General features: G+C 43.0%; 57 protein-coding genes, 2 pseudogenes and 2 riboswitches. Of the genes and pseudogenes, 10 read left to right on the top strand and 49 right to left on the bottom strand.

The features are described from left to right. Positions 1-122 precede the first annotated feature (122 nt). A complete protein-coding gene (locus JOD03_RS12615; protein ID WP_204591652.1) occupies positions 123-1,667 on the bottom strand; it encodes an SIR2 family protein in 1,545 nt (514 codons plus the stop codon). 12 nt (positions 1,668-1,679) lie between these two features. On the opposite strand from JOD03_RS12615, the gene JOD03_RS12610 reads away from it, so the two are divergent. Beyond that, positions 1,680-2,039 carry a hypothetical protein gene (locus JOD03_RS12610; protein WP_204591650.1) on the top strand — a complete coding sequence of 120 codons (360 nt, stop codon included), beginning with the start codon at positions 1,680-1,682 and terminating at the stop codon, positions 2,037-2,039. An 81-nt stretch (positions 2,040-2,120) separates the two neighbouring features. On the opposite strand, the gene JOD03_RS12605 is transcribed toward JOD03_RS12610, so the two are convergent. Then, positions 2,121-3,149: an FUSC family protein gene (locus tag JOD03_RS12605; protein WP_233208670.1), complete on the bottom strand. Its 1,029-nt coding sequence runs from the start codon at positions 3,147-3,149 to the stop codon at positions 2,121-2,123. A 308-nt stretch (positions 3,150-3,457) separates the two neighbouring features. Continuing rightward, positions 3,458-4,414, bottom strand: coding sequence for a calcium/sodium antiporter (locus JOD03_RS12600; protein WP_204591648.1), 957 nt, complete (start codon positions 4,412-4,414; stop codon positions 3,458-3,460). A 760-nt stretch (positions 4,415-5,174) separates the two neighbouring features. Between JOD03_RS12600 and JOD03_RS12595 the strand changes: the two are divergent. After that, a pseudogene (locus JOD03_RS12595) lies at positions 5,175-5,261 on the top strand (GNAT family N-acetyltransferase); the annotation flags it as partial. Positions 5,262-5,509: 248 nt separating this feature from the next. On the opposite strand, the gene JOD03_RS12590 reads toward JOD03_RS12595, so the two are convergent. The 3 genes and pseudogenes from JOD03_RS12590 to JOD03_RS13810 form a co-directional block, all read right to left on the bottom strand. Continuing rightward, positions 5,510-6,757 carry an IS91 family transposase gene (locus JOD03_RS12590; RefSeq protein ID WP_420837252.1) on the bottom strand — a complete coding sequence of 416 codons (1,248 nt, stop codon included), beginning with the start codon at positions 6,755-6,757 and terminating at the stop codon, positions 5,510-5,512. Positions 6,758-6,861: 104 nt separating this feature from the next. Beyond that, positions 6,862-8,076, bottom strand: coding sequence for an NAD(P)/FAD-dependent oxidoreductase (locus JOD03_RS12585; RefSeq protein WP_204591646.1), 1,215 nt, complete (start codon positions 8,074-8,076; stop codon positions 6,862-6,864). Between the two features lie 347 nt (positions 8,077-8,423). Further along, positions 8,424-8,522 (bottom strand): annotated as a pseudogene (locus JOD03_RS13810) (iron-sulfur cluster assembly accessory protein); the annotation flags it as partial. A 204-nt stretch (positions 8,523-8,726) separates the two neighbouring features. On the opposite strand from JOD03_RS13810, the gene JOD03_RS12580 reads away from it, so the two are divergent. Then, the gene (locus tag JOD03_RS12580) at positions 8,727-9,263 is read left to right on the top strand and encodes a tyrosine-type recombinase/integrase (RefSeq protein ID WP_204591644.1); all 537 of its coding nucleotides are present in this window, start codon (positions 8,727-8,729) and stop codon (positions 9,261-9,263) included. 861 nt (positions 9,264-10,124) lie between these two features. On the opposite strand, the gene JOD03_RS12575 is transcribed toward JOD03_RS12580, so the two are convergent. The 14 genes from JOD03_RS12575 to JOD03_RS12505 form a co-directional block, all read right to left on the bottom strand. After that, positions 10,125-10,448 carry a hypothetical protein gene (locus tag JOD03_RS12575; protein WP_204591642.1) on the bottom strand — a complete coding sequence of 108 codons (324 nt, stop codon included), beginning with the start codon at positions 10,446-10,448 and terminating at the stop codon, positions 10,125-10,127. Positions 10,449-10,552: 104 nt separating this feature from the next. Next, on the bottom strand, positions 10,553-11,014 hold the full coding sequence (locus JOD03_RS12570; protein WP_204591640.1) for a phBC6A51 family helix-turn-helix protein: 462 nt from the start codon (positions 11,012-11,014) through the stop codon (positions 10,553-10,555). Beyond that, a complete protein-coding gene (locus JOD03_RS12565; protein WP_204591638.1) occupies positions 11,001-11,615 on the bottom strand; it encodes a hypothetical protein in 615 nt (204 codons plus the stop codon). Before JOD03_RS12565 ends, JOD03_RS12570 begins: the two co-directional genes overlap by 14 nt. A gap of 14 nt (positions 11,616-11,629) precedes the next feature. After that, positions 11,630-12,337 carry a hypothetical protein gene (locus tag JOD03_RS12560; RefSeq protein WP_204591636.1) on the bottom strand — a complete coding sequence of 236 codons (708 nt, stop codon included), beginning with the start codon at positions 12,335-12,337 and terminating at the stop codon, positions 11,630-11,632. Between the two features lie 13 nt (positions 12,338-12,350). After that, on the bottom strand, positions 12,351-12,815 hold the full coding sequence (locus tag JOD03_RS12555) for a hypothetical protein (RefSeq protein WP_204591634.1): 465 nt from the start codon (positions 12,813-12,815) through the stop codon (positions 12,351-12,353). An 84-nt stretch (positions 12,816-12,899) separates the two neighbouring features. After that, positions 12,900-13,118, bottom strand: coding sequence for a hypothetical protein (locus tag JOD03_RS12550; RefSeq protein WP_204591632.1), 219 nt, complete (start codon positions 13,116-13,118; stop codon positions 12,900-12,902). A 182-nt stretch (positions 13,119-13,300) separates the two neighbouring features. Then, a complete protein-coding gene (locus JOD03_RS12545) occupies positions 13,301-13,822 on the bottom strand; it encodes a hypothetical protein (RefSeq protein ID WP_204591630.1) in 522 nt (173 codons plus the stop codon). A gap of 12 nt (positions 13,823-13,834) precedes the next feature. Then, positions 13,835-14,032 carry a hypothetical protein gene (locus JOD03_RS12540; RefSeq protein ID WP_204591628.1) on the bottom strand — a complete coding sequence of 66 codons (198 nt, stop codon included), beginning with the start codon at positions 14,030-14,032 and terminating at the stop codon, positions 13,835-13,837. Positions 14,033-14,572: 540 nt separating this feature from the next. Continuing rightward, positions 14,573-14,821 carry a helix-turn-helix transcriptional regulator gene (locus JOD03_RS12530; protein WP_204591624.1) on the bottom strand — a complete coding sequence of 83 codons (249 nt, stop codon included), beginning with the start codon at positions 14,819-14,821 and terminating at the stop codon, positions 14,573-14,575. A gap of 128 nt (positions 14,822-14,949) precedes the next feature. Then, complete coding sequence (locus JOD03_RS12525; protein ID WP_204591622.1) at positions 14,950-15,738, bottom strand: hypothetical protein; 789 nt, start codon at positions 15,736-15,738, stop codon at positions 14,950-14,952. Positions 15,739-15,785: 47 nt separating this feature from the next. Next, positions 15,786-16,982 carry a DEAD/DEAH box helicase family protein gene (locus JOD03_RS12520; protein WP_204591620.1) on the bottom strand — a complete coding sequence of 399 codons (1,197 nt, stop codon included), beginning with the start codon at positions 16,980-16,982 and terminating at the stop codon, positions 15,786-15,788. 580 nt (positions 16,983-17,562) lie between these two features. Next, complete coding sequence (locus JOD03_RS12515) at positions 17,563-17,880, bottom strand: hypothetical protein (RefSeq protein ID WP_204591618.1); 318 nt, start codon at positions 17,878-17,880, stop codon at positions 17,563-17,565. Between the two features lie 824 nt (positions 17,881-18,704). Further along, on the bottom strand, positions 18,705-18,941 hold the full coding sequence (locus JOD03_RS12510) for a hypothetical protein (RefSeq protein WP_204591616.1): 237 nt from the start codon (positions 18,939-18,941) through the stop codon (positions 18,705-18,707). A 14-nt stretch (positions 18,942-18,955) separates the two neighbouring features. Next, positions 18,956-19,246: a hypothetical protein gene (locus tag JOD03_RS12505; protein ID WP_204591614.1), complete on the bottom strand. Its 291-nt coding sequence runs from the start codon at positions 19,244-19,246 to the stop codon at positions 18,956-18,958. 127 nt (positions 19,247-19,373) lie between these two features. On the opposite strand from JOD03_RS12505, the gene JOD03_RS12500 reads away from it, so the two are divergent. Next, positions 19,374-19,598 carry a helix-turn-helix domain-containing protein gene (locus tag JOD03_RS12500; RefSeq protein WP_239584981.1) on the top strand — a complete coding sequence of 75 codons (225 nt, stop codon included), beginning with the start codon at positions 19,374-19,376 and terminating at the stop codon, positions 19,596-19,598. A gap of 677 nt (positions 19,599-20,275) precedes the next feature. On the opposite strand, the gene JOD03_RS12495 is transcribed toward JOD03_RS12500, so the two are convergent. From JOD03_RS12495 to JOD03_RS12485, 3 genes are all read right to left on the bottom strand, one after another. After that, the gene (locus JOD03_RS12495) at positions 20,276-20,977 is read right to left on the bottom strand and encodes a tyrosine-type recombinase/integrase (protein ID WP_476727374.1); all 702 of its coding nucleotides are present in this window, start codon (positions 20,975-20,977) and stop codon (positions 20,276-20,278) included. 503 nt (positions 20,978-21,480) lie between these two features. After that, positions 21,481-21,843: a HesB/IscA family protein gene (locus tag JOD03_RS12490; RefSeq protein ID WP_204591656.1), complete on the bottom strand. Its 363-nt coding sequence runs from the start codon at positions 21,841-21,843 to the stop codon at positions 21,481-21,483. Positions 21,844-21,911: 68 nt separating this feature from the next. Beyond that, positions 21,912-22,145: a NifU family protein gene (locus JOD03_RS12485; RefSeq protein ID WP_100353777.1), complete on the bottom strand. Its 234-nt coding sequence runs from the start codon at positions 22,143-22,145 to the stop codon at positions 21,912-21,914. A gap of 79 nt (positions 22,146-22,224) precedes the next feature. Between JOD03_RS12485 and JOD03_RS12480 the strand changes: the two genes are divergently transcribed. After that, positions 22,225-22,548, top strand: coding sequence for a YuzD family protein (locus JOD03_RS12480; protein ID WP_204591610.1), 324 nt, complete (start codon positions 22,225-22,227; stop codon positions 22,546-22,548). 245 nt (positions 22,549-22,793) lie between these two features. Here the strand turns inward: JOD03_RS12480 and JOD03_RS12475 are convergent, their stop codons facing one another. Then, the gene (locus JOD03_RS12475; protein WP_204591608.1) at positions 22,794-23,861 is read right to left on the bottom strand and encodes an NAD(P)/FAD-dependent oxidoreductase; all 1,068 of its coding nucleotides are present in this window, start codon (positions 23,859-23,861) and stop codon (positions 22,794-22,796) included. A gap of 126 nt (positions 23,862-23,987) precedes the next feature. Here JOD03_RS12475 and JOD03_RS12470 point away from each other — a divergent pair, with 126 nt between their 5' ends. Then, complete coding sequence (locus tag JOD03_RS12470) at positions 23,988-24,224, top strand: YuzB family protein (protein WP_204591606.1); 237 nt, start codon at positions 23,988-23,990, stop codon at positions 24,222-24,224. Positions 24,225-24,277: 53 nt separating this feature from the next. Here the strand turns inward: JOD03_RS12470 and JOD03_RS12465 are convergent, their stop codons facing one another. Next, the gene (locus JOD03_RS12465; RefSeq protein ID WP_204591604.1) at positions 24,278-25,042 is read right to left on the bottom strand and encodes an HAD-IIA family hydrolase; all 765 of its coding nucleotides are present in this window, start codon (positions 25,040-25,042) and stop codon (positions 24,278-24,280) included. Then, positions 25,029-25,490, bottom strand: coding sequence for a DUF86 domain-containing protein (locus JOD03_RS12460; RefSeq protein WP_204591602.1), 462 nt, complete (start codon positions 25,488-25,490; stop codon positions 25,029-25,031). Before JOD03_RS12460 ends, JOD03_RS12465 begins: the two co-directional genes overlap by 14 nt. 74 nt (positions 25,491-25,564) lie before the next feature. Here JOD03_RS12460 and JOD03_RS12455 point away from each other — a divergent pair, with 74 nt between their 5' ends. Further along, positions 25,565-25,831 (top strand): DUF3055 domain-containing protein, encoded by a 267-nt coding sequence (locus JOD03_RS12455; RefSeq protein WP_204591598.1) that lies wholly within the window; start codon positions 25,565-25,567, stop codon positions 25,829-25,831. 491 nt (positions 25,832-26,322) lie between these two features. On the opposite strand, the gene JOD03_RS12450 is transcribed toward JOD03_RS12455, so the two are convergent. The 7 genes from JOD03_RS12450 to JOD03_RS12425 are packed head-to-tail and all read right to left on the bottom strand — an operon-like array spanning position 26,323 to position 32,732. Further along, a complete protein-coding gene (locus tag JOD03_RS12450) occupies positions 26,323-27,342 on the bottom strand; it encodes an ABC transporter ATP-binding protein (RefSeq protein ID WP_204591596.1) in 1,020 nt (339 codons plus the stop codon). Continuing rightward, positions 27,329-28,132 carry an ABC transporter permease gene (locus JOD03_RS12445; protein WP_204591594.1) on the bottom strand — a complete coding sequence of 268 codons (804 nt, stop codon included), beginning with the start codon at positions 28,130-28,132 and terminating at the stop codon, positions 27,329-27,331. The genes JOD03_RS12450 and JOD03_RS12445 overlap by 14 nt, the downstream gene beginning before the upstream one ends. Then, a complete protein-coding gene (locus JOD03_RS12440) occupies positions 28,132-29,004 on the bottom strand; it encodes an ABC transporter permease (protein ID WP_204591592.1) in 873 nt (290 codons plus the stop codon). The genes JOD03_RS12445 and JOD03_RS12440 overlap by 1 nt, the downstream gene beginning before the upstream one ends. Next, positions 28,988-30,220 carry an ABC transporter substrate-binding protein gene (locus JOD03_RS12435; RefSeq protein ID WP_204591591.1) on the bottom strand — a complete coding sequence of 411 codons (1,233 nt, stop codon included), beginning with the start codon at positions 30,218-30,220 and terminating at the stop codon, positions 28,988-28,990. Before JOD03_RS12435 ends, JOD03_RS12440 begins: the two co-directional genes overlap by 17 nt. Position 30,221: 1 nt before the next feature. After that, positions 30,222-30,869 carry a TVP38/TMEM64 family protein gene (locus tag JOD03_RS12430; RefSeq protein WP_204591589.1) on the bottom strand — a complete coding sequence of 216 codons (648 nt, stop codon included), beginning with the start codon at positions 30,867-30,869 and terminating at the stop codon, positions 30,222-30,224. Continuing rightward, positions 30,866-31,318, bottom strand: a complete 453-nt coding sequence (locus tag JOD03_RS13805) for a DUF1499 domain-containing protein (protein ID WP_239584980.1) — start codon at positions 31,316-31,318, stop codon at positions 30,866-30,868. Before JOD03_RS13805 ends, JOD03_RS12430 begins: the two co-directional genes overlap by 4 nt. 1 nt (position 31,319) lies before the next feature. Next, positions 31,320-32,732 (bottom strand): dihydrolipoyl dehydrogenase family protein, encoded by a 1,413-nt coding sequence (locus JOD03_RS12425; protein ID WP_239584979.1) that lies wholly within the window; start codon positions 32,730-32,732, stop codon positions 31,320-31,322. Between the two features lie 75 nt (positions 32,733-32,807). Here JOD03_RS12425 and JOD03_RS12420 point away from each other — a divergent pair, with 75 nt between their 5' ends. Both JOD03_RS12420 and JOD03_RS12415 read left to right on the top strand, forming a co-directional pair. Further along, positions 32,808-33,401: a CDP-alcohol phosphatidyltransferase family protein gene (locus tag JOD03_RS12420; RefSeq protein WP_204591587.1), complete on the top strand. Its 594-nt coding sequence runs from the start codon at positions 32,808-32,810 to the stop codon at positions 33,399-33,401. Further along, complete coding sequence (locus tag JOD03_RS12415; protein WP_204591585.1) at positions 33,398-34,465, top strand: FAD-dependent oxidoreductase; 1,068 nt, start codon at positions 33,398-33,400, stop codon at positions 34,463-34,465. Before JOD03_RS12420 ends, JOD03_RS12415 begins: the two co-directional genes overlap by 4 nt. Positions 34,466-34,652: 187 nt before the next feature. Here JOD03_RS12415 and JOD03_RS12410 read toward each other — a convergent pair whose 3' ends face one another. The 6 genes from JOD03_RS12410 to JOD03_RS12385 all read right to left on the bottom strand — a co-directional run bounded on the left by JOD03_RS12410 (position 34,653) and on the right by JOD03_RS12385 (position 41,095). Next, positions 34,653-35,000, bottom strand: coding sequence for a YutD family protein (locus JOD03_RS12410; RefSeq protein ID WP_338032476.1), 348 nt, complete (start codon positions 34,998-35,000; stop codon positions 34,653-34,655). A gap of 9 nt (positions 35,001-35,009) precedes the next feature. Continuing rightward, entirely contained in the window at positions 35,010-35,939 is a 930-nt protein-coding gene (gene lipA / locus JOD03_RS12405) for a lipoyl synthase (RefSeq protein ID WP_204591583.1), read from the bottom strand. Between the two features lie 112 nt (positions 35,940-36,051). Then, complete coding sequence (locus JOD03_RS12400) at positions 36,052-37,617, bottom strand: Na+/H+ antiporter NhaC family protein (protein ID WP_204591581.1); 1,566 nt, start codon at positions 37,615-37,617, stop codon at positions 36,052-36,054. Between the two features lie 111 nt (positions 37,618-37,728). Then, a riboswitch (Lysine riboswitch) is annotated at positions 37,729-37,905 on the bottom strand. 162 nt (positions 37,906-38,067) lie between these two features. Further along, positions 38,068-39,417, bottom strand: a complete 1,350-nt coding sequence (locus tag JOD03_RS12395; protein ID WP_204591580.1) for a bifunctional metallophosphatase/5'-nucleotidase — start codon at positions 39,415-39,417, stop codon at positions 38,068-38,070. Between the two features lie 11 nt (positions 39,418-39,428). Then, positions 39,429-40,244: a sulfite exporter TauE/SafE family protein gene (locus tag JOD03_RS12390; RefSeq protein ID WP_204591578.1), complete on the bottom strand. Its 816-nt coding sequence runs from the start codon at positions 40,242-40,244 to the stop codon at positions 39,429-39,431. After that, positions 40,244-41,095, bottom strand: a complete 852-nt coding sequence (locus JOD03_RS12385) for a DUF72 domain-containing protein (RefSeq protein WP_204591576.1) — start codon at positions 41,093-41,095, stop codon at positions 40,244-40,246. Before JOD03_RS12385 ends, JOD03_RS12390 begins: the two co-directional genes overlap by 1 nt. 169 nt (positions 41,096-41,264) lie before the next feature. On the opposite strand from JOD03_RS12385, the gene JOD03_RS12380 reads away from it, so the two are divergent. Next, positions 41,265-41,477, top strand: a complete 213-nt coding sequence (locus JOD03_RS12380) for a hypothetical protein (RefSeq protein WP_204591573.1) — start codon at positions 41,265-41,267, stop codon at positions 41,475-41,477. 28 nt (positions 41,478-41,505) lie between these two features. Here JOD03_RS12380 and sufB read toward each other — a convergent pair whose 3' ends face one another. The 10 genes from sufB to JOD03_RS12330 form a co-directional block, all read right to left on the bottom strand. Further along, positions 41,506-42,903: a Fe-S cluster assembly protein SufB gene (sufB, locus tag JOD03_RS12375; protein WP_204591571.1), complete on the bottom strand. Its 1,398-nt coding sequence runs from the start codon at positions 42,901-42,903 to the stop codon at positions 41,506-41,508. A gap of 3 nt (positions 42,904-42,906) precedes the next feature. Continuing rightward, positions 42,907-43,359 carry a Fe-S cluster assembly sulfur transfer protein SufU gene (gene sufU / locus JOD03_RS12370; RefSeq protein ID WP_094944351.1) on the bottom strand — a complete coding sequence of 151 codons (453 nt, stop codon included), beginning with the start codon at positions 43,357-43,359 and terminating at the stop codon, positions 42,907-42,909. After that, positions 43,349-44,575, bottom strand: coding sequence for a cysteine desulfurase (locus JOD03_RS12365; protein WP_204591569.1), 1,227 nt, complete (start codon positions 44,573-44,575; stop codon positions 43,349-43,351). Before JOD03_RS12365 ends, sufU begins: the two co-directional genes overlap by 11 nt. Further along, complete coding sequence (gene sufD, locus JOD03_RS12360) at positions 44,575-45,882, bottom strand: Fe-S cluster assembly protein SufD (RefSeq protein WP_204591567.1); 1,308 nt, start codon at positions 45,880-45,882, stop codon at positions 44,575-44,577. Before sufD ends, JOD03_RS12365 begins: the two co-directional genes overlap by 1 nt. A 17-nt stretch (positions 45,883-45,899) precedes the next feature. Then, positions 45,900-46,679, bottom strand: coding sequence for a Fe-S cluster assembly ATPase SufC (sufC, locus tag JOD03_RS12355; RefSeq protein WP_204591565.1), 780 nt, complete (start codon positions 46,677-46,679; stop codon positions 45,900-45,902). Between the two features lie 220 nt (positions 46,680-46,899). Next, the gene (locus JOD03_RS12350) at positions 46,900-47,097 is read right to left on the bottom strand and encodes a YuzK family famiily protein (RefSeq protein ID WP_204591661.1); all 198 of its coding nucleotides are present in this window, start codon (positions 47,095-47,097) and stop codon (positions 46,900-46,902) included. Positions 47,098-47,194: 97 nt separating this feature from the next. After that, a complete protein-coding gene (locus JOD03_RS12345) occupies positions 47,195-48,022 on the bottom strand; it encodes a MetQ/NlpA family ABC transporter substrate-binding protein (protein WP_204591564.1) in 828 nt (275 codons plus the stop codon). A 17-nt stretch (positions 48,023-48,039) separates the two neighbouring features. Further along, entirely contained in the window at positions 48,040-48,708 is a 669-nt protein-coding gene (locus JOD03_RS12340) for a methionine ABC transporter permease (protein WP_204591562.1), read from the bottom strand. Continuing rightward, on the bottom strand, positions 48,701-49,726 hold the full coding sequence (locus JOD03_RS12335; protein ID WP_204591560.1) for a methionine ABC transporter ATP-binding protein: 1,026 nt from the start codon (positions 49,724-49,726) through the stop codon (positions 48,701-48,703). The genes JOD03_RS12340 and JOD03_RS12335 overlap by 8 nt, the downstream gene beginning before the upstream one ends. Before the next feature lie 99 nt (positions 49,727-49,825). Beyond that, positions 49,826-49,930: riboswitch (SAM riboswitch) on the bottom strand. Between the two features lie 96 nt (positions 49,931-50,026). Then, positions 50,027-50,320, bottom strand: a complete 294-nt coding sequence (locus JOD03_RS12330) for a thioredoxin family protein (protein WP_204591558.1) — start codon at positions 50,318-50,320, stop codon at positions 50,027-50,029. Between the last annotated feature and the right edge of the window lie 486 nt (positions 50,321-50,806).

The following is a 50,806-nucleotide window of genomic DNA, read 5'->3' as shown; positions in this document are numbered from 1 at the left end:
TTTTCCTTTCTTCAGGTTTGTTAAGGACATTATATCCGTCAATTCCTGGACAAACAATACCGTCAACAAATTGACGTTTTTAATCAGCATTAACAGCTGAAACTACTTTGATGTCACTTTTATTATGAATATTTAACAAAGTCATAGATTCTAATAAGCCTTCTTAAATCAGTGTTTGTTTTATAATTCTTTTCTTTTAAAGCTGTTTTTAGATAGCCTCCTAAATCTTCAATACTGTTTTTTGTGTAGTTTACCAATGCTAAATTTATATTTTTTTCATTACCATTTAAGGCTTCTTCAAATGTTTTATCATGAGATAAACGTGATTTTTTCAGCCAAAGTGAATGTGATAAGATTTTTTGTATTGAGTTAAAACGTAAACAATTATTTTTTACTGCTTCTGGTAATTCATCAAAATTAAATTGAGAAGTATATTTTCTAGTAGGTAAGAAACCTCCACTCTTGCTCAAAGCATACGGGAGTGTTTCAGCTACTAATAAATCATTATGAAAATTTCCATTATCAAAAATTATATCTTCATATATTTCATCAGTTGAAACTATTCTATATCCATTTTTTGCTCGTTCCATCATTCCAAAACCATAAACAAATTCAATTTTTTTTAATTCTTCAGCAGTCATATTATCAGAGGGTAAAGATAACATCATTCTTTGGTCGGGGTCGTTTGTAAGTAGTAAATTATACATATCTTCTTTTACATGTCGCAGCATTTTAATCGGATATTTTGATTTATTTTGTGCTAATTCATCGTATAAAAAAGAATAATTACCTAAAACTATTTGCCTGATGGTTAAAGACTTTCCAGAATCAAAAGTAATAGTATACTTTGACTCTCTATAGAATTCTTCATCTGGATCCCATACCACATAAAATAATCTATTAGCTATTTCTTTTAATTGTTCAGTATTTAAACAAATTTGAATATCATTTAAAATGCTACGTATATCTTCATCTCCAATAGAATAACCTATAAAAAATATAGGGTGTTCTAAGAAAATAGTTAAAAGTTTTGCAGAAATATATTTGTGCTTTTCTTCAATTTTCAAATAGTCAGCTGTACTAATTAAGATAGATTCAGGGAAGGTACTACTACCATGAATCTTGTATATTTCCCCCACATCATATTTTGAGTGAAATAAAATTTCCTCTTGAGAAGTATAAGTTTCATAACCGAATATTCGTTCGAGAAGATTGTCATAATTAGTAGTAATTAAACCAGAAATGGAGTGTGTCGATAATTTATTTAGAGACTCTAATTCTTGTTCTATACCAGGTAGGTATTCACTGAAACTATTTATGTACTCAGAAATCTCGATTTTTATAGGTGGTACATGTTGATGAAGGATTAAGTCCTCATATTTATTCCTATTATCTTTGAATTTGTCGCTTGTATACCAAGTTTTGTCCAAATCATCTGAGATAATATCACACAAGTAAGTCATGTACTTATTGTAATTTGAGTCTTTATTATATTTTTTTGAAGCCTCATTCTCTGCCCTGATGAATCCATATTTATCATCATATGTAATTGTGGCTATATGTCTAAGTAAGTCTTCCCAAGTAGGAATATTTAAATACCTTCTTGAAAAACCAGATCCAATAAAAAGGAACGAGAGAGCATCAGCTTTATTTAGTAGTGGTTTCAAGAATTCACGCCTATGCAGAAAGCTACCCTAAACCCCTCAAAAACACATGAAATTCACAGAAATGCCCCCCGCATATGCAGCCGCAACCTAATAGAAGATATTTTCTTCCCTATAGACCGTCATCCTCCCCAAAAGAACTCCCTATTCAACCCCACACCTCAACACGTTATCATCAACCCAGGAGGAATTCTCATAAACTTAAGCAATCTGAAAAAACAGGTGCCGGCGAAGCTTTATAACCGCGGGCTTGATTATTTTGAGCGGGAGTTTGTGGAACATCTTACAGAATCAGCGGCAGGGTTGATTGAAGAGCTGCAGTTCATGTATCCGAAACGGAGAGCGCTGTTGGATGAGTTGGGGAAGATAAATTAGAAAGGAGCAGCGCCAGTAACTTCCCTGGCACTGCTCCTTATTATTCCTTTTACTCAATCCGGACTAAATAAATTATTTACCTTATTTTTGCGACTGGTTCAGCAGCTGATCCAGGCGGTGGAGATGGAATGTATAGTCAAAAAGAGCGGATGCTACAATCATTAATCGAATGTTTTTCTCCTGGTTTTCTTTAGACAGGGAAAGCACTGAATCATAAAATTCGTTTCTTCGGTTTAACATATCTGCGTCTGAATGCTGAAATTCTTTGATCTTGCCTTGATATTTCAAAAATAGATACTCGTGATATTTAATCAATTCTTCCAGGTACTGATCAAATAACTGATTGACGCTTTTTTCAGACTTACTCTGAAAGTAGTGGTCATCAATTTTTTCGAGAAGCTGATTCCCTTCTTCTAATGTCTTCAGCATCTGCCTGAAAACAATCATTTCCCTGTCATTCAATTGCTTTGTTCGTGATTTTCCGAACTTGATTCTTTCCTCATCAAACAATTTGAATTGCTCCACTAAGTTTTCAAGTTCTTTCTTAAAGTTACGGGAAAGATCCTGATAGGAACCTTCTGTCAGCTCATTTGAAATTGCAGTCCTTAATAATAATGACATTTGCTGAAAAGCTGAGTGGATGTTAGTTGAAAAGCTCTTTTTATATTTCGGTGGAAAAACAACGAGATTAACTAATATAGCAGAAATCGTTCCTATTAAAATAACCGAAAATCTTTCCAGGGCAAAGTACAAATCCTCACCTGCACCGGAAGTCATGATCGCAGCTACCGTTACAAGAGTTAGCGGAATTGTGCTATCCATTTTTAATTTCAAGCTTAATGAAATCATGATCATGATAACTAAACCGATGGTGATAGGATTTTCGCCTAAAAAATAGATGAAAAACAACGAGATGGATGCACCCAGCGTATTTGTGATCAATTGATCAGGCAAGTGCTTCCAAGTCCGGTATAGCGATGGCTGTACAGCTAAAATAGCTGCAACAGCTGCAAACGCAATGTTGTCCAATCCGAAAAATCCACATATGTATATGGCAATTATAACTGCTACGCCAGTTTTAAAAATGCGAGGACCAAAAGTGATATCCATTTCTCCCTTCAGATAATAAAGAACTGGAGAAATGCATTTCCAGTCTCCAGGATCGTTTACTCTCACCAGATTTCATTAGATAAATATTATCCAGTGAATATAATGATGTCTAATTAAACTTTAAATTGCGATAGACATTATGTCAAAAGTGAATCGGTTTTATTCGAATCCTCCCTCTGTCACACGCACTTTCATTTCTTTAAATTAAATGCATGGTGAATCCATTATCATTTGAATGTAAAAAGGGACAGCCCCTGAAAGTCATTTTCACGACCTTTTGGGACAGCCCCTATCTATAACTCTGCCGTTTAATTTCTCAAAATAATATAAACGACATAAACGATATAAATGACGGCTAAAACCGAACCTTCGATCCTTGAAATCTTGTACTTGGTTCTCGCAAGGATTATCACAAGGACTGTCACACCGATCATCAGCCATACATCCGAAAATATCTTCGAATCGACAGTTAAAGGACTGATGGCTGCTGAGGTTCCTAAGATGAAGAAAATGTTGAAGATATTACTGCCGATGATATTCCCCAGAGCAATGTCCACCTGCTTCTTCAAAGCTGCGGTTACAGAGGTGACGAGCTCAGGAAGCGAAGTACCTACGGCAACTATCGTTAAGCCGACCAAAGTCTCGCTCATACCGAGTGCAAGAGCGATCTCGATACTGTTGTCGACGACGAGGGTGCCGCCGAACACGATGCCGGCAAGTCCGCCGATTGTTAAGAGCGAGTTTTTCAACTTGGATATGTTCGCCGAGTCAACGGGATTTTCTTCTGTGTTCAGGCGATCTTTCCTTGCCACTTCGAAGATATAGTAAAGGAAAACCGCGAAGAATAGCAGCAGCATAATGCCTTCTGTTCTTGTGATGAGATTGCTGTCCAACGCCTGAAGTTGAATGTCGCTGATGAGCAGCAGCAAGGCAACGGAGCCCAGTAAGGCGAAGGGAATTTCTTTCCGGATCGTCTCACTCTGGACCAGCAGAGGGAAAACGAGGGCTGTCACCCCTAAGATGAAAGTGATGTTGAAGATGTTACTGCCGACGACGTTCCCGATCGCCACATCACTGTTTCCTTCGAACGCTGCGATAAAACTGACCGACGCTTCCGGCGCGCTTGTACCGAATGCGACAATCGTCAAGCCGATCAATAAAGGCGACACCCTCAAGCTTTGCGCTATTTTTGAAGCGCCTTCCACAAAATAATCAGCTCCCTTAACTAAAAGAGCAAATCCTACCAATAATAAAAGATAAGTCAATTGTTGCTCACTTCCTTCCTATACTAAAGACATTTAATCGACTTTACTCTCTTCTATGCCAATACCCTTCAAACTAGGGTGAAAACCATAAAAAGCCGTCACAATGATTGACGAATACGGCTCCATTATTTTTTATCTGTGGGATTACGGGGCATCAGTCAATTCATCCATTATTGTCCTCCGTTCTTTTAATATATTAATAAAGATAATATTAACCGAACTATTTCAACCTAAAAAATGGCTATTTTTGAACTAATCCTATATAAAGAACCATTTTAACACAATTTTTCTTTTATTATGTAAATTGCATTTCCCGAAATCCCACTAGTTGTTATGCAATCATAGTACAATTGTAAATTTCAAGTATGCGTGAAATTTTAGTAAATAGAGGAATGTTTATACATATTCACGCTATATTATGAGATGAAGATATAGGCGTCGATTATAATTTGCGGAAGGTAAGTATATAAATAGAATTACTTCAAAAAGTTTTAACATTTCTCTGATGTTGTGCTGGACCGCGTAGAATCTAGTAAAGTGTAAAGTGATTTTTAATATGATATACTTATTAACGACGCAAGTTCGATAAGAATATGCGTTCTTTTTGTTTTGTGGCTAAAAAATTTAAATTTAAATTTAAACTTAAAGCTAAGATTTTGATACTCCATATTTACCTCTATATTAAACTCCAGAATGGCAAACCCATTAAGACTCCAGAAACAAAATCAGCAGGGCATTTGAAAAATAAAGGAGACAAATTATGAATTGGTATGAAAAATTAAATCAGTATTTTCCAGTTGAAGAAATGAAGTCAAAAGAGCATATGGATGCTTTATTAAATAAGAAAATCCGGCCGATAAACCTGGCCGGACCTTTTTGATTTACTTCATATCCGAGAATTTATAGTGTATCCCAGATATACCGATGTACGATTCCGGATACATACTGGCACCACAATGCTCACATTCAAACATAGGGGCGACGCTCTGGTCACCACCTTGATCCATGCGGTCCATCTCTCGGACCACATCGTATGGTATAAGTTCGGTCGTCTCACAGAGTAGACAGATATATTTCACTTTAGCTGGTCTCGCCTTAGGCGAACTGGCTTTTTTCTTTTTCTTTCTGACCTTGCTGACTGGTGAGATAGCTGATCACCCTCTCTAAGTAGTTCCTTGTATTATCGCATAGGGCAATCCGAATCGTCAGTAGACCATCCTGTAGACAGACCTCTCCCTTGAACACGAAATGGTTCTCGCACTTTGGGCACACCAAAGGATCTGACTGATTGTTGACCAAGAACTTCTCACGCCAGTTTCGTCTACGGAGCTTCGCTCCCGTCTTCACAAACCATTGTTTGACCTGTTTCTGCCATTTTGTAAGCAGTGCTTTAACTTTCGCCTTCCGTCTTCTTGAATACATGCCGTAATGTCGGATTGTCTTAAACTGCTCATCTGGGATATGTCTGATCAACCTTGTGATAAACTCTTCGGCTGTCACGATTTCCGTCTTCTCAAGACCGTCGGTCTTGTCCTTATATGTGAAAGTGACCATCTCACCATCATATGCCACAACACGATTGAGACCGATCGCTGGTCGTCGCATATAACGACCAATATAGCGCAACTGTTCTTGAATCTTCCCCTTCTGCTTTGGGGCATGGACATAGAAACCGTCTCCATTGTTGTTGTAGGCGGCCTGTAATCTGGATTGGACTTGCTTCTTTTCTTTCGGACTCAGATTCTTACGAATCAATTTTAATACCACTGTCTGCCACTGTTTTCTCAACATCGCAAAAGGCAGGAAATCATAGTTCACATATTCTCCCTTAGAATTGATGCCACCCATCGTGACGAGCATATGGACATGAGGGTTGAAGTTGACCCGAGAACCAAATGTATGGAGCCCCGAAATGATTCCTGGCTCTAGCTTCGCCTTCTTCCAGAAGAATTCTTTGAGGAGTCGGGCAGCCTCATCCATCATCTCTTTGAGCAGGTGCCGGTGTAATAGGAACACATCGCGCAGGCCTTCATCGATTGTGAAGATCACATGGCGATGGTTCACCTGTATCACTTCATTCGCTAAGATCCGGCTCCATTCCTCACTCTCACCAACTGAGCATGTCGTGCAAAATCTTCCTTTGCAGCGATACGCAACCTTCTTCGTATTATTACAGCCTTCACAGACAAACAGTTTGAATCCGTTGACTATCTTTCCGCACCCTTGGAACCTCTTTATCTCTTTTAAGACCACCGGTCTGATTCGTCTTCCGTTCTTGTTCAAAAACTTCTCCCAGTGACGATTGCAATCAAAGAAAATTAGTTTCAGAATATTTGTCTCCATAAATAGAAAATACCATGAACACTGGGTTCATGGCACTAAAAATTATATACTTTCTTATCTTTCAAAAAAACAGCCGCATTTCTGCGACTGTTTGAGAGGTTAGATTATAGTAAGTTAAATTTTCCTTTTTTCATAACAAGTGGTGCTCCACCAATCATGTATAAAGCACGGTTGTCGATGATTTTTTTCATGATGGAAGCTTTTGTACCTGTAATCTTACGGCCCATTACATCTCCAATCGCATCGTGCTCACCCAGTGAACATACAGAACCTTTTAACTGAGGAACGAATGCATGTGTATCTTCGTTCTTCATAAGTGCAATAAGGTTTTGTGCAATTGTTTCTGCCTGTTGCATCGCAATTTGTGCTGTTGGTGGGTATGGACGGTTCACTTCTTCGTTGATCATAAGTGCGCAATCTCCAACGATGAATACGTCTGGGAAGCCAGGTGCACGCATGTCTTTTTCAACTTTGACACGAGCACGCATGTTTTCGATACCAGAAGTTTCGATTAAACGGTTTCCGCGAACACCTGCAGCCCAAACAACTGTACCAGCTTTAACGAAATCAAATGACTCTTCACCCGTTTTGATTTTTACACCTTCAGGAGTTGCTTGCACAACTGGAGTTCCAATTGAGAATTCAATTCCTTTAGACTCTAAGTGACGCACTGCATAGTCCACTAATTCTGGATCAAATCCAGGAAGAACCATTGGCGCAGCCTCTACACAAAGAACGCGTACTTTTTCTTGTGGTACATCAAATTCTTTGCAAAGCTCTGGAACACGGTTTCCTAGCTCACCTAAGAATTCGATTCCTGTGAAACCAGCTCCGCCTACAACGATTGTCAAACGGCTGTCGTCTTTTACTTCGTCTTGAGACCACATAGCGAATTGGTATTCGATGTGCTCACGAATTTGACGCGCTGCTCCAACGTTTGCAATAGAAAGTGCATATTTATCAAGACCTTCGATACCGAATGTCTCGCCTTCAAAGCCAAGTCCAATGACTAAGTAGTCATATGTGTGCTCGCCTTTATCTGTTGTTACTTTGCGTGCATTAACGTCGATGCCTGTTACTGCTGCTTGAACGAATTGTACTCTGTCGCCATTTAGTACGCTTTTGATGTCATAACGTACATCTTCAGGAGATAGCGTTCCAGCTGCCGCCTCGTGTAACCAAGTCGACTCATAGTGATAATCATTTTTGTTAATCAATGTGATATCTGCATCATTTGCATTTAATTTTTTTTGTAAATTTACGGCAGTTGAAAGTCCGCCATAGCCTGCGCCTAGAATGAGAATCTTCGCTCTTTTCATGGTACCGCTACCACCTCTTAGTTATATTTTCACTTATTTGCCCCTTGACGGGTGCAAACACTTACTTTCTATATTAGCCCTTTTAGAATAGAAGTTCAATGAATACTTGTATCGAATGAAACGTTTTCAATTATGCAAAAACTCATAGAAAAATAACATATGCTTAAAAACAAAAAGAAAGCTTCTCCTAATCGAGAAACTTCCTTAAATAGAGTGTAGGGTGATCAGGGGAAGCGTTCCGCGGGCGCGGGCTGAGCCAAGGTCTCAGCTTCCGCTTTTTTATCCCGCTGGAGTCACCCCTGATCACTTTTATGTCTTGTATGTTAACCAAGCCAGTAATACTTAGATTAACAGTTTTCAGGTGTTCCTTGTTTTGTAGCTGTGCGGAATGAAGAGCCACATCCGCAGTTTGCAATAGCATTCGGGTTATCGATGGTGAAGCCGCCGTAATTGCCTCGCTATCATAAACGTAGACATAGCGCAGAGTTTGCGCTTAATCGTATTAGAATGTAAGTACGCGTGCTGACGTATTCGAAATACGCTCTATTGATTACCGTTAAGTATACGCAATCCACTAGCGGTTGACAAGCGTTATTGTATCGATTATTCTTAATGTAACATATTATTTAAAACGTTACGGAGGTAATCGTATGGAGACGGTACAGGCGTTCACAAGTAAGCGAGAGATAACACGTATGAAGAAAGCGCTACACGGTCGCAACCTGCTCATGTTCACTATCGGAATCAATACGGCGCTACGAGTTAGCGACTTGTTGGCGCTGAAAGTGAAGAACGTCAGAGGCGATTATATCGACGTTACGGAAGGCAAGACGGACAAACGTAAGCGTATGCCGATCAATGACAGTATACGGAAGGCGGTCAACGAGTGCGTGCCTGCTGACGCCAATCCTAACGACTGGCTATTTCCTAGCCGGACAGGTGACGGACATATCGGACGCGTACAGGCATATCGCATACTCAACGAGGCGGCAGAGAGAGCAGGCGTCAAGGTGAACGTTGGTACGCACACCATGCGCAAGACGTGGGGCAAATTCGCCTACGATAAAGGCGTACCGCTAGAGCGGATAATGGTAGCGCTCAATCATTCGTCACAACGTCAAACGCTAAAGTATATCGGTATCGAGCGAGAGCATATCGATGAAATTTACGTAAATATGAACTTGTAGAGGCGTCCTAACGGGCGTCTTTTTTACGTGGAGAAATAGCGGTGAAGGTTGCGGATTTCAGAAAATTGTTAGCGGATTTTTTGAGAGGCGTAATGTTACCTGTAACATCGGGGTTTTTACTATTTTGTTTACGTTTATGAGCTATAAGGTGAGGCGGTTTGGCGCAGATCATCCCCCCGGCTTCAAAGATTCCGCCATCATTACGGCTCATTTACGACTGCATAAAGGTATCACTTTGTTGCATAACGGAGGTAACAAAAGCGTCTTGTGTATCGTTCGTACTACTTAACAAACGTTGATATAACGCTGTTTGTGACGTTATACTTACGCAATCAATCGCCGATAACTTTATGCAATCGCTCAACCGTTGGTACATAAGCGCTTACCTATCGTAAGTAGTCCGCTCATTCTGCATACAATCGTGCATAAACTACGCTGATATAGCGCTAATACAGGCGATAGTTGAAGGGTGAAGTTTCAAGCGGTCGGTCGTGCCGCAGACCTGCGCCTGACTTTTAGCAAGTAGAACGATACTAAACGCTATCATATCGGACACTATCACATATCCTAACGCTATCATACGCTAATCAATCGCCTACTGTACGTTGTACTCTATCGCTATCCTAGCGCCATTGTAACGTATCTCTGCGCATACTGTCCGGTAAATGTCCGGTTGAACATAGAACGCTACCATATCGCAATCCTACGGCTCTTAGCGTATCAATACCTTACTAACGGAAGTTAGCGCGCTCTCCTGCGTCCTCACAGCATAGTCTATCCGCTATTGCCTCGCTTTTATGTACGTAGACAAATAAAAAGGCACTAGCGCCATTATAGCGCCAATGCCGTTAATGATCGTTATTATGCGAAAGTGATCGTATTAATCTGCGTCTCTAGTTCGTATTTCTCTTTTAGCGTCGTCTGTTGCGTTAGGTTGAGCGTATAGTCTGCGCTAGTAATCGTCACCTCAGCCACGTCGTAAGCGCGTGCCATGCGTCGTAAGAACTCGCCTAACGCCTCATCTAGCGTATCAATGACGCTCTTGTTTTCGGTGAAGTGTAGCTTTACGGTCTGGTCTCCGCCTGCTCGTTGCATTTCGACAAGTAGCGAATAGCCTCGCTGTGCGCCGACTGGCTCTCGGTTTTCGTGGTTGTTCTTCTTTACTGTGATAGTGTATGCCGTCATTATAAAATCCCCTTTTGTATGTTAGTTGTCCGTGGCGTATGCGTCAGTTAGCGTCTACCGCCTACATCGTACTCACCTCCGACAATGCCCGTTAATGATCGTTATTACTTGCTGCGTGCCGTGCGTAAGCGTTCCGCTAAGTCCTCAATACCGCGCTCAATCTGCTCTTGTGAAAGCGTCGGCTTATTGCCGTCAACGTACGTCTGCTCACGTCGTTCGACGAGGACACCGCTAATTTTGTAATAGAGTTCTAGGCTCTTAATGCTCGGGATTCCGTTGTTCGACGTACCCTTGATGAGTTTCGCGAGTTGGCTATCGGCTAACGGTCGTAGCATATCCGTTTGTAGCTTACTATGATACGCTGTGAACTCGATGAAAGCCGGTAACTTTTTCCAACGTGATAACGTTTGACGTGATACGCCGATTTCCTCCGCAATCTCCTTCTCCGTGATTGTCGTATTCCCTAGCGCTCTGTTGAACTCGTTCTCGACGAGCATTTCAACGGCTTTCTGTTGGCGGTCGTCTAATGCGTCCGTTAAATCCCGTAATGATCTAGTCTCTGACATTCCGTGTTTCTCCCCTTTGCTTTACGTTCTTCTCCGCTATCCGTTTACTCTCCGCCTCATATGCCTTTATGCGTTCGCTGTATCGGTCTACAAGCGCCTCGACGTGCTTTCCGTTGTATATGCGCCTTGATGTGATTGAGCGCGGAAACTGCTCATATTTAAACGTGAGTGACGTCATTAACGAGCCTAGCGCCTCAAGATACGGTCGTTTATACGTAACTAAATCGTCAAGCGCTATTGTCGCCATGTAGATACTTATGAAATCCGATGTCAACGTAGAGGCGTCATAGTCATAATCGCCGTTTCTTTTCTTCTTAAACACGCCTGCATAATGAATCACTTCTAAATAACGCTTGTAGTGGTCTAGTATCGATAAGTCGAACGGTATCGGCTCGCCTGCCTTCGATACACGCTCGGCATATTCGACCATGAACTCATATAACGGCGTTAGCTCGTAATAGCAACGAAATGCAAGCGGAAGAGAAGGGCGCGGCTTTGTCGCCTTGTGCGCCTCGTATTCCTCTCCGTGATAGCCTGCCTCAATACGCTGTTGTTTCATCTTTTCAATATCTCGCTTTATTTTATCGAGTGAATCCGCCATGCTACCGCCTCCAATCAGCTAAAGTCTTTCGCGTGCTTGTCCGCGTGCTGTCGTGCAATCTTATACATACGGTAGTTTGTCGTCGGTGAAGCTACCTGCGATAATTCACGAATGGCTACGGCTTGCTTTAGCTCTGGCGTCGATAGGTTCGCTAGTTCACGAAGCACGCCATTTACTGCGCTCGCTGTCGATGTGCTTTCGCCTGCGTACGCTTGAATTGTAAGAAGTTGCGGGGCAAGGGCGAGCTTTTCGCTATCAGTATAATGCTTGATTTCTTCGCGTAATTGATTGAGTGCGCTGATACGTTGCTCGCCTGCTGTTGCGGTTGCTAGCGTAAGCGTTGCGCGCCCTGCTACCGTTGAGGCTAGCGCTCTGTCGCTCTCTGTAATCGGAATTGATACGCGTGCCGCCTGTCGTTCTGCGTCGGCTACAATCGTTTGCTTGACGGTGTTCCATTCCTTCTCGGCAAACTCGACTGTACGCTCTAGCTCACGTCGTTTTTCAGTTAGTAAGAAGTCTTTAACTTCCTTTGTGTCACGGGGATCGGTTGACTGTAAAATCCGCTTTTCTTCCTTCTTGAAAATCGATAGTGCATTGTTTACTTCGTCCGTCAGTTTGTTCAATTCGGGAACTCGTAGAATGTTCGCCCCTTGTGCTTTTAGCTCTTCTACTTGATTATCGCTAACGCTCTTTACTTGTCCTTCGTGAAATACATAAGTCATATAATCGTCTCCTCTAGTAGATGTATTTTGTAGTTTTTGCGTCTTTCTTTCCTAAGTCCATAATCGTATTGAATACAGCGTTCTTGATATATCTATCATCCTTGAACGTATCGAATGGAAACTGGCGCGAGTGAATAATCTTCGCAAACTCTAGTAACTTCTCCGCTCTTTCCGGTGTTACGCCTTGTCGTTGAAATTCGTCAAGAAAACGGCTATCAATCTTTCGTTGCTCATACGCCTTAATCTCGCCATCAAGCGCCTCACGTTCCGCCATGATCTCCTCGTATTTCGCCTTCCAATCGATAAGCGTTCCGTCCTCGTCGAATAGGTGCGCAAACTCTGCGCGAAGCTCGTCGCTAAAGTCGCCCGATTCCTCTACGGTGATTTCGGGTAGTTTCGCCAATTCCTCGGCTATACGTCGCTGTACTTCAGCCTCTTGTTCCGGTGATAGTTCGATGTTTTCGATTTGCTCGCTCATTCTGATTCCTCCGTTTCGATTTCTACCTTTTCGATTTCTACGCTGTTTGTCGTACTGGATACGATGTCAACGTAGTTTTTTGGTTTATTCATCGTCTATCACGCTCTCATAGACGTAAATCGTGGCGAATATCTTGCTGTATTCACGTCCTGCGGTTGTGCCTCCGCTGTACTGTACTAAGATACGGCGCTCGCCTTCCGGTGCGTCGTCTAGGTACGCCTGCATTTGTCCTGCGTCGTCAAACATACGTTGTACGATTCTATGCGGCATTTGATGAAATGCGCTTAGGTTAATCTCCGCCATTCTCTCGCCCCTTTTCCTGTAAGTACGCCATCTTGCGTTCGTACTCTTCGCGTATCTGTTGGCGTTCTTTTATACTCATGTCCGCTATCTCGTAAAGTGCGCGCTCTGTGCGTCGTCGTTCCTGCGCAAGTCGTCGCTTTACGATTTCCGTTACTTCTTCGGTCGTGTATAGCTTAACGTCGTTATTTGATTCCGTAGAGCTTTCGTCGATCTTGCTCGCTAAGGATTTCAGAAAGTCTGAAAGATGTTTCATCTCCGTTACCTCGTTTCTCTTTTGGTTGACTGGGCGTTTTTTGTGCCTTCTTCTGCGGTTGTGGTTCGTTCTCCGCTTTTTGATTCGGTTTCTTTACTGCTGCGAACTGCGTCCAATCCGTTTCTAGTTGTTCTTTATACGCTTTTTCAGCAAGCTCGATGATTGTACGGTTATGAAACTTGCCTCGCTTAATCTTGAAACGGTCTGTACTGTATGCCTTATTGGGCGGACAAAGAAGGTTTGTTCTAACTACTGCTATCTCATCGTCTTTCAATTCGCCAACGATTATCGATCTGGCACATGATACGGCGTCACGCTGACTTGCCTCGCCGATATAAATAGACTTGTGACGGAAATCATCGTTATACTTATTCTTCTCGGTGATCGTGAGTGCTTTCGTTCCGTCGTCCTCTCGGTGTACGTAAACTCTGAAACTGCGAATGTTCTCCATAAATACGCCCCTTTATGAAAAGTCTGAATTAAGCCGTTTTGCTGTATCGGCTTTCTTGCCTTTACGTTTCTTTGTCGTTTGTTCTTGCGTCTCTTCGTCTATACCTTTATGCAACTCTTCGAGTAGTTTCGCAGTCCATGCGCGACCATCGTTCATAGACTTGCGCCTGTGACCGTCCTTTGTAGTACGTAACTTTTGAAATCGTGTCATTTCGTCCGCTCTCCTTTTCCGTAAATCAATCATGCGAAATTAGAGAAGTGAGCCTTTCCTATTACCTTCCGATTCTCGCATTTAAAAACGTTGATTCTACGCGGTTTCTAAAGTATCTATTTCGGGAAACTATTGTTCTATTTGATAGCGTTATCGAGTGCGCTCTTTCTTTTGCGCTGTTTATCGTTCTCACGTTCCACAATCGGACGACAATCGCTACAATATTTCTGCGCGTTGCTCTTTGGCGTAAACTTAACCTCGCAACGTTGACAGCGCTTGTTGCTCTCCGCCTGTTGTTTACGTAGCGAGTAGTCTTTCGGAAAGTGTTCGAGATAGTCCTCCATGAGTTGCGGTTCTGCCGGAAGTACGCTCTTCATGAAATAACCGCATACGCTACCTCTCATGTTCTCAAGTTCGGCGGTCTTGTTAATCTCGACAATACAGCCGGATTGAAAAAGCGGACATTTCCCGCAATCGTAATTTGCGCAAGTGTTCTTTGCTAATCGTGCTAAACGGTTGTGCAACGTATCGCGCTCTCGTTTATTTATTGTGCGCCTCATAGTCCTCACTTCCGTAAAGTTCTGCGTGTTTCTTCTTCTGATCTAGGAACGCGAAGAAATCCTCATTTAGCGGAAACTCACGTAATGCTAGCGCCTTTAACTTTGGTGAGATGTTCCCCGTTGATTCTGCGCTACTGATTCGGCTCTTTGATACGCCTAGACGGTTCGCCATCTGTTCAATCGTCATGCCGTGGCAAAGTCGTAAGTCTCTAATTAAGTTGTTTTCCATTGTTCTTTCCCCCTTGAATTCGTTTCTATCTGTTCTCCCCCGTTATCCCCTTAGAACGCAAAAAAAGACGCTCTCACGGAGGAGAGAACGCCTCATATATAACCTATTTCCGTATCGTTAAAATGCCCTCAAATGCTTGATTTTACGCGGTTTCTAGCGGTTTTGTTTCGATTGTTCTCGTTCCAACATGGCGAGTTTTGCGTCGGTATAAACGTATAGCCCTGCGCCTGTCTCCGCTTGATGAATTTCGTCGTCAGATTGCATACGCGTTGGTGTCCGTGGCTTGCGTAGAAGTAACTTCCGCATACGGCACATTTGCGAATATTGTCCGGCTTGAGCTTGCGTATCTTTGCCTTGATCTCGTCGATGTCTCCGCCATACATTCGGCGTACCATGCGAGCGCTCGCGTCTACGTCCGCCTTCAAGTGAGCGATATAGTCCTCGATGTCCTGCGGTGTGACGTCAGGCTCGTCCGGTGTTTGCGTATATTGGTCGTGTAGCTCCGTGTGCGTTATCGTGTACGGCGGTTTATAGTCGCCCTCTTTGTAATCGTCTACGAGCTTGAGTTCGCTCTTGAGGCGTTGCTGTGCTTGAAATACGTCTTGCTTTGCGGTATATGCCGGATACTCTTCGCGGCGCTCCTCTGTGATGTTTGTGCCTTCAAGCAGAAAGTCCGCTAGCACGTCGTAGATGTTTGTCATTCTTTTGTTTGGACTGTAAAACGTAGCAGGGTGTATAATTTGAATATCTTTTAACGCATAGTCATATATGCCGAAACTTTGAGCTATCTCATCGCTGAACTGTTGCGCCAACAACGATCGTTCATCGAATGAGCGGCTCTTTTTTTCTTTATGCTGTTTTATCCAAAAATCATCAATGGCTTTTTGTAGTGAAGTGCGTTGGTCTTTTTGTTTCAATCACAAAACCCCTTTAGCTGATGTATTTGTTTAGCTGATTGTCTAGTTTAAATCTCGTAGTTTGCCCATTGTTCAAGTAATGAACGCATACGACGTGAAGGAATGTAAATCTGTATCTCTCCGCCTTCTCGAATGTTCGAGCGCCATATCCATTGAAGCATATCGCTCAACGCTAGCTTATCCTCTGACACTCTAATACCGTTCTCTTGAAAGAATGAGTTTTCCGTTGGGTTCATATAACGAGAATATGCGTAAATGAGTACGGTCTTATCCTTGTATTCGTTCGTGGCGCGGGCGTTCACAGCTAGAAACCCCTTCGTATATCCTTTACCGCTCAAGTCATGACGGAAGTCTTGTAAGACCGTCCACAATACATCGCTAGACTTCGCTTTGGTGACATAATGCACATACGAGTATATCGAGTTCTTAATCGCCTCTAATTCGTCATCAGAACGCCGTGAGAGCCAACCTTTACTGAATGATGTCGGAATGTCGCCGTGATCGTTATAAGCGCCATCATAGACGTTAATTAATTTCCGCAAGCCCTCGCGGTTTTCGCGTCGTACATCGTAGTCTACAATCTCTCCGTCCTGTAGCGACTTCACTTCGTATGGAATGGAATACAAGTCGAAATAGTAACGCATAAGCTGGGCGTCGAATAAATACGTTAATACGTAGATTTCTACGAACGTGTCGAATATGGACGGAGGGAACGCATAGATTAAATACTTCTTACGGTAGTAATAGAGCGTTCCTGCCTCCGATAACAAGCGAATATCATCGAATACCCCGTATTCGTAGATGTCTGCCGGCGCTTGCCATATGACGCGGTTGTTCTCGATACGGATATACTCTTTCTCACGTAACAGTCGCATATCTGACGGGGAGACGCGCGCCTTGTCGATAACGTTAATTACCTCGTCAAGTACTAAGACGTAGTGATTCGCCGCCAATAGCTCGCGTAGCTCATCGTCTGCCATCTCGAAAAGCCGGTGCGTAGCTGCGATGTTATGACCGTCCTCAATCAACCGTTTAAGATTCGCTAGCTTACTTGTATCAGTACCGTTTATGGACGGTTGTCTAAAGTTCAATTCCGGTACTTCTGCGATAGCGCGCTCGATTTCCGCTAAGAATGGCGTGATGTAAATGAAACGCTCTAGCGGTGAGGCGTTCTTAAATCGGTTAAATGCATACGTCGTCTTACCACTGCCCATTGGAGCGTCAAGAATTTGTACTTTCGTCATATCGTCATTACCTCCGTTTTTGGTTGCGGGATTGACCGGATTATCCGCCCATTCCGTTTACTACTTTTACATATATATTCTTTAAGGAAATCGCTCACAAACCCTTACGTATCAAGGGTTTCAAGCGTTGTTTACTACTTTTATTTTCGGAAAAGTATTACGATAGCGTTTTACGAAGCGAAAGCGAAGTAAAACAATGGCAAAGCCATTGGCATTTCACTCACTACGTTCGTTCATGCGCCATCTATTCATAGCGCTACTATCGTTTGTGTTAAGTGCTAGCGACATAAGTACATACCGCCATTACTCGCGCTTGTCTGCGCCTATGCTTTCGTAAACATCGTTCAGCGCCGTTTGAAATCCGACTGTGTTCCGGTATCGAAATACGAGGTATCCGCTACTCTGCCGGCTAGGTTCGATATGATCCGGCTGATAGCCTCGTTTAGCGAGTAGGTTGCTCACACGTAGCGAGCGTATGAACTTGTGTTCTGGCGTTGGTTGCGTCATAGTATCGTCCTCCTTAACGTGATAAAAGAGCGGAAGTTAATCCGCCCTGTAATCGTTCTAATAGCTATTTTGATTAACGTTGTTCTAACGCTGTTTTCAGTTTTTCTATAACCTCTTCAAAAGTGGCAACACCTAATAAACTCTTATAAGTTTCTGAATAAGGGTCGTAGTCAATAGTTGAGTACATCGTTTTATCGTATCTATCTCGGACTTCAATTCTGTACTGATCTAGTTTATGGTTACTGTCGTTTGGTGTTATTACAATTTTGCTGTACTTCTCAACCGTCAGAATAAAGAAAGGTTCATCCTCCCTAGAGAGCTGATGATTGTGAAACGCCTCTAACTTAGTGATTTCTTTGATTAATTTTTCAACCGACTGATGAATTTGCATAATACATTTCTCCTTCGCTGCTTTATTGTTAGCTGTATGTGAACGCAAGCGGAAAGCCTGCGGAATTTTAACGCCTCTACTTCTATATACAGTATAAAAATCGTGAAATTGCGACATGAGAACGCTTGTTACTTCTTAATGGAAACCATTTTTAAGAAATTGCAACATGAGAACGCTTATACTATTTAATTCCCCATGAAATTCTTAAATTGCGACATTGCCCCTCTACTTAGGTATAGGGCGTAGAATTTCGAAATTGCGACATTGCCCCTCTACTTCTTTACACTGTATAAAATTGCTGAATTGCAACATCGATCCTCTACTTAGGTATCCCCTACAAAACACGAGAAATTGCGACATGAGAACGCCTCTAATTTATATAGCACCCGCAATTTTGAATTTGGTACATCGCTCATCTACTTTATATGGCGATTAAAGGTCGCTCGTTTGCGACAAATAAATGCTTATATTAGTAATATCGTTTCTCAACGTACTAGTGCGGAATTATCATCCGTCCACCTCCCGAAGTAAAACCGCTCTTACTTCATCCGCTATAATTATTTCTATAATTGCGACAAACTCCGTAAAACTTTTTCGGTAGTAAAACCGCTCTTATTACAGTAATAGACGGCTTTCCATTACAATTGCGACATACTCCGTAAAACTTTTTCGGTAGTAAAACCGCTCTTACTAATTCTTACTGTATTCGTTTTGTAAATCGGGACATCGTAATTAAAACTTTCGTAAACAAAAAAAGCAGAACCGCGCCAACAGTTCCGCCATCTACCGCTATACCATTCGCCCACTCGCTAGCACTCTCTCACTTACGGTCGCCACACCACTACTTTCAAATAGTCCTCTAACGTCTGTATACGGTCGCCATACCGTACGGTTACGTCATGGTCTTTAGTCAAGCCGTACATAACGCTATAACGGATAATACGATCATGCACGCTATACCAACCGCCTTGCTCACGCTCTAGCAACTTATCGCCAATAAATAGCGCCGTCTCAAATGTCTCTGGCTCTGTGCGGTCTATCGTAATTGTGTACGGTGTCATACGCTCGCCTCCTGTTAGTTTCCGAACTCTTTTAAATGATTGCGCTGGATAACGTCAAGGAACTCGATAACATCGTAATCCCAATCGAGCAGCATTTCGGCTACTTCGTTATTCAAGCGGAAGTCTACGTAAGCCGTGCCGATTCTAAGCGTACACTCGTCGTTATTATAGATGTCGATTGTTACGCCATCCACTAACTTCATTGTACGGATTGTATACGATAGCTGATCATCTACGATTACCTTCGCCTCTAGTTCGCCCAATAAAAAGTCCGTTGCCGTCATTACCTGTAAATTGTATTCCATCTGTACCGCCTCCAATTAATTTATTTGACTACACTTCGTAGTATACTATTGGCTACATTTCGTTGTCAACTACAAAACGTAGTATATTTTTAAAAAATCGGATATACTAACGGTAGAGGTGAATAATATGAAAATCGTACGCTCTAACTTAAAGGCGTTACTAGACGAACGCGGTATATCCATACGTAAGTTCACGGAGATCAGCGGACTTAAATACGAGACTGTACGGCGTCTCTACAACGATGATACGCGCCAATATCAGCGTGATACGCTTGCGGTAGTATGCGAAACGCTCAACGTCGGCATTGACGATGTACTGACGTTAATAGACGACGAAAAGACGGAAGGCTAACTAAGCCCCTCCGTCTCTTTTTATGCTCTCCGTTGCTCTCATGCGCAAGAGGCGCAATACGAGCGCTAATCATTCGCGCCCTATCGAATATTTCCGAAATTGTTACTTGACTTTCGCTCTTAAACCTAGCAGAATAGCTGCTCGCTCTAGGAAATGCGGGCGGACGTATTACCTTACTATCAAGAAAAAGCATAAAGCTATTTCAAGATAACAAGTAATAACATCGTACGTTCTAGCGTCATAGTGACGTCTGAGGTTTCTACGTAGCCTCTATTCTTGTTAGCTGATCTCTCAACGCATACACTCAACGCCTTACAGTCCACGCTGTGCGGTAGTCATGTTTATTCCCGCCTGTGTATGCTTACCCACGCCTTGACGTGCCTGTAAGCCTTCCCGTGCCGATTATGTGCGCACTCCACTTCGTCGCAACCGTGAATAGAGAAACGGCTTGACCTGCGATATACTCGTTTTTCTGCATTGGCACGATGTGACCGGTCAAGTTTAGATTAACGACGTGTTACTAGGCGATTCCACGTCGGAAATTGCGCGCACTTAAATAAGCCCTATACTTGCCGTCTTTAAAAAATGGCGGTATAATAGCCTTAATCAGATATGTGCGAATACAATTTCGTATTCAGTTAGAGCGGGGTCTTTGCCGAGACCTCGTTCTTTTTTTGTTACCGTAACTTCTTGCGTATGCGATTGATTGGCGAGTGTATCGTATGCTTGGTGCGAACGTCTACGTCCGTCATTTGAATGTAGCGCCGTACCATAGCGATATTGCTATGACCGAGTATCCGCATAAGCGTATAAGGGTCGCCGCCTTCGAGAATGTAATTGCGGCTAAATGTATGACGAAATGTATGAGCCGTGCTGCGTATATCCTTGCCTACGCCCGTTTTATCTCCGTAATACTTCAAGCGCTTATTCATCTGTACATCGCGCACCTCTTCCCCGTAAACGGATAAGAAAACGCGTCTACCGTCTCCGAAGTGCTGACGGTTCTCGTCGATAAGTTCGAGCAGTAGCTTAAGCGTCTCCGGTGAAATCGGTATGATACGATAGCGCCGATTCTTGTTAAATTTCGCCTCTAGCTGAATGACGCGCGCTTTCATGTCGATAACGTCAGGCGTCACACTTAGCGCCTCGTTCATGCGCATACCGGTATCTAAGAGCAATAGCTGGAACACGTAATCGCGGAAACCAACGTACGTGCGCTGATTGCACGCAGCGAGCAACGCGTCTACCTGCTCGTCACTGAACGCCTCTATCGCGTCCTCGTCGTCTCTCTGCGTCTTAATCGTCCGCATTGGCGTTATCGGTATGTAGCTCTCGCCTAGCCAATAGTTGAACGCTACTTTAAGTCCACGTATCCGCATATTGATAGTCGCGGTCGCGAGACCTTTACCGTACTTGCCGGAATCTGCGGACATATTGAAATGCCCCTTATAGCGCGGTGCTTCGTTCGTGATGTAGTCGATGTATTCGCGTATCATTTCGCCCGTTATATCGCTCACATACTCGACGTTATAGCCGACCTCTCCGAGCCATGTCGTAAAGTAGCGCCATGTGTTCGAGTAGTCCTCTATCGTGCGCGGACGCAAGCCCTCGCCTCTCTTAGCGGCAAGGAACAACCGCCAAGCGTCGTCTATGCCGACCTTCGTAAAAGCCGGCGTCTCTCCGCGTGGTCGCGAATACGCAACCCTTCGCCTCTTAAACGTTCGTTCTTCTGACATAACAAAAAACGCCCCCTAACCGCGTATGAATACGGTCAGAGAGCGTTATTACAGTTCTATTATACGATTAAGTGAGCGGTTGACTACGTAACCCCTGCGGAATTGAATACGTCATCATAGCGATAGACATACCGCAGAGTTTACGGCTAGCAATTCTCCGGCGTGCCTTTAGCGGTAGCTGTGCGGAATGAAGAGCCACATCCGCAGTTTGCAATAGCATTCGGGTTATCGATGGTGAAGCCGCCACCCATGAGCGATTGCTTATAATCAATCTTCGTTCCTTGTAAAATGCCCGCGTCTTCTTCCGCTACAACGATTTGAATATCGTGTTGGTTATCTTCGCGATCATCTGCTGCTTTTTCGTGTGTTAAACTCATTCCGTAAGAGAGGCCACTGCATCCCCCACCGTTAACGGATACACGTAGAAAAGCACCTTGTTCTTCGTTATGTTCCATCATTTCTTTGATGCGGAATGCTGCTGCTTCTGTAATATCGACTACATGTGTCATCATTCGTTCCCACCTTCCCTTGAATTAAACGAAAAAGACAAGGCCTGCGCCTTGTCTCGGTGTGTTACTTAAAATACTTGTTCAACTTCTACTACACCTGGTACTTCTTCGAGTAGGGCGCGCTCGATACCAGCTTTTAATGTGATTGTTGAACTTGGGCATGTCCCACAAGCACCGAGGAGACGCAATTTCACGATACCGTCTTCAACATCTACTAATTCACAATCTCCACCGTCTCGGAGTAAGAATGGGCGTAATTTATCGAGTACTTCTTGAACTTGTTCATTCATCGTATCAGTCATTTCTTTCGACTCCTTTCACTATCCCTATTATAATTGGATAGAACAAAAAAATCCAATAAAGAAATTGGGGTTGGGGAGAATGAAAGAAATTACGTTAACGGTGTATGGCGCAGATGTCATCTGTGCGAGCTGTGTAAATGCACCTTCGTCAAAAGATACGTATGAATGGTTGGAAGCTGCGATTGCTCGTAAGTTTGATGGGCACAAGATTCAGTTCCGCTATGTAGATATTGAAAAAACGTCGGAGCGAGACGTGGATGCGGAGTACATTGAGCAGATTCAAAACGATGAATTGTTTTACCCACTTGTGACGATCGAAGATGAAGTCATTGGTGAAGGCTACATCCAGTTAAAGCCTGTGTATGCAGCTTTAGAGCAGCATGGGTATGTGACGGCTGAGTAAGTGTGATGGGATGTAATAGTTTGTGGTGGCTGAGCTTGTTTTATGGGCTCAGTTTTTGTTTTTATGGCGGCTGAGCGGTCGTTCATCGGATGAATGGGGGATTTGTTCTACACTAACCCTGATTTGTTCTACCTAAATCGCAATTTATTCTACCGAAGTCGTTTTATGGAAACTAATTTAGCTTCCCAGGGAAGACTTCATAAAAAAACCAAGAAACGCTGCATACACAACGTCCCTTGGCCTAATCAACCATTATGCTTTTTGTAGTACCAAAGCAGACCGGATTTCATCAGACGCGCGATGCGGCCTGTTACGGACATGTCTGCAAGATATGCGAAACCTTGTTTCTTCCCTAGGGATCCCATAAATCCTTTTAACTTGATATCTGGGAGCTTTGCAGGAAGCGTGTCGCCGTTCCATTTTGCTTTCAAAACGTTCACGATTTGTTCCGCTTGTTCTTCTGCTAGTTGAGCGCTCGGCGCGAATGGTAGTGACGCACAGTCTCCTACAATATACACGTGCTCATCTAGTGGTAGATGATGATGTGGAGATAAGATAACGCGACCCGACGAATCTTTTTCACCCGGTAATGCACGTACTGGCGCAACTGGTTGAATACCGGCTGTCCAAACAACGGCATCGACTGGAATTGTTTCATCGTGGTTGTGCAGCATCTTCTCTTCCACTTTCGTGATGTTCGAGTTGCTGATGACTTCTACATCGTTTTCGTCGAACCATTTCTTTACGTAATTACTTAGACGTTCTGGGAAATCGCGAAGAATACGCGGACTGCGATCAAACAATTTGATGCGTAGATCCGGACGAGACTCACGAAGCTCTGAAGCCAATTCAATTCCACTTAAACCTGCTCCGACGATTCCAACTACTGAATTAGAAGGAAGGTCACCAAGAACGTTGTACGTCTGGCGAGACTTGCCGATTGTTTGAATACTCATCGTGTATTCAGCAGCTCCTGGTACGCCGTGGTATTTGTCTTCACAACCTAGGCCGACGACTAAATCGTCATACTTTACAGCTTCTCCGCCTTCAAGCAACACTTCTTTGTTTTCCGTGTCGATCTCAACAACTTCCCCGTGCTTGATGTTCAGCTTCTCACTAATAGGAAACGATACACGCACCGCGTGATCTGATACCGTTCCTGCTGCTAGTGCATAAAATTCTGTTTTTAAGCTATGAAAAGATGTGCGGTCGATCAATGTGATTTCTACATCGGACGGAAGATTATTCGGAAGCAAGCGCAATAAAATACGCATATTTCCATATCCGCCTCCAAGCAGTACTAATTTTTGCATATGAAAACTCCTCTGCATGCATTGTCAGTTTAAGTATAATGGATTGTGAGACATTTCACAATAAGACGCAGGAATTGACGCGTTTGAAAAAATGCAGTAGCATCAACTTGTAGCGAGGTGATATCGATGAATCCCATGGTGGAGTTTTGTATTAGTAATATTGTAAACGGTGCTCAAGAGGCGTTTGAAACGCTTGAAAAGGACCCCAATTTAGATGTTCTTGAATATGGCTGTACAAGTAATTGTACAATCTGTGCGGACACATTATTTGCAGTAGTTAACGGGGACATCGTTCGTGGCGAAACACCTCAGGAACTGATAGACAATATCTATACCTATATAGAAGAAAATCCATTATTTTAAACAACAAATCAGTAGCATCTCTTGACGACTGTCTCGAATGCTACTGATTTTTTTTATGCCAATAAATCGGTCATTTTATCAACAAATCGTGTTATCTTCATACCTTGCTCACGGATAGTTTCCGGACGGTCCACTCCGGAATTGACGTGAATCGTTGCAATTCCGAAATCAACACCTGCTAGTAAATCTGTCTTCATGTTATCGCCAATTAGCACCATCTCTTCACGAGCCGCACCCGTCGCCTGCTGAATCAACTCCAGCATAATGGGTGACGGTTTCCCACAAAAGATAGCGTCAGTCTCTGTCGAATATTCGACCAATCGCACAAACGCACCATTTCCAGGGAGAAATCCTTGGTGTGACGGGAAGGCATGATCTGGATTCGTCGCAATGAGCGTAGCACCGGCTCGAACTTCAAGACAAGCTTGAGAGAGTTTATCGTATGTGATACCCCGGTCGATCCCCATCACGACAGCATCTGCATTCCGCTCCGTCAGCTGCAGACCAGCAGCAGTCAATTCATCGCGAAGTGCGTCCGTACCAATAACGTACACACTCGCCTCTGGAAAATCACGTTTGACGAAATGAGCAGCAGCCATTCCAGATGTGTAGATCTGTTGCTCAGTCGTCTCGACACCGAACCCTCTAAGTTTTTCTTTAATCTCAGTTCGTGTCATAGACGCATTATTTGTAATATAAAACGGCTCAATCCCTTTTTGCTGCATCGCACGAATGAACGTGATCGCTTCCGGAATCGGCTCAGCACCTTTATAGACCGTTCCATCTAGATCAAGACAGACAATTTTATAATTGAACATTCGAGTCCTCCGGTAAAAATGCCGAAACAGGGCCAAGTTCATTCACTAAATACTTCCGGACGTGGTTAGGAAATTCGACGAGTGTCCCGAGCTGTCGGTCTAAAACAGCTGTCACTTCTTCTGCATTCACTGCAAAATAGTCGCGCACCACATTTTTACGAAGGGCAACGATTTCTTTCAATCCCTTTTCCATATCAGCAGGTACAACTTTTTCATCTACTAAAATGTCGATGATGTCATCGTAGCTTCCAGGGTCGCGCATGATGAAGCCGTCAATCATTGCATTTCCAATATCGAGGACTGATTCGATGGAAGAGCTTGCAATACGCTCCAGAATCAATTGGCTTTCTGGGTAACTAGACCATTGGTGTTTGTTTTGATAGACTGCAACCAACTCTTCAAGGTGAGTGGCAATGAATTCAATCCGTTTCCGGTCGACAAAATACATAAGCAGTTCCTCCTGTTTGAATACGTTTCACCTCTATAGTACCATAGGATTGACAAGAACTTGAGGTGAACAGCATGGAACGTTTTTATTTATATGACGATGTCGAAGATACAAAGACTCGCTTTGTGAGTTTTACAGGAGAAACGCAGCGCTACGATTTAGCAATTCTGCAGAGCACACGCTTTTTCGGGAAAGTTTTAGTAATGGATATCCAATTCAACCGGATGGCTATTATCGGCGCGGATGATGTGGAAGAAGAAGGTTATCTGGAGCACGCATTTAACCGAAATCCAGAGGAAGCAGAGGAGCTTCGCGAGTATTTGCGGGAACTTCTGAATTAAGTTTTTAGATGTGGAGCCGACTGTTCAGAAATTGTGCAATTTTAGAAGTTGAGTTCCACTGCGGGGCTGCTTTCCGTGGGCGCTGCGTGAGCTTCCTCGTCGTAGCCTCCTGCGGGATCTCACGGCAGACTGGAATCCCACTGGAGTCAACCCCTCCTTTCCACTCAACTTCAGTTTTAGATGTGGAGAATGCCACCTTACATTCGGATGAATTGATTTAGATTCATCTTACAAGGATTGCTTTCAAGATCAAAATACGAATGAAAAGGAATGGGGCCGCTCAAATTCGAGCGGCCCCATCGCGATTCTTCTTAATTTCTCAAGTTCTTACTAGTAAGGGCTTGGGACTTCTGCATTTAACGCCCGAGTGATGCCCATTAGCGACCGAGAACACTCATTTAACGACCGTAGTTTGTTCATTAGCGACCGAAACTCTCTGATTAACGCCCCTAATGATGTTATGGAAACTAAACACCCGGATCTTCAAGGAATTACTCCCGCAACAATACGAGGTCCTCATCTGGTAATCCAATTGTAATCGAGTCCCCTACTCGCAAGGCTTGTGCATCCGGGGTTAGTTTACGTACTGTGAGTTCATGCCCTTCCACCTCAACCACCGTTTCTATGTATCCCTTGTGATGCACGACCTCATTTACCAAGCCCTGTAAAGATCCCTTCAACGAAATCGCTTCTGAAGGTATCGCCCACTGGTACTTTCCACTTTCAATCGATATAGTAGCTGCATATGTTCCAAATGGCGTCACGATGCTGTCCTGTTCGACTTTGACCGGAATAAAGTTTTTATAGCCTAAAAACTTTGCCACTGCTAAAGTAGCTGGAGACCTATACAGCGTTTGAGGATCCGCCACTTGCACGACTTCACCTGTTTGCATGAGCGCAATCCGGTCCGACAGATAAAAAGCTTCTTCTTGATCATGCGTGACACAAATTGTCGTGACACCCGTTTGCTGATGAACAGTTTTGACCAATTGTTGCATCTCGACTTTCAGTAAAGGATCTAATGCGCTAAAAGGTTCATCCAGTAAGAGTAAAGTCGGCTCAATGACCAAAGCTCGAGCCAATGAGACGCGTTGTTGTTGGCCACCTGACAACTCGTATGGATACCGCTTTCCATACCCTCCTAATCCGACTTCTGCAAGCACTTCTTCAGCCTTCTTCAATCGTTCTTTCTTCGCCACTTTTCGCATCCGAAGGCCAAATGCTACATTCTCTGCAATCGTCATATGTGGAAACAAATGAGGTTGTTGGAACATCATCGCAAACTGTCTATTCTCAGAAGGAACCGATGTTAGTTCTTTCCCTTGTTGATAGACCTCACCACCATCTGGTGCAATAAGTCCCGCTACAAGTTTTAATAAAGTTGTTTTACCGCATCCAGAGGGGCCTAAAAGCGTCACAAATTCTCCAGATTGAATCGTTAACGAAACTGGAGCTAGCGTAAAGTCCTCCCCGTACGATTTGGAAAGATTTTTGATTTCAAATCCACTCATGACAGCCTCCTTTTCTAGTTGCATAATACGAACGAAGCCCTCCGTCTAAAAGTAAGACGAGAGCAAGTGCTACAGCAGAAAACACTAAAGTGTACGCTGATCCAATCGCTGGATCCCCACCATTTAAAAATGGAACGAAGAGGATTGGCAACGTGATGACCTGACCTGCACCAATCAACAATGTCACACTATACTGACTAAGTGAAATCAACATACTTAGAACAACGCCTGCCGTTAACCCGGGAATCAAGTGCGGCAAGATGACGTGATAAAAGCGTTGTGATTTTGTTGCACCAAGCATTTTTGCAGCATCTTCCGCTTCCTCGTTCATCGTTTGAAAACTAATCATGGCTGCTCGAATCACGTAGGGCATGGACGGCGCAAGATGTACGAGGATGACCCCTATCACGGTCTCCGTCAATCCAAGTCGTAAAAACGTCAAATGGATGCCCATGACCGCTGCAAGCGCTGGTACAAAAATAGGTGCGAGGAGTACAGCTTCAATGCCACTTTGAAAGCGCAATTTCTTTCGTGTTAATGCATACGCCGCTGGTATTCCTACCATCAAGTTGATGACTGTCACACAAAATGCAATCCACAAACTCAAGAAGATGGCTGAAAGCGTCCGTGAAGATGGAGAGAAAACACTTTCCCAGGCACGTAAATTAATCCCGTCCGGAATAATCGTCGGAAATCGCCACACTCCCCCGAAACTTGCGATGAGAGCTGGCACGAACGGTAAGGCAAAGATCAACCCGATTAAAAGTAAATAGAAGGATGAACGACGCATCACTCCCACCCCCGTTCATAGCTCTTCCGGTAAAAGCGATACGCAACTAGCCCTACAACAAGTGCAACCGTGGTCAATAACCACATAATGACGAGTGCTTCAGAACGGTCTGCAAAGCTACCACTTGTGTACAGTTGGAAAGCATAGACTGGAAGTGTGGATGGGTACGTTACTCCTAATAGATACGGTACTTCAAATGAAGAGAGTGTATAAATAAAGACAATCAAACTAGCCGTGATGACCGCTGGCCGAATTGCAGGTAAGAGAACATGCCAAATATAGTGAGTAGTTGTAGCTCCGTATACTTTTGCAGCATCCAACCAATTGTCGTGGATTCGAGCAAGGACCGGATACACAAGTAAGGCGATGAACGGTGCCTCTTTCCAGCTATAGGTCAAAATCATTCCTAGCCCGAAGCGGTCGTTCACCACAACAGGAAATTCTGAAGGCATGTCTATCCACCCCAATGCATATGAAACTCGTGCAATCAGTCCACTTTGAGAGAGTAATAAAATCATGAAATAACCCGCCGCGAGATGAGGGATTGTCAATGGAAGTTGAAAAAGGCGGAGCAGCCAACGTGCACTGGTCCGCCTAGCCATGAAATAAAGTGCAAGCGCTGCTCCAACACCAAGAATTGTTGCACTACTTGTAGATAAAATCGCCACTCGGACCGTGAGATCAAGTGAATCCGCAAAAAGCGAACTCGTCATAACCTCTTGGTACGCCTGCAGTGAAAATGTTGAAGTTCCTACAGCTGGAAAATATCCGAAACTCTTAAACAATCCATCGATCAATCCGCCAAAAAATAATACCCCTGTCAGCACAAGTGCTGGCAGTACAAGTAAATAGTCTTTAGTTCTGTGCCACATTCTCCAACCAGCCTTCCTCAATCCATTCGACATAGATGGATGGGATTTCTGCTATACGCTTTGATTCAAGCTCTTCAATGGATAAAGAGGCTTCCCCTAAATCAATTGCTGTAAAGACTTGTTGTTGTTCATCCGAAAGCTTAGAAAAATCAAGTACAGGAAGGTCTCCCCAGTTTGCAGGGTCTAGTTTCGCAGCTTGCGCTTCAACAGATAACAATTCATTGATCACTACGGCTGCTCCAAGTGGATTTTCTGCATTAAACGGGATGGCTAAATAATGGGTGTTCGACAACGTACCTCCATCAAAAATAAAAGTGCGCGTCGAGTCTGGGAATCGTCCGTTTTGTACTTCGGCAGCTGCTTTGATTGGATCATAAGCCATTGTATATGCGACCTCTCCATTCGTATAGAGTTGATCAAGACGGGCTAAACTCTCAGGATACGTATCTCCTGCTCGCCACAAATAAGGCTCTATCGCATTTAAATACTCCCATACCGGCTGCATCATTTTGTCAAACTCATCACGCTCCAGTGGCTCATCTGATGTGAATTGTTCCGTCCCCACAATTTCCTCTAGTGCATGTCGAACGAATGCTCCTCCTGTGAAATCTGGAAGAGCAGGGTATGTAAATTGACCAGGATTGTCTTGGACCCACTGAGCGAGTTGCTCAAAAGAAGTAGGCACATCAGTAACATCTTCTGAGTTATACGTCATCACAAATTGTGCAGTCCCCCATGGAGCTTGCAAGTTGTCGACGGGAATGCCAAAATCCTCTGCGATTTGCGGCGCTTGTTGATCCACAAGATCTGCTACGTTCGGCAGTTTATCCGCAAACGGTTGATTGAGCAAGTCGTTGTCCTTTGCATTTCTAAAATTCTCTCCGTTGATCCACATAATATCTATGCTGCCCGTTTCTTTACCTGCCGTTTTTTCATCTAGTAGCTGCGTCAATATTTCTTGTGTATCATTCACTGGTACACGGTTAAGAGAAATGTCGTACTGCTCTTCTAGTCTCGGAGTGACCCACTCATCAAAGTAGCTATTGATCGAATCACTACCTCCCCACATATAGAGGTTTACAGTCGTTCCTTGTGCTGCTTCGGTCAACTCACTCCATTGTTGTGAAAAGTCCGCTACTGGTGCTGCCTGTTCATTACTACATGCCCCAAGAACAAGTAGGAGCATACTAGAAGCGAGCATCCATTTTTTCTTCATCTTATTCCCCCATCTGTTCTTTTTGTTGAAGTTTCTTTCGTACAATCAAACTGATCACTGTGAATAAAACGACTACTGTTAAAGCAGCTACAATAACACGCCAATCTCCTGCTATCAAACTTCCACCCAGAAAATTGTAAGCCACTGTTCCAGGAAACATCCCGATGACTGTGGCAAGAATGAAAGGAAGCCATTTGACTCGTGCCAAACCGGCTACATAACTCACGACATCAAAGTTTAAAAATGGTACTAATCGAAACCATACTACATAAATAAAACCGTTCTCTTCCATCTGCCGTTTCGCTTTTTGCAAACGATCATTAGGTGCTGAAGAGCTCCATAACTTACTAAGTCTCTCAGCCATTACATACCCTACAACTGCGCTTAAAGTAGCTCCAATTAGAGTATAAAGCGTTCCAAACCAAGCGCCAAACAAAACACCGCCTGTCAATGTGAGAACGGACGCGGGAAAGAAAACGAGTGGACGAAGTGCATAGATCACAATGTAGACAACAGGTGCCCATGGACCAAGTGATTCAATCCACGTCTTGATTCCTTCAGCAGACAGAGCTGGAAGAGAGTTGACAATATACGCTAGTAGAACAAATAGCAGACTACTGGCGATCGCAAGTTTTTTCTTGCGTGTCATTTGGTCTGTTCCAAGTAAAGTGCACGAATTTTTTCATAGCGCTTTCGGTTCACACCGCCGTCTGAATAGCCAATTCTCGAGCCTGAACGCACGTGAATAACATCTTCTCCTTCACGAATCGCAAACTCAAGATCATCTTTGAATTTCATCAATTTTGTAGTTGCGACTGCATGGATATAGCGTGGTTCATGTGTCATGACTTCAATTGATTCCATCTCATCGAGTACCTCTAAAAGGTGCTTGATTGATTCACCTTCGGATCCTACAAACGGCAATGGCTCCACATAAGCAGACTGTTTATCCGTTTGAGAAGAGACGGCATTTGGAGTCATCGGAAGCTCTCGTAGATTCCCATTTTCTGCTCCTAAATCACGCGGTTGTGTCCACATTTTCACCATTCCTCCTGTAACTAAAATTCCGGTAAGTAGTACGCCGACTTTCCATTTCATATTACTCACTCTCCTTGTCACGCCATTTTGTCACTTGCTTGACAATTGGTTTGTTGAGGAGATTATCGACATAAATTTTCTTCCCGAGCTTCACGAGTATTTCACTATACGTTGGATACGGATGAATCACGCTAGAAAGTTTGCCCATATTAATTTCTAGCATTTTTAGTGTTTGGATGTGGCTGATAATCTCACCAGCTCGGTCACCTACAGCACTCGCCCCTAAAATCATCCCTTTTTTATCGAGTATGACTTTTAATTCGCCCATATAATCCGGCTTCGTTTTCGCCCGGTCAAGCTCATCATAGGAATGCGTATACACTCGAGTCGAATCACCGTGCTTGTCACGAGCTTGTTTTTCTGTCAGTCCAGAGTGTCCGATTTCAGGGTCTGTATACGTACACCACGTAACATTCGAATAGTCCATTTTTCGGCGAATCGGTAAAATCGCATCTTGTGCAGCTGTAATACCTTGGGCATTCGCCATGTGGGATAGTTGATACGGTCCAACAACGTCTCCGATGGCATAGACGCCTTTTGCTGTAGTCTCCATATGCTCATCTACTTTGATTCGTTTCTTGCTGTACCCTACACCAGTCTTTTCTAGGCCGTATCCTTCTAATGTTGCTTGACGACCGAGTGCCACGAGGATTTTGTCTGCCGTCAAATCAAATTGCATTCCATCCTTTTCGACAGTCAGGTGAATCTTTCCTCCCTGTTGTTTAACCGATTTGGCTTCTGTACCCGTGTGAATGTGTACACCTTCTGATTCCAAGCGGTCTTGCACTAGTTTCGCATGCTGCTCTTCGTCGTTTCCGAGGATACGAGGTCCTTTCTCCACGAGATGGACTTCTGTTCCTAGTCGAGCAATGGCTTGAGCCATCTCGGAACCAATCGGGCCGCCCCCTAAAATAAGGAGACTTTTTGGGAATGTTTGTTGTTGAAACAAGTTTTCGTTCGTTAAATAATCGACGTCTTTGAGTCCTACAATTGGAGGAATCAATGGTTTCGATCCAGTGGCAATGATGACTTTTTTTGCTTCAATCACTGCACCATTCACTTCAATACGATGTGCATCTAAAAATGTTGCTTTCCCCTGAATGAATTCAATTCCCGATTTTGCAAGGACTTCTGGCGACTCATTTAGATAAACGTCCTCCATGACCTGACGCACTTCTTCTAAAATCTTTTCTGTGTCTGGAGCAAAGTCAGGTACATATTTCCGCACATGATGAATTTCTTTCGCACGATTGATCAGTGCTTTAGAAGGAATACAACCCGACCAGGTACATTCTCCACCTGGTTTATTTTTATCGACCATAATGACTTTTTTTGAAAATCCGGCACCTGTGAAGGCTGCCGTTAATCCCGCTGCACCGGCTCCAAGTATAAGGATATCTGTTTGTTTTGACATCTATGTACCACCTCTCTTGTCTACTGTGTGTATAATGTAATCTATACCATACTTTAAATTGAAAGCGTGATGAATATGCTCGATACACATGCACGAAAATATGTGGACCCTGTAATTAACCAGACTGCCGGTAAACTACTCGATATTGGGTTGACTGCCACCCAAGTGACTAATATTGCGTTTACAATCGGGGTCACGTCTGGACTTTGGATTTACTTAGGAAATCCATGGCTTGCGCTAACCACACTTTGGTTCTCAGGATTTTTAGATGCGGTCGATGGTGCGATGGCCAGAAAATCCCGTTCTTCCGCTTGGGGAACTTTACTTGATGTGAGCTATGACCGATTGGTTGAAATAAGCGTCATCATAGGGCTCGCATTTCTCTATCCAGATTCAATGTGGGCATTACTGCTTCTCGCGTGCTCTATTATTTGGGCGATGACCATCTTTTTGACGGTCGGTTCATTGACTGAGAAAAAAGGGATGAAATCGTTTTATTATCAACCAGGTTTAGCGGAGAGAACGGAAGGATTCATTTTGTTCTCACTTATGATACTATTCCCCACCTACTTAACTTTACTCACGCTTCTGTTCTTAGCTGTAGAAATTTTCACTGCCCTGCAGCGTCTTCGTGAAGCCAAATCAATCTTAAAGGAGGATGCAGCATGAGAACGATTGTATTAGTTGGTGCAGGACATGCGCATCTTCACATCATTCGAGCATGGTCACGTGAACCAATACCGAACTGGCGTTTAGTCGTTCTTTCAAGCTCTTCGTATCAGTATTATTCGGGGATGTTCTCTGGTTATGCAGAAGGACTCTATAATGAGAAAGAGACACGCGTGCCGCTCGTTCCTTTTTGTCGAATTGCGGGTGCATTGTTTTATGAAGAAACTGTTACGAAGATAGATGCTGCGACTCAGACGCTAAATTGTGCTAGCGGAAAAAGCTATCCGTATGACTTAGTATCATTTGATATAGGATCTCGCATTGACATCCCACGCAATTTTGAGGAGATCTCACCTCAAATAAAACCTGCAGATAAGATGATTGAAGCGATCGAGTCGATACGAACAACCGAGCATCCCGTTGTAATTGGCGGTGGTGCAGCAGCAGTGGAGATGGCGCTGTCTATTCAAGAATGGCGAAAGAACAATGGCTACAGCAATCCTGTTCAGCTCATTAGCAAAAGCGCGTTGTTATCTGAGACGAATGCTCAACACTCTGTGCGCGATGAGCTTCGAGCAGCAGGTGTACATTTGAAAGAACAAGATTCGCCGTCGTCCTTACATGAAAGTGTGATAACGACGGAGTCTGGAAACATGTATCCTTGTACCTCAATGTTTTGGCTGACAGGAGCCTCTAGTTTCTCCCTATTTGATGAAAGTGATCTTGTCACGGAAGAGGGCTTTTTAGTTGTCACACCGACTCTTCAGGCAGCAGAACAACCTCTAATTTTTGCTGCAGGAGACTGTGCACACTTTGGTGAAGGAATTGCAAAGAATGGCGTTCATGCGGTGAAACAAGGCCCCATCCTTTGGTATAACTTGCAAGCTATCATTTTGAATCAGAAGTTACGAGAGTATGAACCCAAATCCAACCAACTCTCAATTTTATCTCTCGGCAACTGTCGAGCTCTTGCTCTCTACGGTAAAAAGAGTTTTAAAGGAAAACTTGCTTGGAAGCTAAAGAATCGAATCGATCAGAATTTCATGCGAAAATATCGATTGTAGGTAGATGTGGAGCCGACTTCAAGACGTTGAGTTCCGTTGCGGGGCTGCTTTCCGAGGGCGCGTCGTGAGTCTCCTCGGCGCAAAATCACGCCTGTGGGGTCTCACGTTCCGCTTTTAATCCCTCCGGAGTCAGCCCCTTCACTTCACTCAACTTACTTTTTAAATCTATAAAAAAAAGAAGCCGGAACTAGTCCGCCTTCTCTTCTTTCACTACCTCTTCAATTGCTACCACTTCTGGTTGTTTCTCCACTTGAATCTTCCCAAGCTTCTTCAATAAAAAGTATGCACAGCCAAAATTACAATATTCTAAAATGTAATCGTGGATTGTCCCGATTTTTGTATCAAACGTCGCTTTGGAGTTTGAGTCTTCGTAGAATCCACGAAGTCGAAGTTGACCATAACCCCAGTCACCAAAAATATAATCATATTTTTGTAGGACATCGCTGTAGCGCTCTTCTAAAACCTCTTGATTAAACCCTTCGCGAAACTCTTCTACTACTTCATATTGAAAACCTTCTAAATGAATACGTGTCACTAGTTTCACCTAATTCTGCACAGCGAGTTCTTCTTCGCCAGCTGCTTGTCGTTGTTTTGCTGCTGCATTGACTTGTTCATCCGCATGGTAGCTGCTTCGAACGAGTGGGCCCGCCTCACAATGCGAGAAGCCTTTTTCCATCGCAATTTTACGCAGCTTTCCGAACTCGTGTGGTGTGTAATATTTTTGTACTTTTAAATGTTTTTTCGTTGGTTGCAAATACTGACCGATCGTCATGATATCCACATTGTTTGCACGTAGGTCGTCCATAACTTCGATAATTTCTTCCCATGTCTCTCCAAGTCCAAGCATCAGTGACGACTTCGTTGGGATGTCCGGTTGCATCTCTTTTGCACGGCGTAAAAACTCAAGTGAGCGATCGTATGTAGCACGTGCACGAACCCTTGGTGTTAAACGACGCACGGTTTCAATGTTGTGGTTTAAAATGTCTGGTTTTGCATCCATTAATGTGCGCAGGTTTTCTTCTACCCCACCCATATCAGAAGGTAAAACTTCAACTGTTGTGAATGGATTTTTGCGACGAATCGCACGTACCGTTTCTGCAAATACTTTTGAACCGCCATCTTTCAAATCATCACGCGCTACAGCTGTTACTACGGCATGTTTCAAGTTCATAATAACGACACTGTCTGCCACGCGTTCTGGTTCTGCGAGGTCCAGCTCATTTGGTAGTCCTGTTTTTACTGCACAGAAGCGACATGCACGTGTACAAACTGCTCCTAAAATCATGAATGTAGCGGTACGACGTGTTCCCCAACACTCATGAATGTTTGGACAACGTGCTTCTTCACATACAGTATTTAGATTATTTTCACGCATTAATTTTTTCAAGCCTGTATATTCTTCATTGGTATTGAGTTTAATTTTTAGCCACTCCGGCTTACGTTCGCGTTCTGTAGTTGGTTTACACGATGTCATTACGGTAGCCCCCATCCTTAGTCTATCCTGTTGTCAATATATCATACTTTATACGTCCCTACAATTCACTGTCATGACAAAACCACCAGCCGAATTGACTGGTGGTATCGTATCAAGATGCAGTTTGTTGTACTCTTTCTTTAGCCGACCAAAAGATAAATAAGAGTATCAAGACAATTAAGACAAAACCTAAGCCAATCCAAGCAGATCCTGTAAAACCAAGGACAAGATAGCCTAGAGCTGCAATTACAGCACTGATAATTGCGTATGGAAGCTGAGTGATAACGTGGTCATACAAATTCGAACCTGCACCAGTTGCGGACATGATAGTTGTATCCGAGATTGGTGAACAGTGATCACCAAATACGGCACCAGCCAACACGGCCGATAGAACAGGCAATAATAGTTCTGGATTTACAGCCATTGCAATATCAGCACCTATAGGAATCAATATTCCGAAAGACCCCCACGAAGTTCCTGTTGAAAAGGCCATGATCGCTGTAATCACAAACAGCAAAGCAGGCAGGATCCATTCCGGAATATTGTTGTTTGTAACAATCCCCGCTAGGTATTCTCCTGTTTGTAGTTCAGAGATTAGATACGTAAGTGCCCAAGCAAAAACTAATATAAGGACGGCGGGCATCATCGATCGGATCCCAGATAAAAACGCAGCACCGATGTGGACGCTGTCTGCTTCTGGGTTTCGATCAAATTGGCGTAAGTACGAAAATAAAGCGACGGCTACTCCTGCCAATCCACCTATTAGAAGTGATTTTGGAACGTCCGTATTTTCGAAGATGGTGAACAGATTCCATGAACCACCTGCTTGATTACCTGTGATGAGCATTGCACCCACTGTTGCTACTAAAAGCGTAACAATTGGCAATACGAGGTCAGACACTTTTCCGTGATTGTGTACTGGAAACTCTTCTTTAATTTCACCAGCAACGTCTTTTTCCGGATCAAATAACTGGCCAGTCTCTAACGCACGCTTCTCGTGTGATTTCATCGCAAATAGATCGAAATCTGTTGCGGCTACAAAAAATACAATTGCTAATGCAGCTACCACATAATAGTTCATAGGTGCCATTAGGACAAATGCCTCTAATGGCGTATAGGCTACGATTGCATAGGTAGAAAATATACCACCCAAAATACTAATCAGGTAGGCACCCCAACTAGAGATTGGTGAGACGACACATACTGGTGCTGAAGTAGAATCAATAAAGTAAGCAAGCTTTGCTCGCGAAATCTTATGCGAATCAGTTATCGGACGTGAAATTTGTCCGACAGCTAATGCATTAAAATAATCATCAATAAAAATTAAAATTCCAATAAATGCAGTAAGTAATTTTGCGCCTCGACGTGTCTTCACACGCTTCATTGCCCAAGCCGCAAATGCGCGACTCCCACCTGATAGTGTGACCAGAGCTGTAATAACTCCCAGACTCAATATAAACAAGATAATAAAGACATTGTAAGCGTTGAATCCTTCATCCCAAAACGATAACTGGAACGCGGTCCATAAAGACTGTATTGACTCCATTGGTGAAAATTCATGCAATAAAAATGCGGCCGACACAATACCTACTCCAAGGGAGAGTAATACGCGGCGTGTGACTAGTACCATAATAATGGCTAAAAGTGGCGGTACTAGTGAAAAAATTGTAGCTTCCATTGACGTTTCTCCTCCTTTTAGGCGGAGTTACAGATCATAAAAGTGAAACAAAAAACCAGCCTAAATAAATCATTAGGCTGGCATACACGGGAATTTCCCTTAATTGTCTCAACTGACTGTAGCTCTCCATTTGCCGAATGCAAATGACAGTGTTATTTTTATTCAAAATAACCCCAATGATTTATGTGTGACGACACAAATCACTTCGGCAAAGCTTCCTTTTTAACACGATCTTAGTTGTCAAACTCCCGTATTATACTCTTAAGCTCTGCGGCCTCTACCTAGATAATATTCAATTCCCTTTAAGCTTAACAAGAATAAAGACGTCTGACAACCCCTTATTTTCAGGCGAGAGGAACAAAAATACAACGCCTCCCTCTTCCTGGATCGTTTCCATGTCATACTCAATATCATTTAAGTACGGAAGACTACTTAAATCTCCTCCTTTGTTTACTTTATGCGTTTAGAATCATTTGATGAAGCGGAATAGTGAATAAATACATCTCGAATCGTTTCAGGCATAAAATATACTTTTGGTAATTCTTTAAATCGCGGGAAGAAGTACCCGAACGTGAACATATCCACTGTAGCCAGCTTATATTTTTTCTTTGTCTCTACTGGCTCCCCATTCACCTGGTACCCTACGCCAGTTTTCACAAAGTTCGCGAAAATCAACTTCCCAAGTTGCTTTCCTCGAAATCCTAAACCGCGTACTTCAAGCGTTGGCCACTTTTCATTTTGAGCGATCCCATAGGCTTCAATCAAATCAGCACCTGTACAAGTGACAATACATGGATTGATGGGATGCGGTAACAAATCATGCATCATTTTCGCAGATATTTCTCCTGGATAGAGGTCTGTAAGTAACAACCCCGCAGGAAAAAGCGCGCAATCCGCTTCTGTATAGGTGATGAGCGCTTCGCCTAATCGTTCACTTAATTTTGATTCCACTTCCCATGCGGTTGGAAGATGTTCATCGTTTGAAAAAACCGAGACCTCTAATAGTTTTTCTCCACGTTCTATTAGTTTGCTGTTTGTCGTATCCGATGAGCTCGGCTGCACTGGATGCAGTGTCGTGGTGATTGCAGGTGCAGTTTCAGTAAACTGGATGACAGCTACACCTATGTGCATTCCCCATTTTCCTCCTGCCGATAAATGCGTACGTCCCCAAACGTAATTATCTGAATACGTGTGATGGGTGTGTGCTCCAAATAGTAAATCGACTTCGGGAAATTGATCTGCAATTTCTTCTTCCATTGTTCGTCCCACATGCGCAAGACATAGTACCAAATCTACTTGAGGTGCCAGCACTTGAATACTCTCTTTTACGGAATCAAGTGGAGATGTAACGTGCCATCCAAGTTGCTTGTAGTATTCGTCGTAAGCAGCAGTGATACCAAATAGACCGATTCTCTTTCCGAACGATGTAGTGTGAATCACATAAGGATGTAACCACTCTGGTCTCGTGCCGTCTGGTTCAAAAAAATTACTGAGTACGACCTTAAACTGAGCTTCTGAATACAGGGTCTCTAACTGTTCATGAGAAAGTGTGATCCCTTCATTGTTTCCGATTGTTACAAAATGATAGCCTGCTTCATTTAAAAGTTCCACATTCCCTTTTCCAGCTGTCGCTTCAGTAAAGACATGGGAACGGTCTAAATGATCACCGAGGTCCATGACTAGTAGCTCGTCTCCAGCAGGCAAACTTTTCTTATAAGCCGTAATCTTCGCTACTATCGCTTCCCAATTTTCAAAATGACTATGTAAATCGTTTGTATGAATAATATGAAGTGTCCCCATCTCTTCACCTCCTACATGAGTCCGTCGTATATAGAACGTATGCCTAATAGCAATAACACAATTTGAAGTAAGATGACTAAACTATCTGAGTTTAGACGATGATTTAAGTATGCCCCTACTTTTGCTCCGATGTAGGCTGCAGGAATAACCGGAATCGTGTATAGCCAGGGTACATTGCCGAGTGATATATGTGTGATGGAATTGACGAGTGCTGATAAAAATACCATGAACATAGACGTTCCGACTGCTACATGTGGTGGGAACAAGAAGAGCAATAACATAGCCGGTACGAGCATAGAGCCTCCACCTATTCCGAATAATCCCGAACTAAATCCTATTCCGAAGGTTAAGAGAACAGCGAACCAAATCGGATATCCGTACACATAGGTACCTCTTGCATCTTCAAATGTTGTCTTCCGACCATTTTTCACAAACCATTCCACTGGTTTCAAGTACTTACGTACAAGAAGTAATAGTGCGAGAAAAACCATCATGATACCAAAATACAATTGAAACGATGGAAGATCCAGCCCTCTGTTTACAAATGCACCGACAACAGTTCCAGGTGCGCTCCCTGCAAAAAAGATGAAGCCACTTTTAAAATCTACCGTCTTCTTTTTCATGTAGGCAATTGTTGAAGATAGCCCGACGAAAATCATCATGATGACGGATAAACCCACTACGGTTTGTGGCGTAATACCGTCGATCCAGCCGATAGAGCCTAAGTAGACAATAGCCGGGACTAAGATGACGCCGCCGCCAAGTCCAACGACAGACCCTACAATTCCACTAAAAAGACCAACCACTACTAATAACAGCCATTCCATTACAATTCTCCTCCGAATAAATCAAGCTGCTTAGGTGCAAGGCCCTCATAGGTGATGTCGAGCATCTGTTGCAGTTGTTTTGCATTCTGTGCAGCATGTCCCCCTGAATTGTTGTTGAATAAAACAAAGGTGGTCTCTGCTTTTTGATTTACATTATTAATGGCTGTTGCCAGCTCTTCTAATTCTTTTTTTGAATAGTCATAGAGATAGCGAATTTCTCGCCAGTTTTGACGTGTAACAGGTGCCTGCCAAGCCGCAACATTTCGACCGTGAAAGCGAAGTAAGGCTTTGCTCGCGGTGACTTCTGGAACAAATGGGATACTTCCCTCTCCAGACTGCGGTTCATCACAAATACTATGGATAAACTTGTTTTCTTTTAAAAATTCGAACGTCCTCTCTCGGAACCGTTCCTCGTACCAGGATTGATGGCGGAATTCAATCGCCACATCAAACTCTTCTAGTTCTGATCGTAATCTTCGAAGCTCATCCACATTCTCTTTTGTACAATCAAACCAAGGTGGATATTGAGCTAAAATGGCGCCTAGCTTCCCAGCTTCTTTATAAGGGCGGACAGCGAGTCGATAGGCTTCAAATGCTTCGTCAAGAGAGGCGAAAGGACTTTCTTCTCGCAAGTGTCCCGTAAGTTGTTGGTAAGTTTTAACAATGAATTGAAAGGTATCTGGCGTTTCGGCAATCCATTTTTCATTGTTTTTTTGGGGTTGTACTGCATAAAACATGGCATCAAGTTCCACAATCGGAAAATGGGCGCTGTAGTCTTGTAATCTTTGCTTTACAGTCCCTTGATACAAGTCAGGATGATCTCCCCATCCTGTAAGTCCAAGCTGTATCATATCCTCACCTCTTCTATAGTAGTGTACCATTTTCATTCTCGAAATTTCTTTGATTCTCTCTTGGTTTATAGTTTTTAAGAGGGGGTATTCTAGTAGTATAAGGAGTGCGCATCTCGTAACTCATGCTAAGTGTTCTTTCTTGAAGGAGCGTTTGGCGGGAGGTGACATGATGAATAGATTCTATGGAATCGATGCACTGCTTGAGTACTTGAATCAGCAAAGTGAAGAACGCTTTTCTGAAGCTGAAATTTTATTTCTAATCGAAAAACGTTTGATACCACATTATGTGTCTTTTGGTAAACGCTATTCTTTCCAAAAGGAATACATAGATAGCTGGCTCAATTCGTACAATAAACAAAAAACTCTGTTTCCCGGGTTGTAATCCGGGAACAGAGTTTTTTTATTAATTATTATCCAATAGAGCCTTCCATCTCGAACTTGATAAGACGGTTCATCTCTACTGCGTATTCCATTGGAAGTTCTTTTGTGAATGGTTCGATGAAGCCCATAACGATCATTTCTGTCGCTTCTTCTTCACTCAAACCCCGACTCATCAAGTAGAACAGTTGCTCTTCAGACACTTTCGAAACTTTCGCTTCGTGCTCAAGAGAAATATTGTCATTCATGATTTCGTTGTAAGGAATTGTATCCGATGTCGATTGGTTATCCATAATCAACGTATCACACTCGATGTTGGCACGAGCTCCGTGTGCGTTACGTCCGAAACGAACGATTCCGCGGTACGTTACTTTACCACCTTGTTTCGAAATCGATTTCGAAACGATTGTCGAAGACGTATTTGGTGCCAAATGAAGCATTTTTGCTCCAGCATCTTGGTGTTGGCCTTTACCAGCAAGTGCGATAGAAAGTGTCATACCACGCGCGCCTTCACCTTTTAAGATACAGGCTGGGTACTTCATTGTTAGCTTAGAACCAATGTTTCCATCAATCCATTCCATCGTTCCGTTCGCTTCAACTACTGTACGCTTCGTTACTAAATTGTATACGTTGTTCGCCCAGTTTTGAATCGTTGTGTAACGGCAGTACGCATCTTTTTTCACGATAATTTCAACTACAGCTGAGTGAAGTGAGTTTGTCGTGTAAACAGGTGCTGTACATCCTTCTACATAGTGAACAGATGCGCCTTCATCTACGATGATCAACGTACGCTCAAATTGCCCCATGTTTTCAGAGTTGATACGGAAGTAGGCTTGAAGTGGAGTATCTACTTTGATTCCTTTTGGAACGTAGATGAATGATCCACCAGACCATACAGCCGAGTTTAATGCAGAGAACTTGTTATCAGATGCCGGGATTACTGTACCCCAGTACTCTTTAAAGATCTCTTCATTTTCACGAAGTGCAGAGTCTGTATCTTTAAAGACGATTCCTAGATCTTCAAGTTCTTCTTTCATGTTGTGGTAAACAACCTCAGATTCATACTGAGCAGAAACACCTGCTAAGTACTTTTGTTCTGCTTCAGGAATACCAAGTTTATCAAACGTACGCTTGATTTCTTCTGGTACTTCATCCCAAGAACGTTCCGTTTGTTCTGAAGGTTTTACGTAATATGTGATCTCGTCGAAGTTTAATTCGCCAAGCTCTCCACCCCATTGTGGCATTGGTTTTGCGTAAAAAATCTCCAATGCTTTTAGACGGTAGTCAAGCATCCATTGTGGCTCATTTTTCATACGAGAAATCTCTTCAACGATTTCACGTGTCAACCCGCGTTTAGAACGGAAAATCGAGACATCTTTGTCATGGAAGCCATATTTATAATCGCCAATATCCGGCATTTTTTTAGCCATAGTTTATTCCTCCGTTCCTTGATTTTGGTGCTGTACTCCCTTTTCCATTGCTTTCCATGAAAGCGTTGCACATTTGATACGTGCTGGAAACTTGGATACACCACTTAAAGCTTCAATATCTTCTAAATCAATTGAGTCGTCGTAGTCTTTGCCTGTCATCATATCTGAAAAGATTTCCGAGAGCTTCATCGCTTCTTCAACCGTTTTCCCTTTGACAGCTTGTGTCATCATGGAAGCCGATGACATCGAAATCGAACAGCCTTCCCCATCGAATTTTGCATCACGAATGATGCCATCTTCTACTTGAAGCGTTAAATGAATGCGATCTCCACAAGTTGGGTTGTTCATATCGACTGTCAAGGCTTCTTCTCCAAGAGATCCTTTGTTACGAGGATTCTTGTAATGATCCATAATCACTTGACGATAAAGTTGATCTAAATTTGAATTAATAGACATCGTTGAAATACTCCTTTGCTTTCTGCAAGCCTTCCACAAGACGGTCAACGTCTTCTTTCGTATTGTACAAGTAAAAACTTGCACGCGCTGTTGCAGAAACGTTGAGCCACTTCATCAATGGCTGTGCACAATGGTGACCTGCGCGAACCGCAATCCCTTGCATATCGAGGACAGTTGCCACATCGTGAGGATGGACGTCATCTAAATTAAATGTGATAATCCCCGCGCGCTTTGATGGATCTTTTGGCCCGTAAATGGTCATACCTTCAATTTCTGACATCTTCTCCATTGCATAAGCGGCTAGTTCATGTTCATGTTGCTCGATTTTATCAAGTCCAATTGACTCGAGATAGTCGATTGCAGCCGCTAAACCGATAGCTCCTGCGATGATTGGCGTACCGCCTTCAAACTTCCAAGGCAGCTCTTTCCACGTAGACTCTTGAAGACCAACGAAATCAATCATTTCGCCGCCAAACTCTACAGGCTCCATTGTTTCTAAGTGGCGTTGCTTCCCGTAAAGAACACCGATACCAGTTGGACCACACATTTTGTGACCAGAGAACGCATAAAAGTCAGCATCTAGGTCTTGCACGTCGACCTTCAAGTGAGGAGCTGCTTGTGCCCCGTCGACCATCATGACAGCACCGTGCTCATGTGCAATCTTCGTGATTTCTTTAATTGGATTCAAAACACCTAAAACATTGGAAACATGCATAACAGAGACAATTTTCGTTTTCTCTGTTATCGCTTTGCGTACGTTTTCTAATGAAATCGTACCGTCTTCTTCAAGTTCAATATACTTGAGGACTGCTTTTTTGCGTTTTGCTAACTGTTGCCAGGGGATAATATTCGAGTGGTGCTCCATATACGTGATGACGATTTCGTCACCTTCTGAAATATTTGCATCCCCATAGCTTGCTGCCACTGTATTAATAGCAGTCGTCGTTCCACGAACAAAGACAATTTCTTTTGTCGAAGAAGCATTGATGAAGCCGCGAACCTTCTCGCGTGCGCCTTCATACCCTTCAGTTGCTCGGTTGCCGAGTGTATGCACTCCACGGTGAACGTTTGAGTTGTCTTGTTCGTAATACGCCTTCACTGCTTCAATAACAGCAGTCGGCTTTTGAGAAGTAGCCCCACTGTCTAAATACACAAGCGGATGACCGTTTACTTCTTGATTTAAAATGGGAAAATTGCTGAGGATCGACTGATTCATTAGCGCACTTTCCTTTCAATGACCTCCGTAAGCTGCTTCTTCACACCTTCAACTGGAAGTGCTCGTACTACAGGCGCTAAGAAACCATGAATGATCAAGCGCTCTGCTTCTTGCTTAGAGATTCCGCGGCTCATTAAATAATACATTTGCATTGGATCAACACGGCCAACAGAAGCTGCGTGTCCAGCCGTTACATCATCTTCGTCAATCAATAGGATTGGGTTAGCATCTCCACGCGCCTTCTCAGAAAGCATCAATACGCGTGATTCTTGCTCAGCGTTCGATTTCGAAGCACCGTGCTCGATTTTTCCAATACCGTTAAAGATAGAAGAAGCTGAATCTTTCATAACACCGTGTTTCAGAATTTGACCTTCTGAATTTTTACCCCAGTGGATGACTTTTGTTGTAAAGTTTTGTTTTTGATCTCCGCGACCGACAACTACAATTTTCACATGACCTTCTGAGTTGTCACCAACTAAGTGTGTCACATTTTCGACGATTGAATTGCTGTCGTTCATTAAGCCTAAAGCCCATTCAATCACTGCATCACGGTGTGTTACCCCACGGCGATTGACATAAGCTGTGTATCCTTTTGCAAGAACATCAACTGCACCGTACGTAATCTTTGCGTTGTCTTTTGCAAGTACTTCCGATACGATGTTTGCTTGGCCTTGAGCTGTTTCAAATGTAGAAAGGTAGTTTTCTACATAGGTTAATTTTGTATTCTCTTCAGCAACAACTAGTGTGTGGTTAAACAAAGACGCAGTCTCATCGTCTTGTACATAAATCACTTGGACAACTTCATCCATCTCCACATTTTTCGGAATGTAGATGAATGCGCCACCGTTCACTAACGCTGCATGGTAAGCTGTTAATTTGTGCTCATCAACTTTTACTACATCGTTCATGAAGTATTGCTTTACTAAGTCTGCATGTTCACGAATCGCTGTGTGAAGATCTGTTACGATAACACCCTTTTGCTTTAACTCTTCTGAAACAGAAAGGTAGGCAGGTGTGTTATTGCGCTGTATATAAAGTGTTTTTTGATTGTCTAAATCAATCAACGACTTCACTTCTTCTGGTAGTTCTGATAAAGAGCCATAAGTTGCACTCTCAACAGTGTGTGTTGGGAACGTCAAGAAATCCCAGCTCGTAATATTTGTTTTATCCGGTTCTGGCATTGGCAGTTCCGCTGCATGTGCAAGAGCAGCTAAGCGGAAATCTGTCATCCATCCCGGTTCTTGCATTTTTTCAGAGTAAGCGCGAACATCTTGTTCCGTTACTGCTAAAGTTGTTTCAACCGTCATGTTGACTGTCTCCCTTCTTATGCTTCTTGCCCAACAGTTTCGTCTTCAATTCCTAATTCTTCTTTGATCCAGTCATATCCTTGAGCCTCTAACTTGTGAGCTAATTCTGGACCGCCTGATTTTACGACGCGACCTTGCATCATAACATGTACGTGGTCTGGAGTAATATAGTTTAGTAAGCGTTGGTAGTGAGTAATGATCAAGCTTCCGAAACCTTCTCCACGCATCTCGTTGATTCCTTTAGAAACAACTTTCAATGCATCGATATCAAGACCAGAGTCAATCTCATCTAAAATTGCGAATGACGGTTTAATCATCATTAATTGAAGGATTTCATTACGCTTTTTCTCTCCACCTGAGAAACCTTCGTTTAAGTAACGCTGTGCCATATCTTGATCCATCTCTAAGAAATCCATTTTGCTATCCATTTCACGGATGAATTTCATTAGTGAGATTTCATCGCCCTCTTCACGACGTGCGTTGATAGATGAACGTAAGAAATCAGCATTAGTAACGCCTGTGATTTCACTTGGGTATTGCATTGCAAGGAATAGACCAGCTTTTGCGCGCTCATCTACTTCCATCTCTAATACATCTTCCCCATCTAAAGTGATTGTACCTGAAGTAACTTCATATTTAGGGTGACCCATGACAGCAGAAGCAAGAGTTGATTTTCCTGTTCCGTTTGGTCCCATGACCGCATGAATTTCACCTGTATTTAGTGTTAGGTTCACACCTTTTAAAATTTCCTTGCCGTCGATTTCAACGTACAAGTCTTTGATTACTAGTGTCGACATTGTATACCCTCCATATCTTTAACTTCGAATGGAATCATCCATCCTTAATTATTATCATTCTAATCTTACAGTAATTAGAGGTCGACTGCAAATCATTTCAATCCTTGAAAATCCTACATTTGTGCATTTTCATTACAAATGCGCTAAATGAGAATAGGTATCATCCCGAACTACAAAAAAGCCTGTAGAATCAAGGTTCTACAGGCTTTTTATACATATATTATCCTCTGTGGGCTTGTGCACCAATTTGAGCAGCGATGCGCATACTTTTCTCGTGGTCAAGTTGACGACGTTGTTCCACTCTCATGCGTAAATCCTCGCTTTGTCTCATTTCATCATATCCAAAACCGTGTGCATCACGAAAAGCTAAGTTCATTTTTTCCGTGTAAGGCTGTCCTTCTGGTTTGATAAGTATCATTCCCTTCAGTTAGTATCTTACGTTACTTAGTGTATACCCACCAAGTAAAGAATGAAACCGTAAAAAGGGAATTTAGCCCAATAGTCATAGCGTGTGGTTATTCTGTCACAGGAACTACAGAACCGCCCCACTCATCTAAAATAAACTCTTGAATTTCATTAGATTTCAACGCTTCAACAAGCGCTACGATGTTTTCGTTCTCTTCATCACCAGCATTTACTGCGATTACATTTACATATGGAGAGTTTGAATCTTCAATAGCGATTGAATCTTCTAAAGGATTGATTCCAGCATCAAGTGCATAGTTTGAGTTGATTAGAACTGCGTCGCCTTCTTCTTGCTCATACATTTGAACTAGAAGTGCTGCTTCGTAGTTTGGATCAAACTCGATGTTTTTTGGATTTTCGATTACGTCTTCAATTGTAGCAGTCGTTTTTTCAACTTCTGGGTCAAGAGTGATCAGCCCAGCAGCCTCTAACATAGAAAGTACACGACCGTGGTCAGCTACCGAGTTACTCATTAGAATAACTGCACCATCTGGAAGCTCGTCAATTGAACCAAATTTCTTAGAGTAAAGACCGATTGGCTCGATATGAATGCCACCAGCATTTACAAAATCATACCCATTGTCAGCAATTTGAGACTCTAAGTACGGAATGTGTTGGAAGTAGTTTGCGTCTAAGTCACCGTTATCTAAATCTTGGTTAGGAAGAACGTAATCTTGATACGTTTCAACTACAAGTTCGATTCCTTGCTCTTCAAGTAGTGGTTTAACTTGCTCTAAAATTACTGCATGAGGTACGTTTGAAGCACCTACTGTAAGTGTTGAGTTTTCTCCTTCTGAAGAAGAACCTCCTTCAGATCCACATGCTGCTAAAGTTAAAATGCTTGCTCCTAGTGCAAAACCTGTAAGTAATTTTTTCATGTACGTTCTCTCCTCTATTATCGTTTGTCTAATCGGTTTGTTAACCAGTCTCCGATCCACTGGATGATAAATACTATGATTAAGATGATGATTGTAGCAACGATCATGACATCGTTTTGCGTTCGTTGGAACCCGTCTAAGAAGGCAAGTGTTCCAAGTCCGCCAGCGCCAATGACACCTGCCATCGCCGTGTACCCTACTAATGCAATCGATGTTACTGTAATTCCGGAAACAATCGCTGGCATGGATTCTGGAAGCAACACTTTTCGAATGATTGTCCAAGTCGTAGCTCCCATCGATTTTGCAGCTTCTAAAACACCTTTATCAATTTCTTTTAAAGCAATCAATACCATTCGCGCATAGAACGGTGCAGCTCCAATGATTAGTGCTGGGAATGCCGCGTTCGGTCCACGAATACTTCCAAGAAGGAACTTCGTGAATGGAATCAATAAGATAATCAATATGATAAATGGAATAGAACGGAAGATATTCACGAGTGCTCCAGTTAACCAGTTTGCAAATTTATTTGCCCATGCTTGGTGAGGGCTTGTCAGAAATAAAACTAAGCCGATCGCCAAACCGAAGACAAATGTTAAAGCGGTTGAAATTGCTGTCATATAAAGCGTTTCATACGTAGCTTCCCACATCTTCGGCCAGTCGACATTCGGTAAAAGATTTTCAATCATGTTGAATGACCTCCGATTGTACTTTTTGTGCATGTAAGTAACCTAACGCTTCATCGATAGCGAGTGCATCCCCATCAATGTGAAGCAACAAAGTACCTAACGCACCGTTTTGCGTTTGTGTAATGTTACCTTGAACAATTGTTACCTCAAGTCCGTACTGCTTAATCAATCGAGCAATCAACGGTTGGTCCGTTTGATCACCGACAAATGTAAGTTTGACGAGTTTTCCATTTGGATACATTTCTAAGAAGTGATCGACAGTATCTGAGAAATGTGCACCATCTGAAATCTGTGAAACAAAGCGTTTTGTGATAGGTTGTTGTGGATTCTTAAAGACATCAATGACTTGCCCCTCTTCAACCACAAGACCATTCTCCATCACAGCTACGCGGTGACAAATCTTTTGAATGACGTGCATCTCGTGTGTGATCAACACGATAGTTAAACCTAATTGCTTATTGATGGTAACGAGAAGATCTAAAATCTGATCGGTTGTTTCAGGATCAAGTGCAGATGTTGCTTCGTCACATAGCAGAACTTCAGGTCGATTGGCTAAAGCACGTGCAATCCCAACACGTTGTTTTTGACCTCCAGAGAGTTGTGAAGGATAGGCTTTTTCTCGCCCTTCTAACCCTACTAAAGCGACAAGCTCTTTTACGCGCTCACTGCGTTGATCTTTTGAAACACCTGCGATTTCGAGTGGGAACGCGATGTTTTCCTCTACTGTACGAGACCATAATAGATTGAAGTGTTGAAAAATCATGCTGACTTTTTGGCGGAACCCACGCATCTCTTTTGAAGAGAGCTTGGAGACTTCACGTCCGTTTACTTGAATTTGTCCATCGGTAGGACGTTCAAGTCCGTTCAGTAAACGAATGAGTGAACTTTTCCCTGCCCCACTGTAGCCGATAATCCCGTAAATCTCGCCCTGTTGGATAGATAATGAGACATTGTCGACGGCAACCACCTTGCCATTTTTTGTCGTGTATTCTTTTAAAACTTTAGATAATTGAATCATTTGCGTGCCGCCTCCTTTCTAAAATTTTTGGATGGATACAAAAAGACCCTTTCTGCGCAAAGACAGAAAGGGTCATCGTTTTATCAACAGATATCCATTCTCTCATCCTCCAAAGCGCTAGCTTTGCGTGACTTGGCACCATTTCACTTTCGTGACGGTTGCCGGGCTTCATAGGGCACTTCCCTCCACCTCTCTTTATAAGAGCGACGCATATTCAATTAGTATTGTTGTCAGTAATCGAATAGTATCATAGCCATTTTTGACAGTCAACTATTTTTCATCACAAATTTTCATTATTTTTTATTGGGCAGTTTTGATTTTCTCTAGTAGATAAGGCACAGATTGAAATGCATAGACTTTTTCGAAAGCATTTGGTGCTTTTTTAATCAACAAACATGGAACACTTTCCACTTGAAATTCTTCCATGAGTTCTGGTGAGTAGTTCGCATTAAGTTGCGGAACGGGTTCGTCAATCAGTTGTTCACAGACTGTGAGCATTTTGGATGCTACTTGGCAGGTGCCGCACATGGGTGTGTAGATATAGAGTATGGACTGGTCGGTTTGTTTCCAGTCGCTGTATGTGATTTCGTTCATTTGGGTCTCCACCTTTACTTTGCTTAAAGTATCAAACCCGCCGTTTGTTTTCAAGGAATAAGTTTAATGCCACTTACGAAGCTTGCTTTCAAGATCAAAATAAAAAGACAAGGATTTGGCCCGTGCTAACGCAGGGCCCGATTTATCATACAAACAGTCACAGTATAGGACAGCGAGTTGGTCTAAAAAGATTTTAGGGCGAACTCTTACAAGGTGACAGGTACCTATTATTGGACATTGAATTAAGTTTCGCGGACATCCATTGTTTACGTGGACTTTGATTCTGTAGTGTTGACAGAAGAGCTCGGAAGCCAGGATGTCATTTCCCGGGCTATCGGAGTTTTGCCGAGACCCCACAACGAGACGAAGTCGATGTGAGGAGGCTCGGTGACAATGTCATCAAGCTAACAATACATTTTCTGTAAGTTATATTTCTGACTTTCCAAACAAATTACTTGACTTTTCAAAAAAAGCACCAAAATCAAC

It is taken from the genome of Chryseomicrobium aureum (genome assembly GCF_016909155.1).
Taxonomy (GTDB): domain Bacteria; phylum Bacillota; class Bacilli; order Bacillales_A; family Planococcaceae; genus Chryseomicrobium; species Chryseomicrobium aureum.
Note: the sequence above shows the minus strand (reverse complement) of the source record. Positions and strands in the feature narration are given on the sequence as shown.

Coding starts and splice junctions, on each gene's coding strand:
- sufB (WP_204591571.1), bottom strand. CDS start 42,903: ATGGCTAAAAAAATGCCGGATATTGGCGATTATAAATATGGCTTCCAT.
- JOD03_RS12610 (WP_204591650.1), top strand. CDS start 1,680: ATGCAGAAAGCTACCCTAAACCCCTCAAAAACACATGAAATTCACAGA.
- JOD03_RS12440 (WP_204591592.1), bottom strand. CDS start 29,004: ATGTGGCACAGAACTAAAGACTATTTACTTGTACTGCCAGCACTTGTG.
- JOD03_RS12570 (WP_204591640.1), bottom strand. CDS start 11,014: ATGTCAGAGACTAGATCATTACGGGATTTAACGGACGCATTAGACGAC.
- JOD03_RS12495 (WP_476727374.1), bottom strand. CDS start 20,977: ATGCGGATACGTGGACTTAAAGTAGCGTTCAACTATTGGCTAGGCGAG.
- JOD03_RS12400 (WP_204591581.1), bottom strand. CDS start 37,617: ATGGAAGCTACAATTTTTTCACTAGTACCGCCACTTTTAGCCATTATT.
- JOD03_RS12385 (WP_204591576.1), bottom strand. CDS start 41,095: ATGATACAGCTTGGACTTACAGGATGGGGAGATCATCCTGACTTGTAT.
- sufC (WP_204591565.1), bottom strand. CDS start 46,679: ATGTCGACACTAGTAATCAAAGACTTGTACGTTGAAATCGACGGCAAG.
- JOD03_RS12365 (WP_204591569.1), bottom strand. CDS start 44,575: ATGAATCAGTCGATCCTCAGCAATTTTCCCATTTTAAATCAAGAAGTA.
- JOD03_RS12425 (WP_239584979.1), bottom strand. CDS start 32,732: ATGTCAAAACAAACAGATATCCTTATACTTGGAGCCGGTGCAGCGGGA.
- JOD03_RS12550 (WP_204591632.1), bottom strand. CDS start 13,118: ATGGCGGAGATTAACCTAAGCGCATTTCATCAAATGCCGCATAGAATC.
- JOD03_RS12540 (WP_204591628.1), bottom strand. CDS start 14,032: ATGACACGATTTCAAAAGTTACGTACTACAAAGGACGGTCACAGGCGC.
- JOD03_RS12475 (WP_204591608.1), bottom strand. CDS start 23,861: ATGCAAAAATTAGTACTGCTTGGAGGCGGATATGGAAATATGCGTATT.
- JOD03_RS12445 (WP_204591594.1), bottom strand. CDS start 28,132: ATGCGTCGTTCATCCTTCTATTTACTTTTAATCGGGTTGATCTTTGCC.
- JOD03_RS12585 (WP_204591646.1), bottom strand. CDS start 8,076: ATGAAAAGAGCGAAGATTCTCATTCTAGGCGCAGGCTATGGCGGACTT.
- sufD (WP_204591567.1), bottom strand. CDS start 45,882: ATGACGGTTGAAACAACTTTAGCAGTAACGGAACAAGATGTTCGCGCT.
- JOD03_RS12545 (WP_204591630.1), bottom strand. CDS start 13,822: ATGGAGAACATTCGCAGTTTCAGAGTTTACGTACACCGAGAGGACGAC.
- JOD03_RS12505 (WP_204591614.1), bottom strand. CDS start 19,246: ATGGAATACAATTTACAGGTAATGACGGCAACGGACTTTTTATTGGGC.
- JOD03_RS12380 (WP_204591573.1), top strand. CDS start 41,265: ATGAATAGATTCTATGGAATCGATGCACTGCTTGAGTACTTGAATCAG.
- JOD03_RS12490 (WP_204591656.1), bottom strand. CDS start 21,843: ATGACACATGTAGTCGATATTACAGAAGCAGCAGCATTCCGCATCAAA.
- JOD03_RS12520 (WP_204591620.1), bottom strand. CDS start 16,982: ATGACGAAAGTACAAATTCTTGACGCTCCAATGGGCAGTGGTAAGACG.
- JOD03_RS12450 (WP_204591596.1), bottom strand. CDS start 27,342: ATGAGTGGATTTGAAATCAAAAATCTTTCCAAATCGTACGGGGAGGAC.
- JOD03_RS13805 (WP_239584980.1), bottom strand. CDS start 31,318: ATGAAATGGAAAGTCGGCGTACTACTTACCGGAATTTTAGTTACAGGA.
- JOD03_RS12560 (WP_204591636.1), bottom strand. CDS start 12,337: ATGACTTATGTATTTCACGAAGGACAAGTAAAGAGCGTTAGCGATAAT.
- JOD03_RS12530 (WP_204591624.1), bottom strand. CDS start 14,821: ATGGAAAACAACTTAATTAGAGACTTACGACTTTGCCACGGCATGACG.
- JOD03_RS12390 (WP_204591578.1), bottom strand. CDS start 40,244: ATGGAATGGCTGTTATTAGTAGTGGTTGGTCTTTTTAGTGGAATTGTA.
- JOD03_RS12515 (WP_204591618.1), bottom strand. CDS start 17,880: ATGCAAATTCATCAGTCGGTTGAAAAATTAATCAAAGAAATCACTAAG.
- JOD03_RS12500 (WP_239584981.1), top strand. CDS start 19,374: ATGAAAATCGTACGCTCTAACTTAAAGGCGTTACTAGACGAACGCGGT.
- JOD03_RS12455 (WP_204591598.1), top strand. CDS start 25,565: ATGGAACGTTTTTATTTATATGACGATGTCGAAGATACAAAGACTCGC.
- JOD03_RS12510 (WP_204591616.1), bottom strand. CDS start 18,941: ATGACACCGTACACAATTACGATAGACCGCACAGAGCCAGAGACATTT.
- JOD03_RS12415 (WP_204591585.1), top strand. CDS start 33,398: ATGAGAACGATTGTATTAGTTGGTGCAGGACATGCGCATCTTCACATC.
- JOD03_RS12335 (WP_204591560.1), bottom strand. CDS start 49,726: ATGATTCAATTATCTAAAGTTTTAAAAGAATACACGACAAAAAATGGC.
- JOD03_RS12395 (WP_204591580.1), bottom strand. CDS start 39,417: ATGGGGACACTTCATATTATTCATACAAACGATTTACATAGTCATTTT.
- lipA (WP_204591583.1), bottom strand. CDS start 35,939: ATGACATCGTGTAAACCAACTACAGAACGCGAACGTAAGCCGGAGTGG.
- JOD03_RS12580 (WP_204591644.1), top strand. CDS start 8,727: ATGGAGACGGTACAGGCGTTCACAAGTAAGCGAGAGATAACACGTATG.
- JOD03_RS12435 (WP_204591591.1), bottom strand. CDS start 30,220: ATGAAGAAAAAATGGATGCTCGCTTCTAGTATGCTCCTACTTGTTCTT.
- JOD03_RS12345 (WP_204591564.1), bottom strand. CDS start 48,022: ATGAAAAAATTACTTACAGGTTTTGCACTAGGAGCAAGCATTTTAACT.
- JOD03_RS12605 (WP_233208670.1), bottom strand. CDS start 3,149: ATGGATATCACTTTTGGTCCTCGCATTTTTAAAACTGGCGTAGCAGTT.
- JOD03_RS12470 (WP_204591606.1), top strand. CDS start 23,988: ATGAATCCCATGGTGGAGTTTTGTATTAGTAATATTGTAAACGGTGCT.
- JOD03_RS12555 (WP_204591634.1), bottom strand. CDS start 12,815: ATGAGCGAGCAAATCGAAAACATCGAACTATCACCGGAACAAGAGGCT.
- sufU (WP_094944351.1), bottom strand. CDS start 43,359: ATGTCTATTAATTCAAATTTAGATCAACTTTATCGTCAAGTGATTATG.
- JOD03_RS12340 (WP_204591562.1), bottom strand. CDS start 48,708: ATGATTGAAAATCTTTTACCGAATGTCGACTGGCCGAAGATGTGGGAA.
- JOD03_RS12575 (WP_204591642.1), bottom strand. CDS start 10,448: ATGACGGCATACACTATCACAGTAAAGAAGAACAACCACGAAAACCGA.
- JOD03_RS12565 (WP_204591638.1), bottom strand. CDS start 11,615: ATGGCGGATTCACTCGATAAAATAAAGCGAGATATTGAAAAGATGAAA.
- JOD03_RS12465 (WP_204591604.1), bottom strand. CDS start 25,042: ATGTTCAATTATAAAATTGTCTGTCTTGATCTAGATGGAACGGTCTAT.
- JOD03_RS12590 (WP_420837252.1), bottom strand. CDS start 6,757: ATGGAGACAAATATTCTGAAACTAATTTTCTTTGATTGCAATCGTCAC.
- JOD03_RS12485 (WP_100353777.1), bottom strand. CDS start 22,145: ATGACTGATACGATGAATGAACAAGTTCAAGAAGTACTCGATAAATTA.
- JOD03_RS12350 (WP_204591661.1), bottom strand. CDS start 47,097: ATGATACTTATCAAACCAGAAGGACAGCCTTACACGGAAAAAATGAAC.
- JOD03_RS12430 (WP_204591589.1), bottom strand. CDS start 30,869: ATGACACGCAAGAAAAAACTTGCGATCGCCAGTAGTCTGCTATTTGTT.
- JOD03_RS12480 (WP_204591610.1), top strand. CDS start 22,225: ATGAAAGAAATTACGTTAACGGTGTATGGCGCAGATGTCATCTGTGCG.
- JOD03_RS12420 (WP_204591587.1), top strand. CDS start 32,808: ATGCTCGATACACATGCACGAAAATATGTGGACCCTGTAATTAACCAG.
- JOD03_RS12330 (WP_204591558.1), bottom strand. CDS start 50,320: ATGAACGAAATCACATACAGCGACTGGAAACAAACCGACCAGTCCATA.
- JOD03_RS12460 (WP_204591602.1), bottom strand. CDS start 25,490: ATGTATTTTGTCGACCGGAAACGGATTGAATTCATTGCCACTCACCTT.